59 protein-coding genes (2 of these 59 running past the window's edge) are annotated in these 55,067 nt (G+C 60.7%); 31 read left to right on the top strand and 28 right to left on the bottom strand.

Annotated features, from left to right (window positions below):
• Together K3728_11910 and K3728_11905 are read right to left on the bottom strand one after the other, a co-directional pair.
• A protein-coding gene (locus tag K3728_11910; protein ID UWQ94420.1) for a hypothetical protein crosses the window boundary here: on the bottom strand, positions 1–2,306 show its 5' portion. The gene continues 871 nt to the left of window position 1, outside the view; the window shows 2,306 of its 3,177 coding nt (coding positions 1–2,306); its start codon is at positions 2,304–2,306; the stop codon falls past the left edge of the window.
• A 234-nt stretch (positions 2,307–2,540) separates the two neighbouring features.
• On the bottom strand, positions 2,541–3,833 hold the full coding sequence (locus K3728_11905) for an O-acetylhomoserine aminocarboxypropyltransferase/cysteine synthase (protein ID UWQ94419.1): 1,293 nt from the start codon (positions 3,831–3,833) through the stop codon (positions 2,541–2,543).
• A 246-nt stretch (positions 3,834–4,079) separates the two neighbouring features.
• On the opposite strand from K3728_11905, the gene K3728_11900 reads away from it, so the two are divergent.
• From K3728_11900 to K3728_11890, 3 genes are all read left to right on the top strand, one after another.
• Positions 4,080–4,457 (top strand): NADH:ubiquinone oxidoreductase subunit NDUFA12, encoded by a 378-nt coding sequence (locus K3728_11900; GenBank protein UWQ94418.1) that lies wholly within the window; start codon positions 4,080–4,082, stop codon positions 4,455–4,457.
• An 87-nt stretch (positions 4,458–4,544) separates the two neighbouring features.
• Complete coding sequence (locus K3728_11895) at positions 4,545–5,000, top strand: outer membrane lipid asymmetry maintenance protein MlaD (protein ID UWQ94417.1); 456 nt, start codon at positions 4,545–4,547, stop codon at positions 4,998–5,000.
• Between the two features lie 53 nt (positions 5,001–5,053).
• Complete coding sequence (locus tag K3728_11890; GenBank protein UWQ97539.1) at positions 5,054–5,551, top strand: DUF2155 domain-containing protein; 498 nt, start codon at positions 5,054–5,056, stop codon at positions 5,549–5,551.
• A gap of 1 nt (position 5,552) precedes the next feature.
• Here K3728_11890 and aat read toward each other — a convergent pair whose 3' ends face one another.
• From aat to accB, 3 genes are all read right to left on the bottom strand, one after another.
• Positions 5,553–6,191 carry a leucyl/phenylalanyl-tRNA--protein transferase gene (aat, locus tag K3728_11885; GenBank protein UWQ94416.1) on the bottom strand — a complete coding sequence of 213 codons (639 nt, stop codon included), beginning with the start codon at positions 6,189–6,191 and terminating at the stop codon, positions 5,553–5,555.
• Between the two features lie 464 nt (positions 6,192–6,655).
• Positions 6,656–8,002: an acetyl-CoA carboxylase biotin carboxylase subunit gene (accC, locus tag K3728_11880; protein UWQ94415.1), complete on the bottom strand. Its 1,347-nt coding sequence runs from the start codon at positions 8,000–8,002 to the stop codon at positions 6,656–6,658.
• An 18-nt stretch (positions 8,003–8,020) separates the two neighbouring features.
• Positions 8,021–8,524 (bottom strand): acetyl-CoA carboxylase biotin carboxyl carrier protein, encoded by a 504-nt coding sequence (accB, locus tag K3728_11875; protein UWQ94414.1) that lies wholly within the window; start codon positions 8,522–8,524, stop codon positions 8,021–8,023.
• Between the two features lie 264 nt (positions 8,525–8,788).
• Between accB and K3728_11870 the strand changes: the two genes are divergently transcribed.
• From K3728_11870 to K3728_11860, 3 genes are read left to right on the top strand one after another with little or no spacing between them, the layout of a single operon-like run.
• Positions 8,789–10,129, top strand: a complete 1,341-nt coding sequence (locus tag K3728_11870) for an NAD(P)-dependent oxidoreductase (protein ID UWQ94413.1) — start codon at positions 8,789–8,791, stop codon at positions 10,127–10,129.
• A gap of 3 nt (positions 10,130–10,132) precedes the next feature.
• Positions 10,133–11,437 carry an NAD-dependent dihydropyrimidine dehydrogenase subunit PreA gene (gene preA / locus K3728_11865; protein ID UWQ94412.1) on the top strand — a complete coding sequence of 435 codons (1,305 nt, stop codon included), beginning with the start codon at positions 10,133–10,135 and terminating at the stop codon, positions 11,435–11,437.
• Positions 11,434–11,853: a VOC family protein gene (locus tag K3728_11860; GenBank protein UWQ94411.1), complete on the top strand. Its 420-nt coding sequence runs from the start codon at positions 11,434–11,436 to the stop codon at positions 11,851–11,853. The genes preA and K3728_11860 overlap by 4 nt, the downstream gene beginning before the upstream one ends.
• Here K3728_11860 and K3728_11855 read toward each other — a convergent pair.
• Positions 11,843–12,454 (bottom strand): TetR family transcriptional regulator C-terminal domain-containing protein, encoded by a 612-nt coding sequence (locus K3728_11855; GenBank protein ID UWQ94410.1) that lies wholly within the window; start codon positions 12,452–12,454, stop codon positions 11,843–11,845. The genes K3728_11860 and K3728_11855 overlap by 11 nt on opposite strands.
• A gap of 244 nt (positions 12,455–12,698) precedes the next feature.
• Here K3728_11855 and K3728_11850 point away from each other — a divergent pair, with 244 nt between their 5' ends.
• The 8 genes from K3728_11850 (at position 12,699) to K3728_11815 (ending at position 21,114) form a co-directional block, all read left to right on the top strand.
• Positions 12,699–14,030, top strand: coding sequence for an aspartate aminotransferase family protein (locus K3728_11850; protein ID UWQ94409.1), 1,332 nt, complete (start codon positions 12,699–12,701; stop codon positions 14,028–14,030).
• Between the two features lie 50 nt (positions 14,031–14,080).
• Positions 14,081–15,331, top strand: coding sequence for a Zn-dependent hydrolase (locus tag K3728_11845; protein UWQ94408.1), 1,251 nt, complete (start codon positions 14,081–14,083; stop codon positions 15,329–15,331).
• Complete coding sequence (locus K3728_11840) at positions 15,328–15,579, top strand: hypothetical protein (GenBank protein UWQ94407.1); 252 nt, start codon at positions 15,328–15,330, stop codon at positions 15,577–15,579. The genes K3728_11845 and K3728_11840 overlap by 4 nt, the downstream gene beginning before the upstream one ends.
• 21 nt (positions 15,580–15,600) lie before the next feature.
• Positions 15,601–17,064, top strand: coding sequence for a dihydropyrimidinase (gene hydA, locus K3728_11835; GenBank protein ID UWQ94406.1), 1,464 nt, complete (start codon positions 15,601–15,603; stop codon positions 17,062–17,064).
• 103 nt (positions 17,065–17,167) lie between these two features.
• On the top strand, positions 17,168–17,995 hold the full coding sequence (locus K3728_11830; protein ID UWQ94405.1) for an ABC transporter ATP-binding protein: 828 nt from the start codon (positions 17,168–17,170) through the stop codon (positions 17,993–17,995).
• A gap of 37 nt (positions 17,996–18,032) precedes the next feature.
• The gene (locus tag K3728_11825) at positions 18,033–18,935 is read left to right on the top strand and encodes an ABC transporter permease (protein UWQ97538.1); all 903 of its coding nucleotides are present in this window, start codon (positions 18,033–18,035) and stop codon (positions 18,933–18,935) included.
• A gap of 103 nt (positions 18,936–19,038) precedes the next feature.
• Positions 19,039–19,926, top strand: coding sequence for an ABC transporter permease (locus tag K3728_11820; GenBank protein UWQ97537.1), 888 nt, complete (start codon positions 19,039–19,041; stop codon positions 19,924–19,926).
• A gap of 192 nt (positions 19,927–20,118) precedes the next feature.
• Entirely contained in the window at positions 20,119–21,114 is a 996-nt protein-coding gene (locus K3728_11815; GenBank protein ID UWQ94404.1) for an ABC transporter substrate-binding protein, read from the top strand.
• A 145-nt stretch (positions 21,115–21,259) separates the two neighbouring features.
• Here the strand turns inward: K3728_11815 and K3728_11810 are convergent, their stop codons facing one another.
• A complete protein-coding gene (locus tag K3728_11810; protein ID UWQ94403.1) occupies positions 21,260–21,634 on the bottom strand; it encodes a hypothetical protein in 375 nt (124 codons plus the stop codon).
• A gap of 207 nt (positions 21,635–21,841) precedes the next feature.
• On the opposite strand from K3728_11810, the gene K3728_11805 reads away from it, so the two are divergent.
• The 8 genes from K3728_11805 (at position 21,842) to K3728_11770 (ending at position 30,838) form a co-directional block, all read left to right on the top strand.
• Positions 21,842–23,149 (top strand): short-chain fatty acyl-CoA regulator family protein, encoded by a 1,308-nt coding sequence (locus tag K3728_11805; protein ID UWQ94402.1) that lies wholly within the window; start codon positions 21,842–21,844, stop codon positions 23,147–23,149.
• Between the two features lie 212 nt (positions 23,150–23,361).
• On the top strand, positions 23,362–23,793 hold the full coding sequence (locus K3728_11800) for a response regulator (GenBank protein UWQ97536.1): 432 nt from the start codon (positions 23,362–23,364) through the stop codon (positions 23,791–23,793).
• A 4-nt stretch (positions 23,794–23,797) separates the two neighbouring features.
• Positions 23,798–24,103, top strand: a complete 306-nt coding sequence (locus K3728_11795; GenBank protein UWQ94401.1) for a hypothetical protein — start codon at positions 23,798–23,800, stop codon at positions 24,101–24,103.
• Between the two features lies 1 nt (position 24,104).
• Complete coding sequence (locus K3728_11790) at positions 24,105–26,786, top strand: sodium:solute symporter (GenBank protein UWQ94400.1); 2,682 nt, start codon at positions 24,105–24,107, stop codon at positions 26,784–26,786.
• Between the two features lie 67 nt (positions 26,787–26,853).
• Positions 26,854–28,041 carry a FliM/FliN family flagellar motor switch protein gene (locus K3728_11785; protein ID UWQ94399.1) on the top strand — a complete coding sequence of 396 codons (1,188 nt, stop codon included), beginning with the start codon at positions 26,854–26,856 and terminating at the stop codon, positions 28,039–28,041.
• A gap of 359 nt (positions 28,042–28,400) precedes the next feature.
• Positions 28,401–29,027 carry a hypothetical protein gene (locus K3728_11780; GenBank protein ID UWQ94398.1) on the top strand — a complete coding sequence of 209 codons (627 nt, stop codon included), beginning with the start codon at positions 28,401–28,403 and terminating at the stop codon, positions 29,025–29,027.
• A 57-nt stretch (positions 29,028–29,084) separates the two neighbouring features.
• Positions 29,085–30,281 (top strand): class I SAM-dependent rRNA methyltransferase, encoded by a 1,197-nt coding sequence (locus K3728_11775; protein UWQ94397.1) that lies wholly within the window; start codon positions 29,085–29,087, stop codon positions 30,279–30,281.
• Positions 30,278–30,838, top strand: coding sequence for a PIN domain-containing protein (locus tag K3728_11770; protein UWQ94396.1), 561 nt, complete (start codon positions 30,278–30,280; stop codon positions 30,836–30,838). Before K3728_11775 ends, K3728_11770 begins: the two co-directional genes overlap by 4 nt.
• 88 nt (positions 30,839–30,926) lie before the next feature.
• Here the strand turns inward: K3728_11770 and K3728_11765 are convergent, their stop codons facing one another.
• From K3728_11765 to K3728_11730, 8 genes are all read right to left on the bottom strand, one after another.
• Positions 30,927–31,625, bottom strand: a complete 699-nt coding sequence (locus K3728_11765) for a M48 family metallopeptidase (protein UWQ94395.1) — start codon at positions 31,623–31,625, stop codon at positions 30,927–30,929.
• 51 nt (positions 31,626–31,676) lie between these two features.
• The gene (locus K3728_11760) at positions 31,677–32,270 is read right to left on the bottom strand and encodes a DedA family protein (protein ID UWQ94394.1); all 594 of its coding nucleotides are present in this window, start codon (positions 32,268–32,270) and stop codon (positions 31,677–31,679) included.
• On the bottom strand, positions 32,267–32,572 hold the full coding sequence (locus K3728_11755) for a hypothetical protein (protein ID UWQ94393.1): 306 nt from the start codon (positions 32,570–32,572) through the stop codon (positions 32,267–32,269). The genes K3728_11760 and K3728_11755 overlap by 4 nt, the downstream gene beginning before the upstream one ends.
• 41 nt (positions 32,573–32,613) lie before the next feature.
• Positions 32,614–33,798 carry a VWA domain-containing protein gene (locus tag K3728_11750; GenBank protein UWQ94392.1) on the bottom strand — a complete coding sequence of 395 codons (1,185 nt, stop codon included), beginning with the start codon at positions 33,796–33,798 and terminating at the stop codon, positions 32,614–32,616.
• 13 nt (positions 33,799–33,811) lie between these two features.
• The gene (locus K3728_11745; GenBank protein UWQ94391.1) at positions 33,812–33,976 is read right to left on the bottom strand and encodes a YtxH domain-containing protein; all 165 of its coding nucleotides are present in this window, start codon (positions 33,974–33,976) and stop codon (positions 33,812–33,814) included.
• A gap of 23 nt (positions 33,977–33,999) precedes the next feature.
• Positions 34,000–35,367, bottom strand: coding sequence for a DUF2927 domain-containing protein (locus K3728_11740; protein UWQ94390.1), 1,368 nt, complete (start codon positions 35,365–35,367; stop codon positions 34,000–34,002).
• An 11-nt stretch (positions 35,368–35,378) separates the two neighbouring features.
• Positions 35,379–35,828: a GNAT family N-acetyltransferase gene (locus tag K3728_11735; GenBank protein ID UWQ94389.1), complete on the bottom strand. Its 450-nt coding sequence runs from the start codon at positions 35,826–35,828 to the stop codon at positions 35,379–35,381.
• A gap of 114 nt (positions 35,829–35,942) precedes the next feature.
• A complete protein-coding gene (locus K3728_11730) occupies positions 35,943–36,800 on the bottom strand; it encodes a MoxR family ATPase (protein ID UWQ94388.1) in 858 nt (285 codons plus the stop codon).
• Positions 36,801–36,948: 148 nt separating this feature from the next.
• Between K3728_11730 and dksA the strand changes: the two genes are divergently transcribed.
• A complete protein-coding gene (gene dksA, locus K3728_11725; protein ID UWQ97535.1) occupies positions 36,949–37,371 on the top strand; it encodes an RNA polymerase-binding protein DksA in 423 nt (140 codons plus the stop codon).
• A gap of 84 nt (positions 37,372–37,455) precedes the next feature.
• Positions 37,456–38,607, top strand: coding sequence for an FAD-dependent monooxygenase (locus K3728_11720; protein UWQ94387.1), 1,152 nt, complete (start codon positions 37,456–37,458; stop codon positions 38,605–38,607).
• 1 nt (position 38,608) lies between these two features.
• On the opposite strand, the gene dtd is transcribed toward K3728_11720, so the two are convergent.
• The 5 genes from dtd to K3728_11695 form a co-directional block, all read right to left on the bottom strand.
• Positions 38,609–39,052, bottom strand: coding sequence for a D-tyrosyl-tRNA(Tyr) deacylase (gene dtd, locus K3728_11715; GenBank protein UWQ94386.1), 444 nt, complete (start codon positions 39,050–39,052; stop codon positions 38,609–38,611).
• Positions 39,049–39,978, bottom strand: a complete 930-nt coding sequence (locus tag K3728_11710) for a carbohydrate kinase (protein UWQ94385.1) — start codon at positions 39,976–39,978, stop codon at positions 39,049–39,051. Before K3728_11710 ends, dtd begins: the two co-directional genes overlap by 4 nt.
• Before the next feature lie 179 nt (positions 39,979–40,157).
• Positions 40,158–41,300, bottom strand: coding sequence for a TFIIB-type zinc finger domain-containing protein (locus K3728_11705; protein ID UWQ94384.1), 1,143 nt, complete (start codon positions 41,298–41,300; stop codon positions 40,158–40,160).
• 107 nt (positions 41,301–41,407) lie between these two features.
• Positions 41,408–41,959 (bottom strand): cytochrome B, encoded by a 552-nt coding sequence (locus K3728_11700; protein ID UWQ94383.1) that lies wholly within the window; start codon positions 41,957–41,959, stop codon positions 41,408–41,410.
• A gap of 54 nt (positions 41,960–42,013) precedes the next feature.
• A complete protein-coding gene (locus K3728_11695; protein ID UWQ94382.1) occupies positions 42,014–43,222 on the bottom strand; it encodes a cytochrome P450 in 1,209 nt (402 codons plus the stop codon).
• A 117-nt stretch (positions 43,223–43,339) separates the two neighbouring features.
• Between K3728_11695 and K3728_11690 the strand changes: the two genes are divergently transcribed.
• Positions 43,340–44,119 carry a gamma-glutamyl-gamma-aminobutyrate hydrolase family protein gene (locus tag K3728_11690; protein ID UWQ94381.1) on the top strand — a complete coding sequence of 260 codons (780 nt, stop codon included), beginning with the start codon at positions 43,340–43,342 and terminating at the stop codon, positions 44,117–44,119.
• 182 nt (positions 44,120–44,301) lie between these two features.
• Complete coding sequence (locus tag K3728_11685) at positions 44,302–44,982, top strand: hypothetical protein (protein UWQ94380.1); 681 nt, start codon at positions 44,302–44,304, stop codon at positions 44,980–44,982.
• 62 nt (positions 44,983–45,044) lie between these two features.
• On the opposite strand, the gene K3728_11680 is transcribed toward K3728_11685, so the two are convergent.
• From K3728_11680 to purB, 3 genes are all read right to left on the bottom strand, one after another.
• Positions 45,045–45,989, bottom strand: coding sequence for an alpha/beta hydrolase (locus K3728_11680; GenBank protein UWQ94379.1), 945 nt, complete (start codon positions 45,987–45,989; stop codon positions 45,045–45,047).
• 47 nt (positions 45,990–46,036) lie between these two features.
• Complete coding sequence (locus K3728_11675; protein ID UWQ94378.1) at positions 46,037–47,122, bottom strand: flagellar motor switch protein FliG; 1,086 nt, start codon at positions 47,120–47,122, stop codon at positions 46,037–46,039.
• A gap of 89 nt (positions 47,123–47,211) precedes the next feature.
• Positions 47,212–48,516 carry an adenylosuccinate lyase gene (gene purB, locus K3728_11670; protein UWQ94377.1) on the bottom strand — a complete coding sequence of 435 codons (1,305 nt, stop codon included), beginning with the start codon at positions 48,514–48,516 and terminating at the stop codon, positions 47,212–47,214.
• Positions 48,517–48,621: 105 nt separating this feature from the next.
• Here purB and K3728_11665 point away from each other — a divergent pair, with 105 nt between their 5' ends.
• Both K3728_11665 and K3728_11660 read left to right on the top strand, forming a co-directional pair.
• Positions 48,622–49,020 carry a trigger factor gene (locus tag K3728_11665; protein ID UWQ97534.1) on the top strand — a complete coding sequence of 133 codons (399 nt, stop codon included), beginning with the start codon at positions 48,622–48,624 and terminating at the stop codon, positions 49,018–49,020.
• 103 nt (positions 49,021–49,123) lie between these two features.
• Positions 49,124–49,999, top strand: a complete 876-nt coding sequence (locus K3728_11660) for a hypothetical protein (protein UWQ94376.1) — start codon at positions 49,124–49,126, stop codon at positions 49,997–49,999.
• A gap of 41 nt (positions 50,000–50,040) precedes the next feature.
• Here the strand turns inward: K3728_11660 and K3728_11655 are convergent, their stop codons facing one another.
• The 4 genes from K3728_11655 to K3728_11640 all read right to left on the bottom strand — a co-directional run bounded on the left by K3728_11655 (position 50,041) and on the right by K3728_11640 (position 53,301).
• Positions 50,041–50,457 (bottom strand): hypothetical protein, encoded by a 417-nt coding sequence (locus K3728_11655; GenBank protein ID UWQ94375.1) that lies wholly within the window; start codon positions 50,455–50,457, stop codon positions 50,041–50,043.
• Positions 50,458–50,529: 72 nt separating this feature from the next.
• A complete protein-coding gene (locus K3728_11650) occupies positions 50,530–51,153 on the bottom strand; it encodes a methyltransferase domain-containing protein (protein UWQ94374.1) in 624 nt (207 codons plus the stop codon).
• Positions 51,154–51,221: 68 nt separating this feature from the next.
• Positions 51,222–51,980, bottom strand: coding sequence for an ABC transporter permease subunit (locus K3728_11645; GenBank protein ID UWQ94373.1), 759 nt, complete (start codon positions 51,978–51,980; stop codon positions 51,222–51,224).
• Between the two features lie 118 nt (positions 51,981–52,098).
• Positions 52,099–53,301, bottom strand: coding sequence for a pyridoxal phosphate-dependent aminotransferase (locus K3728_11640; GenBank protein UWQ94372.1), 1,203 nt, complete (start codon positions 53,299–53,301; stop codon positions 52,099–52,101).
• 108 nt (positions 53,302–53,409) lie between these two features.
• On the opposite strand from K3728_11640, the gene K3728_11635 reads away from it, so the two are divergent.
• The 3 genes from K3728_11635 to K3728_11625 all read left to right on the top strand — a co-directional run bounded on the left by K3728_11635 (position 53,410) and on the right by K3728_11625 (position 54,685).
• Complete coding sequence (locus tag K3728_11635) at positions 53,410–53,811, top strand: helix-turn-helix domain-containing protein (protein ID UWQ94371.1); 402 nt, start codon at positions 53,410–53,412, stop codon at positions 53,809–53,811.
• A complete protein-coding gene (locus K3728_11630) occupies positions 53,808–54,083 on the top strand; it encodes a succinate dehydrogenase assembly factor 2 (GenBank protein ID UWQ94370.1) in 276 nt (91 codons plus the stop codon). The genes K3728_11635 and K3728_11630 overlap by 4 nt, the downstream gene beginning before the upstream one ends.
• A gap of 104 nt (positions 54,084–54,187) precedes the next feature.
• A complete protein-coding gene (locus K3728_11625; GenBank protein UWQ94369.1) occupies positions 54,188–54,685 on the top strand; it encodes a winged helix DNA-binding protein in 498 nt (165 codons plus the stop codon).
• Between the two features lie 23 nt (positions 54,686–54,708).
• On the opposite strand, the gene K3728_11620 is transcribed toward K3728_11625, so the two are convergent.
• Positions 54,709–55,067 carry the 3' portion of a DsbE family thiol:disulfide interchange protein gene (locus K3728_11620; protein ID UWQ94368.1) on the bottom strand. The gene runs 223 nt beyond the window's last position, so the window shows 359 of its 582 coding nt (coding positions 224–582); its start codon lies beyond the right edge, outside the window; its stop codon occupies positions 54,709–54,711.

The raw sequence follows: 55,067 nt of genomic DNA, 5'->3' as shown, positions 1-55,067 counted from the left end.
TCGGGATCAATCGAGGCGGTGTAGACGCGGTCCAGCAAATCAAAGGGACGCAGGTCTGGCCGTTCAGGGGACCGGGCCCAGATACCGTCTTCTGCGTAAAGGGCTTCGGCTTCCTCAATCGAAGGATTGCGCCCCTGGTCGATAACGGGAAGCGGCGGCAGATCAAGGTCGGCGTCGATGTCCGGCAGCTCGGCGATATCTTCGTCCGTGGCGGGGTCACTGGCGGCCAAATCGGCCACCTCCGGCGTGTCGCTTTCCAGAACAATGCCGTCGGCCGCGGCCTCATCGGCAAAGGTCGGTTGCTCTGTCTCGGTCTCTCCGAAGACCGGCGGCGCAGACCCCACTACGGGTGCGGGTACGCCGCTGGCGATGGTGGTGGTATCGTCCTGACCGACCCCAAAGAAGCGGGCGACGGCGCTGTCGGGCAGGAACAAAACGGACCATATCGCCACAAGCGCCAGCAAGAGAAGCAAGATCACCGTAAGAACCAAGCCGGTCTTGAAAGAGCCGCCCGTGGGTTTGGTTGCTTTGCGCGCCAATAGGCCCGAGGCAAAGGTCTTGTCGCTTGCAGTTTCGCCCTCAACCGCGGGAGAAGCGGCCTTCTGACGGCGCCGCAGACCACCACGGGCCGGGGCCGCCGCCTCTGCCGTTTCCGGCGACGTCGCTGCATCTGAAGCGCCAGTGTCGAGGGTCGGGGCAGCTTGGGCAGGCTTCGCGCCGGAGCCACGTTTCAGCATCCCGGCTAGGCGCCCGCCACGGGACGCGGATTTCGTCGCACCCACAGGCGGTTCATCAAAAGGAGAGGGCTTGCGCAACGCTGCAACGCCGGTGTCCCCCAACGGGGGTTGCGGCACAATTTCCACGCGCGGGCGCGGCGCTGGCGTGTCGCCCGAAGCGGCCTCGGGGCGGGCCTTGCTGGCGTTGCGCACGCGCTGCAATTGCTCGGCCAAACGCGGCATGGGAGAGCTGGAGGACGCCGCTGCTGGTGTCGATGGGCCGGGCGTTTTCTCCGCTGGCGCAGGCGTCGGGGCGCTGCGGGCGGGGCCATCGGGATGAGCCAACCCAAGGCGCGAGCTGCGTTGCCCAACAAGTGAGCCGCGCCCGCTGTCGGGTGCTGGAACCGCTCCGCCGGTCTCAGATGGCGTTGCAATCGCGCGGCCAGAGCCTGTGGGCGCAGTCGTCGGCCCCCGTCGCGCTACGAATTGCCCGGCAGCTGGCGCGTCCGGCTTTGGCGCTTCCTCTTGCGGAACCGCAACCTTCTTAGGAGCCTCTGCCGTTGGCGGCGTTTCGCGTAGTTCCCGCGCCCGTTGCCGCGCCTGCAAAGAAGCGGGCGAGGGAGCAGGGGGCAACAGATCGTCGTCGTCGCCTGAGTCGCCAATGGTTTCCAACGGCAGTTCTGGCGCCACGTCGGGCACCTGCGCCGAGGAGTCATCTGCTGGCAATGCCGTGATCGGGCCAGAAACGCTGGGGTCTTCAATGGCTTGAATGGTGGTTTCTTCTTCAGCCTCTGCTGCAACCTGCAATGCCTCGGCCAAGGCGGCATTCGGTTCGGCTACGGGGTCTTGCGGTTCCGTAGATGCCGTTTCCGGTAGGGGTGCCTCGATCTGCGGCTCTAGCGACAGTTCAGGCGCGTCATCCTCGGGGGCAGCCTCGGGAACGGGGGCGTCGGTCGCCGTGCTCTCTTCGGCGTTTTGCTCAGCCTCTGCGGTCGCCTCTTCAACAGCTGTCTCAACTACGGACGCCTCAACTACGGGGGCGTCCGGCTGGCCATAGGTATCTGGCCCGAAGGCGATCCCCTCGGCGCTGAAGCCCATTGTTTCGGCCTCTTTCCCAAGCCCGAATGTCGGCACGCCGGGAAAACGCTCCATCGGCGGCATTGCGGCGAACCCCTTGCCGGCAAAGCCATATTCCGCAGCAAACCCGCGGGCTTCGTCCAGCGTTTCACGGGCGACCACGGCGATCTTCACCCGGTCCTCTTCCAGAACCTGCCAGTCGTATTCCAACTCGGTCACGGCATAGGGCGTTAGTCCCTCCAACCCTTCTTCAATCCGAAAGGCGGTCAGCTCCGGGTCAGAGGTCGGCGCGGTAAGCGAGGTGTACAGGATCTGGTCGTCAGGCAGCACCAAGAGCGCCTCAAAACCATCGCCCTCGCGTTCCACCGCAAGGTCGCGCAGGCCCGCAAGCGTGGCGCTTAGATCGGGCACGTCCAGTGCCGTCTCTCCGATCATCGCCCAATGACCTGCGGCTTGGCGATGGGCCAAGGCAATGCCATCGGACGAAAGGAAGAGTGCGATATTCACAGTCAAGTCAGGCCTCAATATTCCGTCTGCGCCGTGGCTCAGGTGCCACAATCGCCCCCTCTTACAGGGGAATCCAGTTGGGGCAAACCATTCACAGCGCCCCGGACCGTCGATCGGCAAGATTTAGACTAAACCTTTTGAGGGCTTGGCAAAAGGGGGAGGGTGCCTGTGAATAAAAAGGGGACGGCACGGATTGCTCCACACCGCCCCCTTTTAGGGTCGAATTGGTTAACGAAGCCCTTACGCTGTTGCCGCCGACAGGGCGCGGTCCAGATCAGCGATCAGGTCGTTCACGTCTTCGGTGCCAATGGAAACGCGTACAACATTGGGGGCCGCACCGGCGGCCTCCTGCTGTTCAGGCGTCAACTGGCGGTGTGTGGTCGAGGCCGAGTGAATGATCAATGACCGTGTATCGCCCAGGTTCGCAACGTGGCTGAAGATCTCCAACGAATCGACGAGCTTCAGGCAAGCGTCGTAGCCGCCCTTTACCGCAAAGGTGAACAACGCGCCCGCGCCCTTGGGGCAAACGTCTTTCACGCGGTGATAGTAGGGAGAGCTCTCCAACCCCGCATAGGTCACGAAATCAACGCGCGGATCATCCTCCAGCCACTTGGCGATTTTCTGCGCGTTCTCCACATGACGCTCCATGCGCAGGGACAGCGTCTCGATCCCCATCAACGTGTAATGCGCCGCCTGTGGGTTCATCGTCATGCCCAGATCGCGCAGACCAATGGCAATGCCGTGGAACGTGTAGGCCAGCGGACCAAAGGTCTCGGCAAACTTCAGCCCGTGATAGGCAGGCTCCGGTGCGCTCAGCGAGGGGAACTTGTCCGAGGCGCTCCAGTCAAACTTCCCCGAATCAACAACACAACCGCCAGTGACCGTGCCGTTGCCTGTCAGATACTTCGTCGTGGAATGCACAACCAAAGTCGCCCCATGCTCGATGGGGCGGTGCAGATAAGGCGTCGCCGTGGTGTTGTCGATGATCAGTGGAATGCCCGCTTCATCGGCAATATCGGCCACCGCGCGTACATTCATGATATAGCCGCCGGGGTTGGCAATCGCTTCGCCAAAGACAGCCCGCGTATCGTCGTCAATCGCGGCCTTCACCGCATCCAGATCGTCAAAATCGACAAATTTCGCATTCCACCCAAACCGCTTGATCGTCTGGCTAAACTGCGTGACCGTGCCGCCATAAAGTCGTGTGGAGACAACCACATTGCGCCCCGGTGCCATCAACGGGAACAACGCCATCAACTGCGCCGCATGCCCCGAGGAACAACACACCGCCCCCGCGCCGCCTTCCAGTGTGGCAATCCGCTCCTGCAAAACGGCAACCGTTGGGTTGGTCAGGCGCGAGTAGATATACCCCACCTCTTGCAAGTTGAACAAAGCCGCCGCGTGATCTGCATCGCGAAACACATAGGCCGTGGTCTGGTAGATCGGTGTCTGCCGTGCACCCGTCGCCGGATCAGGCCGTGCGCCGGCGTGAATCTGAAGGGTGTCAAAGCCGTAGCTGGGGCCATCTGTCATCAAGTCTCTCCCAATAAATTTGCCCGCTTGTAGGTCATCCGGCCCGCGTCCCGCAATATCTGCGCCCAATCGAAGACCAAATGTTCTGCGCAACGGCCAATGAAGAAACGCCTGGCCCGCTCCTTCATCTTGGCCAATACAACTCAATCCACCCTCTCCCCCAAGCGCGACGCAACGCGCACTGGACGCCGCCGCCGCAACAGGGCAAAACCCCCTCAAACGACCCAACCGCGCGGATCACAGCCCATGGCCAGCCTCATCAATCGCCTTTTCACTTGGTGGAACGGTCAAACCATCGGAACTCAGCTTTTTACCGCCCGTAAAGGCGAAAAAGTGGGGGAGGATGCTCAAGGCAACATCTTCTATCGCACCTCTGATGACAGCAAGCGCTGGGTGATCTTCAATGGCGATGTAGAGGCGTCTCGCATTGACCCTGAATGGCACGGCTGGCTTCACCGCACCTGGGATGAGGCGCCCTCTGACAAGCCCGTGGTCCACAAGGCTTGGGAAACACCGCATCTGCCCAACCTGACCGGCACACCCCTGGCCCATGCGCCAGCAGGCTCGATCCGTCGCGAGCAACCCGCCCCGCGTCGTGATTATGAGGCTTGGACGCCAGAGTAAGGCGCCCAAGTAACCGCCTCAGCCTGATCCTCATACCCCGCTCTATTCCCCCTTGGCGACAAGCCGCGGGCAGGATACCTACGTCCCATGGCTGAGACTGATTATTCCTTTACCGAAATCGCAACCGGCGGCGCCGTTCTGGCCGCCGCTGTTGGTTTTTTCCTCTATGCCCAAAGCCCCGGCACCGCGTCCGGCACGGGCAGTTATGAACTCTTGGCCGCCTTCCGCTCGGCCGAGGGAATTTCCGTTGGCACCGAAGTGCGCCTTGGTGGTGTGCAAATTGGCACCGTCACGGGGATGGAGCTGAACCCTCAAACCTTCCTCGCGGAAACCACCTTTTCCGTCGATAACGCCATCGTCCTTCCCGATGACAGCGCCATCGCGATTTCTTCTGAAAGTCTTCTTGGTGGATCGTATGTAGAGGTTATCCCCGGCGGCTCTCCCTTCAATCTTGAGGCAGGGGGCGAGTTTCTCGACACGCAATCCTCGGTCAGCCTCATCACATTGCTCCTGCGGTTTGTGGGCGGAGCGGCGGATAACTGATGAACCTTGCATCCACCCTTTGCCTCTCTGCGCTGTTTCTTGCCGCTCCCGCCATGGCGCAACAGTTTGACGTCATCGACGGTGATGGCACGTTTGATGAATTCCAACTGGACACGGGCGAGGGCAACGGCACCGGCCTGACTCTCTCTGAAGGGGCGGAAAACGGCGATATCCAGCTGAACCTTGGTACAGGCGCGGCCGGCACGTTTGAAAGCTTCCCCGGTGTTAGCGGTCCCGTCACCTCGGTCAGCCAACCCGCCACGGGAACCGGCACGACCGTATCGCTACGCGCGCTTGATAAGATGCTGGGGCAGCCCACGGATATAGAACTTTCCATGGGTCAAACCGTGGTTTTCGGGCGCATCGCGATCCGCGCGATTGAATGCCGCTACCCCACAGCGGACCCGGAAGGCGATGCCTTCGCCTTGCTGGAAGTTCTTGATCTGGAAGGGGAATCCCTGTTTTCGGGTTGGATGATCGCTTCGAGCCCGGCGCTGAATGCGTTGGAGCATTCGCGCTACGACGTATGGGTCTTGGGCTGCTCGGCCTAGCCTAGATTGCCAGCGGCGCGTCTTCGGGCAGGCGCAAGAAATCCGCATCCTGCTCCAGAGCTTTCTCCAATTCCTCGCGGTATGTGGCCCTTGGTATTTCGATCGCGCCGAGGCTGATCAGATGATCGGTGACAAATTGCGTATCAAACAACGTGAAGCCCCCGGCGCGTAGGCGATGAACCAGATGGGCAAGGGCCAGTTTCGATCCTCCGGTGCGGCGCGAAAACATGCTTTCGCCAAAGAACGCGCCCCCAAGCGCGATGCCGAATACCGCCCCTGCCAGCCCCTCGTCGTCCCAAATCTCCACCGAATGGGCAAAACCATGGGCGTGAAGTGCGCCGTAACAGGCGTTAAGGTCGGCGTTGATCCAGGTCTCGTCCCGGTCGGCGCAGCCTGCCACGACGCCTGCGAAGTCTCGGTTCACGTGCACGCCGTAGTCGCCACGATTGATCCTGCGCCGCAAAGAACGGGAGATGTGGAAGCCATCCAACGGGAAAACGCCGCGCCGTTGGGGATCGACCCAAAAAACCTCGGGATCATCAGCGCCTTCTGACATCGGAAAAATGCCCGAGGCATAAGCGCGGATCATCAGGTCCGGGGTTAACCGGGGCCGGTCGTCAGAGATCATATCATGGGCCATGCCTGAATTTTACGGGGCCGTGATGCAAAAGCCCATTGAAAATCCCCCCATTCTGACCGGGAAGGGATTGAATGCGTGTTTTCGCAAGTCGCTTAACCCGGCCTTAAGATTGTTATGATTAATTCTTGCCCGTCAAAGCTCCGTTGCGACTCTGTTCTAGGGCAGGGGCTTGCAGGTGCAACTGCCGGTTAAGCAGAAGCTTCCGGCTGCACCCCACGCGCCCTTTGTGGGCCGCTTATGCAGGATGAATTGCATTGCACCGTTCGTGGGCCTCACCCCGCCGGACGCTTCAACGCCTCATCGTGTTCGTGAAGAAGGCGGCCAGCCGATTCCCCTCAAATAGGGGGCGTCGGCTGGCCGCCACATCTCAGAATAACCGGTAGGGGGGAGGCACCGTGCCCCAGAAACGGCAGCACGCAAACCGTAGGATCGGGCCAAATCAAGTGATCCGGCCCGTTACCTTCTTACGACATGTTTTCTTCCAGCCAGTGTTCCAGCCAGTGGATGGTGTAATCGCCGGTTTGCACGGCGTCCGCTTGCAACAACTCGTGAAACAGCGGGACCGTTGTGTCGATGCCATCGACGATCAATTCACCCAAGGCCCGGTTCAGACGGGCCAAGGCTTCAGGCCGGTCACGGCCCTGGACGATCAGCTTGGCAATCAACGAATCGTAGTACGGCGGAATGCGGTAGCCATCGTAAAGCGCGCTATCCATCCGCACACCAAGCCCGCCGGGGGCGTGGTATTGAGTGATCGTGCCGGGGCAGGGGGAGAAGTTTGGCAGCTTCTCGGCGTTAATCCGCACCTCGATCGCGTGGCCTTGCACCTGTAGATCGGCTTGGTTGAACGACATCGGCTCTCCGGCGGCGACGCGGATCTGTTCGCGGACAAGATCCACACCCATGATCGCTTCGGTCACGGGGTGTTCCACCTGCAAACGGGTGTTCATTTCGATGAAATAGAACTCTCCATTCTCGTACAAGAACTCGATCGTGCCCGCACCCTCATAGCCCAATTCGGCCACGGCGTTGGCGCAAATCATGCCGATCTGGTCGCGCAACTCAGGCGTGATGGAGGGGCCGGGGGCTTCCTCGAACACCTTTTGGTGGCGGCGCTGAAGGGAACAATCACGCTCGCCCAAATGGACCGCTTTGCCTTTACCATCGCCAAACACCTGCACCTCGATGTGGCGCGGGGTGCCGAGGTATTTCTCGATATAGACCTCGTCGTTGCCGAAGGCGGCCTTGGCCTCTGAGCGGGCAGATTGGAACGCGGTGTCAATCTCATCGGCGGATTTAGCCAGTTTCATGCCACGCCCGCCGCCACCAGCGGTGGCTTTGACAATAACAGGATAGCCGAATTCCTCGCCAATGGCGCGGGCCTCTTCCACCGTGGCGACACCACCGTCCGAGCCGGGAACGCAAGGGATGCCTAAACGCTTCGCGGTTTCCTTGGCAGTGATCTTGTCACCCATCATCGAGATATGCTCAGCCGAGGGGCCAATGAACTTGATGCCGTGGTCTTCAACGGCGCGCACGAAATTCGCATTCTCGGACAAGAAGCCATAGCCCGGGTGGATCGCTTCGGCGCCGGTGATCTCACAGGCGGAAAGGATCGCGGACATGGACAGATAACTATCGGTGCCGGGGGGCGGGCCGATGCACACGCTTTCGTCGGCCATGCGCACATGCATCGCATCGGCGTCCGCGGTGGAGTGCACAGCAACGGTTTCAACACCCATTTCACGGGCCGCGCGGATGACGCGCAGGGCAATTTCGCCCCGGTTGGCGATCAGGATCTTACGGAACATGGGCCAGGACCCTTTCAGTTATTCGATGATCATCAACGGCGCGCCGAATTCGACGGGGGCGCCATCGCCCACAACAATCCGCTTTACGGTGCCAGCATGGGGGGCGGGGATCTGGTTCATCGTTTTCATGGCTTCGATGATCAGCAGGGTCTGGCCTTCCGAGACCTTGTCACCAACGCTGACGAAGGCGGGCGAGCCGGGCTCTGCCTGCAAATACACGGTGCCGACCATGGGCGAGGTCACAGCGCCTGCGGCCTGAGAAGGATCGTCAGAGGCTGGCGCAGCAGCCACAGCCGCCGGTGCAGCAGCGGCAGGGGCCGCAGCGACAGCAGCGGGTGCAGCGGCCGGGGCCTGCATAACTACAGGCGCGGCCATGGCGGCCTGTTTGGCGACGCGGACGTTCAACCAATCATTCTCGCCGTATTCGCGTTTCACATGCAGTTCAGTCAGCTCGTTCTCTCGCAATACGTCTGCCAGTGCCTTGATAAAGGCTACGTCGTTGTCATGCGTCTTTTCTGCCATGTTGCTCTCACCGTCTGTCATTGGCCCACGTCTATGGGTCTTCGTGTCCTATCGGCTATAACGCAGCGTTGCCGTGGGGAAAACCCGCCGCGTGCGGTGTCCTTCTGAAGGAACCAATGCGCCATTTGCCTAAAATGACAGCAAAACGGCCTGATTGCGGGCTTGGGGGCAAAAACCGGCTATTTAAAAATTTTACCATTTGATAAATTTTTGAACTCGTGCCAGCCTGATTCCTGACCAAGCCATGACTTCAAGCGAGGCCCTATGCGTAACACTCCCTTTACTCCCGGTATCGCGCCTGCGCGTCTTGATGCCGCCGAGCTGGCGCAGAATTTCACCGACCTGCACGCTCCCCTCGATGGGCACGAGGCCCTCGTGGCCGCGGATCGGTGCTATTTCTGCCACGATGCGCCCTGCATCACGGCTTGCCCCACCTCCATTGATATTCCTCTGTTCATTCGGCAAATCGCCACCGGCACGCCCGAGGCCGCGGCGACGACCATCTTGGAGCAGAACATTCTGGGCGGCATGTGCGCTCGGGTTTGCCCGACCGAGACGCTCTGTGAACAGGCTTGCGTGCGCGAAACCGCAGAGGGCAAGCCGGTGTTGATCGGCCAATTGCAACGCTACGCCACGGATACCGTGATGGCGGCGGGCAAGCATCCGTTTACCCGGGCGGCCGAAACCGGCAAGCGCGTGGCAGTTGTGGGGGCGGGGCCTGCGGGACTTGCCTGCGCACACCGCTTGGCGATGAAGGGCCACGATGTGGTGATGTATGACGCCAAGCCCAAGGGCGGCGGCCTGAACGAATACGGCATCGCCAGCTACAAAAGTACCGATGATTTCGCTGCCGCCGAGGTTGAATGGCTTCTGAAAATTGGCGGGATCACCTTGGAAACTGGCAAAGCCCTTGGGGCGGACCTGACGCTTGAGGGACTGCAATCAGACTTTGACGCTGTGTTCCTTGGCATGGGTTTGGGCGGCGTCAACGCCCTGCGTGCCGAAGGTGAAGACCGCGACGGCGTGATGGATGCCGTTGAGTTCATTGCTGATCTTCGCCAAACGGGCGATCTTGGCGTGTTGCCCGTGGGCCGCAATGTGGTGGTGATTGGCGGCGGTATGACGGCGATTGATGCGGCGGTGCAGTCCAAACTTCTGGGCGCGGAGAGCGTTACGCTGGTCTATCGCCGTGAACGGGATGCCATGCCTGCCAGCCGGTACGAGCAAGACCTCGCGGCCTCCAAGGGGGTGCGTTTCATCTTCAACGCGATGCCGGTTGAGGTGCTTGGAAACGGTGCCGCCACGGCTCTGCGCTGCGAATACACCAAGGCAGAAGGCCGCAGCCTGACAGGCACCGGGGAAACCTTCGATATCCCCGCCGATCAGGTGCTGAAAGCCATCGGCCAAACATTGGAGGGCGCGCCGGACGCGCTGGCGATCGACGGCGGCAAGATCACCGTGACCGACACGGGCCGCACCAGCGTGGACGGCGTTTGGGCGGGCGGCGATTGTGCGTCTGGCGGCGAAGACCTGACTGTCACCGCGGTGGCCGAGGGGCGCGACGCCGCCGAAGATATGCATGCAACACTGATGGGTAAGGAATAAATCATGGCTGACCTGACCTCTAACTTCATCGGCATCACGTCGCCCAACCCCTTCTGGCTGGCCTCCGCGCCGCCCACCGACAAGGAATACAACGTCCGCCGCGCGTTCGAGGCGGGGTGGGGCGGTGTCGTCTGGAAAACGCTCGGCTCCGAAGGGCCGCCGGTGGTAAACGTGAACGGCCCACGTTACGGCGCTATCTATGGCGCGGATCGGCGGCTTTTGGGGCTTAACAATATCGAGCTGATTACCGACCGTGACCTGTTCACCAACCTTGAAGAGATTAAGCGCGTTAAGGCCGACTACCCGGACCGCGCGATCATAGTCTCGATCATGGTGCCTTGCGAGGAAGAGGCGTGGAAAGCCATCCTGCCTCTGGTGGAAGATACCGGCGCGGACGGGATCGAGCTGAACTTTGGCTGCCCACACGGCATGTCCGAGCGCGGCATGGGCGCGGCTGTGGGCCAAGTCCCTGAGTATATTGAGATGGTGACCCGCTGGTGTAAGCAATATTACTCCAAACCCGTGATCGTGAAACTGACGCCAAATATCACCGACATCACCAAACCGGCGGCCGCGGCCAAGCGGGGTGGGGCCGACGCAGTGTCGTTGATTAACACCATTAACTCTATCACCTCGGTCAACCTCGACACGATGTCGCCCGAACCATCAATCGACGGAAAAGGCTCTCACGGGGGGTATTGTGGTCCGGCAGTAAAACCGATCGCCATGTCGATGGTGTCGGAAATTGCGCGGGGCGCTGAAACACACGGCTTGCCGATTTCGGGCATCGGCGGCGTGACCACATGGCGCGACGCGGCAGAGTTCATGACCCTTGGCGCAGGCAATGTGCAGGTCTGTACGGCGGCGATGACCTATGGCTTCAAAATCGTGCAGGAAATGATCTCGGGCCTGTCGCAATTCCTTGATGAGAAAGAGATTTCTCTGGATGAGCTGGTGGGCCGCGCGGTGCCGAACGTGACGGATTGGAAGTATCTGAACCTGAACTACGTGGCCAAGGCGAAGATCGACCAAGACGCCTGCATCAGCTGTGGCCGGTGCTATGCGGCCTGCGAGGACACCTCACATCAGGCGATTTCGATGTCCGAGGACCGCGTGTTTGAAGTGATGGACGACGAATGCGTCGCCTGTAACCTCTGCGTTAACGTTTGCCCGGTTGAAAACTGCATTTCGATGGTAGAACTTGAAGCTGGCGCGATGGATGAACGCACAGGTGAAAAGGTCAGCAAAGACTATGCAAACTGGACAACCCACATCAACAATCCGGGCCGGGTTGAGGCAGCGGAATGATTGAACGGCTCGACCATGTGAACCTGCGCACGACGCAGCTTGATAAGATGATCGCGTGGTACGAGCATATTTTGCAGCTGGAAAGCGGGTTTCGGCCCGGTTTCCCGTTCCCCGGCGCGTGGATGTACGCGGGCGACGTGCCTGTCGTTCATCTAGTAGGCGTGGATCAAACGCCCCCGAAGGCCGACGATCTGGCGCTGGAACATGCCGCGTTCAGCGCCAAGGGCCTGCGCGAATTTATTGCGCGTCTGCAAGCGGCGGGTGAAGGAATGCGCCTCGTGCGGGTGCCCGATGTGCCCTTGGTTCAGGTTAACGTCTGGGATCCGGACGGAAACCATTTGCACATTGATTTCCATGCGTCCGAGGCCGAGGGCCTAGACTTGGAAGAGTTCAACACCACCCAGATCAGGGCGTAAGTAGCCGCGAAAACAGCGTTTCCAGAAACCCTTCCGCCTCTTTCAGCGGATCGCGATTTTCTCCCAGGACGGCCCGGACTTGCACGTCAAAATCGGCGTAATGTTGGGTCAGCGACCAGATCGAAAAAATCAGGTGGTGCGGATCGCTCGGCGCGAGTTTTCCCGCCTCCATCCAGCCCTGAATGACTGCCGCCTTTTCATCCACCAGTTCCCGCAAATCGGTGGAAAGACTGCCGCCCATCCGCGGCGCCCCCTGCACGATCTCTTGGGCGAACAGCCTTGATTCACGGGGGAAATCTCGGCTCATCTGCAATTTCCGACGAACGTAAGCCAGCAATTCTTCCTGTGGGTCACCGTCGTCGCGAAGCTCTCTCAGCGGGTCCAGCCAAGTGTCTACCAAGCCCGCAAGAAGGGTGACGTGAATCTCTTCCTTGGAGGCGAAATAATATAGAAGATTGGGCTTCGACAGCCCCGCTTCTGTTGCAATCGCATCCAATGTTGCGCCGCGAAAGCCGTGTGCGGAAAACACCTCGAGCGCGGCCCCCAACACCAAGGCACGGTTCTTTTCTTGGATGCGGGTCCGGGGTTTTTGCGCAGTCATCTCTCCGCCTGTTTTTTTGGTGCCCAATGGGGCGGCATTTTTCGGTTCGGATTGCCTAATTCGAGCCATCGAAGACAATAAATTCAGAGTTTTGATGCGGTTTGTGCCCGCGAATGGATCGTTAGCGTTGACTGCTACGATTCATTTGCTAGCGTGCTCTTGACCATTTGGTCAAAAGATTTCGCGCAACAAGCGTGTGACATGAAAATTATGCTGCCGAAATGGGCGGCGGGGGGAAATAGCCATGGCACTTGACCGCAGCAACCCGGTTCCCAACGACCTTAGCGCATTTTGGATGCCCTTTACATCCAATCGCCAGTTCAAAAAACAGCCCCGTATGTTCGTCGGCGCCGACAAGATGCACTACACCACCGCCGACGGGCGGCAGGTGTTGGACGGCACGGCGGGTCTCTGGTGTTGCAACGCGGGCCATAACCAGCCCCGCATCGTTGAAGCGATCCAGAAGCAAGCCGCCGAAATGGACTACGCGCCCGCTTTCCAAATGGGCCACCCCAAGGCGTTCGAGCTGGCCAACCGCCTGCGTGACATGGCCCCGAAGCCGTTTGAGCATGTGTTCTACACCAACTCTGGCTCGGAAAGTGTTGAGACCGCGTTAAAGATCGCCATCGCCTATCAACAAGCCATCGGGCAGGGGACGCGGACCCGGCTGGTGGGGCGCGAGCGTGGCTATCACGGGGTCAACTTCGGCGGAATTTCCGTCGGCGGCATCGTGAATAACCGCCGGACGTTCGGCTCCCTCCTGACCGGGGTGGATCATCTGCCTCATACCCATCTGCCCGACCAGAATCGCTTTGTGAAAGGCCAGCCCGAGCATGGCGCCCACTTGGCTGAGGAGTTGGAGCGCATCGTGGCCCTGCACGGCGCGGAGACCATTGCCGCCTGTATTGTTGAGCCGATGGCCGGGTCCACCGGTGTTCTCATGCCGCCTAAAGGCTATCTTGAGAAGCTGCGAGAGATCTGCACCAAGCACGGAATTATCTTGATTTTTGACGAGGTTATCACCGGCTTTGGGCGCTTGGGTTCCAGCTTTGCGGCGGAACACTACGCCGTCATGCCGGACTTGATCACCACGGCCAAGGGGCTGACCAACGGCGTCATTCCCATGGGCGCAGTGCTGGCCACCAAGCAAGTTCATGACGCCTTCATGTCCGGTCCCGAACATCTGATCGAGCTGTTCCACGGCTACACGTATTCGGGCAATCCCATCGCCTCCGCCGCCGGTCTGGCGACGCTGGAGACCTATAAGGAGGACGGCCTGTTTGAACGCGCCGCCGAGCTTGCGCCTTATTGGGCCGATGGCGTGCATTCCTTGCGCGACTGCCCCCACGTGATCGACATCCGCAACGAAGGTTTGATCGGCGCGGTTGAGTTGGAGCCGATCGCGGGCGAGCCCACCAAACGCGCGTTCCAAGCCTTCCTTGATTGCTACGAAAAGGGCGTTTTGATCCGTACCACGGGCGATATCATTGCGATGTCTCCGCCTCTGATCATCTCGAAATCTGAAATAGATCAACTGTTTAGCACGTTGCGAGACGTCTTAACCAACTTGGACTAGCGCGCCGCAGCGCCGCCCCACTCCAAGCCAGCATCCGAAGGACGAAGACTATGCCAGCCCCCGTAGAAAACATGAAAATCGACGGCGCCCGCCTGTGGGATAGCCTGATGGAGATGGCAAAAATCGGCCCCGGTATCGCGGGTGGCAACAACCGCCAAACCCTGACCGATGAGGACAGCGAGGGCCGCCATCTGTTCAAGGATTGGTGCGACGCAGCCGGCTGCACCATGGGTGTGGACCAGATGGGCAACATGTTCGCGCGGCGCGAGGGCACGGACCCGGACGCGCTGCCGGTTTATGTGGGCAGCCACCTGGATACGCAGCCCACCGGCGGCAAGTATGATGGCGTTCTGGGCGTGCTCGGCGGGCTGGAAGTTATTCGCACAATGAATGACTTAGGGATCAAAACCAAACATCCCATCGTCGTCACCAACTGGACCAATGAGGAGGGGACGCGCTACGCGCCTGCCATGCTGGCGAGCGGCGTTTTCGCCGGGAAACACACGCAGGAATGGGCCTACGATAAGGTCGATGCGGACGGCAAGCGTTTCGGGGATGAGCTGGAGCGGATCGGTTGGAAGGGCGACGAAGTCGTCGGCAACCGCAAGATGCACGCTTTCTTCGAGCTGCATATCGAACAGGGTCCGATCCTAGAGGCCGAAGGGATTGACGTGGGCGTTGTGACCCACGGCCAAGGTTTGCGCTGGATCGAATGTACGATCACGGGCAAGGAAAGCCACACCGGATCCACGCCCATGCACATGCGCAAGAACGCGGGCCGGGGCCTCGCGCTGGTGACGGAATTGGTCCACGAGATCGCGATGAAAAACCAGCCCGGCGCGGTTGGTGCGATTGGCCATGTGGATGTCTACCCGAACTCTCGCAACATCATTCCGGGCAAGGTTGTGTTCACGATCGACATGCGCACGCACATCCTCGACAAGCTGGAAGCCATGGTGGCCGAGCTGATGGAGCGCGCGCCAAAGCTGTGTGAAGACATCGCCGTCACCTTTGAAGCCGAGATCGTCGGCCAGTTCAACCCGCCCGCCTTTGACGACAAATGTGTCACGGCGATTAGACAAGCGGCTGAAAGACTTGGATATTCGCACATGGATATCGTATCCGGGGCAGGGCACGATGCGTGCTGGATCAATGATGTGGCCCCGACAGCGATGGTGATGTGTCCCTGCGTGGACGGTCTAAGTCACAACGAGGCCGAAGAAATCAGCCCGGAATGGGCAGCGGCCGGTGCGAATGTTCTCTTTCACGCGGTCGTCGAGACGGCGGAGATTGTTACATGAATTCAAAGATTTGGTTGGCCTTAGGCGCGACTTTGGCGCTTGCGGGATGTGTGTCACCTACGCCTGAGGGGCAAACGGAGACATTGCCCGAGGAAGTGCTGGTGCTTGTCGCGCCGGGCCAGGATACCTCGTCTGTCCGTCTGCAAGATGACGGCTGCTACTGGTACCTGCACAACAACGTGGTCGAAAGCGTCTACATCCCGCTTATGACCCGCGACCAGCGGATGATCTGCGTGGTGGCACAGTAATATGAGAAAATAGGGGGTTTCATGAGCAAGGTTATCAAGGGCGGCACAATCGTGACCGCGGACCGTCAATGGAAGGCGGACGTACTGATTGAAGGCGAAAAGATCGCTGAGATCGGTGAGAACCTGAAAGCAGATGAGGTGATCGACGCGGAGGGCGCTTATGTGATCCCCGGCGGGATCGACCCCCACACGCACCTAGAGATGCCCTTCATGGGCACCACAGCGGCGGAGACCTTTGAAACGGGCACCTTCGCGGCTTCCGCTGGCGGCACGACGATGCTGGTGGATTTCTGTTTGCCCGGTGAAGATGGCTCCCTTCTCAACGCCATTGATGAATGGGACCGCAAATCCAAGGACCAGATTTGCGTCGATATTTCCTACCACATGGCAATAACCGGCTGGTCTGAAGATATCTTTAACGAGATGGACGCCGTGGTTAACCAACGCGGCATCAACACCTTCAAACATTTCATGGCCTACAAAGGCGCTTTGATGATCGAGGACGATGAGATGTTCGCCTCGTTCAAACGCTGTGCCGAACTGGGCGCGCTGCCGCTTGTCCATGCCGAAAACGGCGATATCGTTCAGGAATTGCAGCAGAAATATATGGCAATGGGTGTGACGGGGCCGGAAGGCCACGCCTATTCCCGCCCGCCTGAGGTTGAGGGCGAAGCCGCCAACCGCGCCATCATGATCGCAGACGCCGCCGGCACGCCTTTGTACATCGTTCACGTGTCCTGCGAGCAGGCCCACGAAGCGATCCGCCGCGCGCGCCAGAAAGGCATGCGCGTCTATGGAGAGCCTCTGATCCAGCACCTGACGCTGGATGAGTCCGAGTATTTCAACAAGGATTGGCAATACGCAGCGCGTCGCGTCATGTCGCCTCCGTTCCGGTCCAAGGACCACCAAGACGGGCTTTGGGCGGGTCTTGCAGCGGGATCGTTGCAGGTTGTGGCCACTGATCACGCGGCCTTCAGCGACGAACAAAAACGTATGGGCGTCGACAACTTCGGCATGATCCCCAACGGCACCGGCGGTCTGGAAGAGCGCATGGCGATGCTCTGGACCAACGGCGTGGAAACTGGCCGTTTGACGCCCGAAGAATTCGTCGCGGTGACGTCCAGCAACATCGCCAAGATCCTTAACATCTACCCGATGAAGGGCGGCATCAACGTGGGCGGCGACGCCGATATCGTGGTGTGGGACCCGAAACTGGGCCGCACAATCACCACGGCGACGGCGAAATCTATTCTTGATTACAACGTGTTCGAGGGAATGGAAGTCAGCGCCTCGCCCCGCTACACGCTGTCGCGCGGCGACGTTGTTTGGGCCGCTGGACAGAACAGCCAACCGCAGCCGGGCAGGGGCAAGTTTGTAAAACGCCCCCCAAGCGCCAGCGCCACGCAGGCTCTGTCCAAGTGGAAGGCGCTCAACACGCCCCGCAAGATCGAGCGTGATCCAATGAACATTCCGGCGGGGGTTTGACCGCACCCGTGTTTTCTGTGTTTCGCCCGGCCACACGCCGGGCGGCCCCCGACCGCCCCCCCGGGCGGGGGCTTCTCCCCCACCCGCGGCCGGGGTCCGCCCTATGAGCAATGTATTGACCGATCAGCTTCATACATCCGTTGCGACAGATGCGGGGTCCCCCGTTATCCAAGCCAAATCCCTTGACCTCACGTTCCAAACGAACGATGGGCCGGTTCAAGCTCTCTCCGATGTCTCGTTGGACATCAATAAAGGCGATTTCGTCTCGTTCATCGGGCCGTCTGGTTGCGGGAAAACTACATTCTTGCGCACGATTGCGGCGTTGGAGCAGCCCACCGGTGGCATTGTCACCGTGAACGGCATGTCACCGGACGAGGCGCGGCGGCAGCGAGCTTACGGCTATGTGTTTCAGGCCGCCGGCCTCTACCCGTGGCGGACGATTGAGAAGAACATCAAGCTCCCGCTTGAAATCATGGGTTATTCCAAAAGCGACCAACAGGCGCGGGTGGATCATGTCTTGCAGCTTGTTGATCTGGAAGGGTTCGGGAAGAAATTCCCTTGGCAGCTGTCCGGCGGGATGCAGCAGCGGGCCTCCATCGCGCGGGCGCTGGCTTTTGACGCCGATATCCTGCTGATGGATGAGCCCTTCGGCGCGTTGGACGAGATCGTGCGCGATCGTCTGAATGAAGAGCTGTTAAAGCTGTGGGCGCGCACCGAGAAGACAATCGGGTTCGTGACCCACTCGATCCCTGAGGCGGTGTATCTGAGCACCAAGATCGTGGTGATGTCGCCGCGCCCGGGGCGGATCACCGATGTGATCGAAAGCGATTTGCCCCGAGAGCGCCCCTTGGAAATCCGTGATACGCCGGAATTTCTGGCGCTGGCCCATCGGGTCCGGGAAGGGCTGCGCGAGGGTCACGCATATGAGTGATATCGCGGCCCCGGCACCCTGCGCGTTTTGCGTGACGATGCGCCGGATCACCGGGGCGGTGTTGCCGGTACTGGTCGTGGTCGGTGTGATCGTCGCGATCTGGTACGCGGCGGCCTATAACATGAACCGCGCGTGGACCTTGGATCAGGCAGAGCGGCGGGGGCTGGAGGTCAGCGCCGGAGAGCTGTTTACCGACACCATGTGGCAGGAGAGGCCGCGGCTGCCCGCGCCCCATCAGGTGGCGATCGAGCTGTGGAATACCACCGCCGGAGAGGCGATGTTCCGTGAGCGCCGCGGAGAGCTGCGCCCGAACCCCAGAAGCCTGTGGTTCCATGCCTTCCAAACCCTTGCGCCGACGCTATTGGGCTTTGTGATTGGTACACTATCGGGGATGTTTTTGGCGGTAGCGATTGTTCATAACCGGGCGATGGATATGAGTGTGATGCCTTGGGCGATTGCCTCGCAGACCATCCCGATCCTGGCGATTGCGCCCATTGTGATCGTGGTTTTGAACGCCATTGGTCTGGTCGGACTGGTGCCAAAGTCCCTGATCTCGGCCTATCTGTCGTTTTTCCCGGTGGTGGTCGGCATGGTGAAGGGCCTGCGCAGCCCCGGCGCGATGGATTTGGACCTGTTGCGGACCTATTCGGCCAGCCGGGCCGAGACATTCTGGAAATTGCGGTTGCCGGCCTCGGTCCCGTTTTTGTTCGCCTCTTTGAAGGTGGGCATCGCGGCGGCACTGGTGGGCACCATTGTGGCTGAGTTGCCGACGGGGGCCCGCTTCGGGTTAGGGGCGCGGTTGCTCACGGGAAGTTACTACGGCCAGACGATCCAGATTTGGAGCGCCTTGTTCATGGCGGCGCTTTGCGCGGCGGTATTGGTGAGCATTTTAGGGTTCGTGGAGCGGACGACGTTGCGGCGAATGGGCCTAGATCGATGAAGGTGCATGGGGCGGGTGTTGGAGTGAGTTGTATTTGCCAAGATGAAGGAGCGGCGCGGTGAGTGAAGTTCAGGCACGCCAATCAGTCGGGCCCATGGTTTGGATGGGCGGTGCGGTTCTGGCTGTCGTATTAGTGGCGATTTTGGACTGGCGGGCGGCTTTGTTGTTGGCGGTTTGGCTCGGGGCTTGGGCGTTGAACGCTTGGATGGCCCAGGCAAGCGTGGCGGGCGCGCGCATTTTGGTGCCGGTGGTGTTTGGGTTAACACTATTAACGCTTTGGGAACTGGCGGTGCGGCTATTCGAGGTGAGCCCGGTGATTTTGCCCGCACCAAGCGCCATTGCGCTGGCGTTCGCAGCCAATATTCCGACACTTTGGGTGGATTTCGTGCAGACGATCTTGCGTGGCGCCTTGGTGGGCTATGTGCTGGGGTGCGGCATTGCGTTTCTGGCGGCACTGGCGATTGATCGGTCGGCTTTCTTGCAGAAGGGGTTGTTGCCGGTCGGCAATTTCATCGCGGCGCTGCCAATCGTGGGCACCGCGCCAATTCTTGTCATGTGGTATGGGTTCGGCCCATCGTCCAAGGTGGCGGTTGTGGTGGCGATGGTGTTTTTTCCCATGCTGGTCAACGCGGTGCAGGGGATGAAGGAAAGCGACGCCATACAGCGGGACTTGATGCACACCTATGCGGCCAACTATTGGCAAACACTGCTGAAGTTGCGTCTGCCCACCGCGATGCCGTTTTTGTTCAACGGGTTGAAAATCTGCTCAACCCTTGCGCTGATCGGGGCGATTGTGGCTGAATTTTTTGGCTCACCCACGGTGGGGATGGGCTTTCGGATTAAGATCGAGGTTGGACGACTGGCCATGGATATGGTCTGGGCAGAAATTACTGTTGCGGCACTTGCGGGCTCGGGCCTGTATGGGTTGATGGCATTGATGGAGCGTCAGTTGACGTTCTGGCATCCGTCGCACCGGAGTGTGCGCAACTGAAGGTCGCACCGGAGCGTGCGCAATTGAAGGCCGCACTGGAGTGTGCGCTGATAGGAAGATGCGAAGTCGAGCGCGAATGAAGTAGCGGTCGCCGAAGAGATTGCCTGAGGCACAAGTGCACCGGAGAGTGCCGCTGAGGGTGAGAAGAAGAAGTTAACGAAAACAATACCTACGCAACTTGGAGGGAATATTATGAAACATCTGACACTTAGCGCCGCGGCGCTTTTGGCGAGCGGCGGCATGGCGCTGGCGGATGGCCATGCGGCCGAGGTGAACTTGCAGCTTCAGTGGGTCACGCAGTCGCAATTTGCGGGCTATTATGTGGCGCTGGAGAACGGCTATTACGACGAAGAAGCGCTAACGGTGAATATCATTCCCGGCGGCCCCGACATTGCACCGCCGCAGGTGTTGGCCGGTGGCGGCGCTGATGTGATGTTGAACTGGATGCCGTCGGCTTTGGCGGCGCGCGAGAACGGCCTTCCGGTCGTGAACATCGCGCAGCCGTTTGTTCGCTCGGGCCTGATGCTGACCTGTTGGGCCGATAGCGGGATCACCGAGCCTGCCGATCTGGCCGGGCATACCGTCGCGCATTGGTTCTTTGGTAACGAATACCCGTTCCTGTCGTGGATGTCCCAATTGGATATCGGTGTGGAGGGCGGCGATGATGGCGTGACGCTGTTGCAGGCTGGCTTCAACGTCGATCCACTGTTGCAGCGCCAAGCGGACTGCATGTCCACGATGACGTACAACGAATATTGGCAGGTCATCGACGCGGGCGTCACGCCGGATGAACTGGTAACCTTCCGCTATGAGGATTACGGCGTTTCCACCTTGGAAGACGGTATCTGGGCGTTGGAAGAGAACCTAGAAGACCCCGAATTTGTCGACCGCATGGCCCGTTTCGTACGCGCCTCCATGCGCGGTTGGGCATGGGCGGCTGAGAACCCCGATGACGCGGCGATGATCGTGCTCGACTACGACGAGACCGGCGCGCAGACTGAAGAGCATCAGCTGCGCATGATGGGCGAGGTTGCTTTGCTGGTTGAAGGAGGCGATGGCCGTTTGGACGAGGCCGCGTATCAGCGAACAGTCGACACGCTGTTGGCGGGCGGTTCCGATCCGGTGATTTCGGCCGCGCCCGAAGGGGCCTTCACCCATGTTGTGACAGACGCGGCTTTGGCTGAGTAAGCCTCGAGCCAAATATCTGTTTGGATCAAGAATTGGCCCCGTGTGCGATCTGCTTGCGGGGCCTTTCTTTGTTTAAGCCCATCCTTACAGACCAGCACGAAGTCGTCGCAGCGAGTTCCCAGGGCAGGGTATCTCGGTGCGGCCGTTAGCGACGAATATCAACGGTTGGGTTTTCAGTTTCACCATCAATATCGCGCAGTGTGGCGATCATGGGGTCTTCCACCTCCACCGGTTCGGCAGGCTCTTCAATTTCTGGCGCATCGGCGATGACGGCAAGCACCGTCGCTTCGCGTGGCGGTTCGGGGGGGACGGGGACGTGATCGTTGTCGCCCACCTCAAACGTATCGAGTGGTTGAAACTCCCCATCGGTTTTGGCCCGGGTCGGATCAGCCCCTGCTGCCGCCAAGACCGGTCGCTGGGTTTCAGCGGCGGTGCTTAGGGCATTTGGCCCGTGGGATAGTTGTGTTGTTGCGGCAAGGCCCGCGGCATCCGCCCTTGGCGAAAAACTTGAGTATTCCATTTCTCACTCCTCACACGAATTTTCGTACAGAGACACCCGCGACTAAGATGCCTCCATAGAGGTTTCCGACGCGTTAACAGCGCGCTTTCAATGCGGAAAACTTGAACAAAATACGGCGAGGAGCGTAGGGAGGAGCCGTCGCCTGCACCCATTGCTCTACGCCTCGCATTGTGTAAATTGCTTGAAAATTCTGTAAAGAAGATCTCCATGGCGCAGCACAAACCGGACCATCTTACAGGCAGTCGAATCCGCGAACGACGCTTGGCTTTGGGGGTCAAGCAGGGGGCTTTGGCGTCAGAAGTGGGCGTGTCGCCCTCATACCTGAACCTGATCGAGCATAATCATCGGAAGATCGGGGGTAAGTTGCTGCTGCAACTGGCCCATGCCCTAGAGGTAGACGTCTCGGCCCTGACGGAAGGGGTGGACGCGGGCATCAGCGAATTGCTGGATGCGGCGGCAAGGGCGTTGGGCGGTGTCCCCGCAGAAACCGCACGGATCGACGAATTGGTCGCCCGCTTCCCCGGCTGGACCGCGCTGATCGCCGCGCAAGAGGCCCGTGCCCGTGCGCTTGAGGGGCAGATTGATGCCCTCAGGGATCGGCTGGCCCACGATCCCGCCTTGGCCGAGGCGATGCACGAAGTGCTTTCATCCGTAGCAGCGATCCGCACCACGGCCGATATTTTGGTGAAAGAGACTGATTTGGACCCCGCCTGGCGGGGCAGGTTCCACCGCAACCTGCACGAGGACGCAGAGCGGTTGTCGTCGCGTGCCACGGGCCTTTTGGCGCAGTTTGAAGCACCGGGGGTAGGGGCGGAAGTTTCGGCGCCGGAAGAAACCGTGGAGGCGATGTTTGAGGCCGAAGACCATTACTTCGCCGAGATTGAGGCCGCCGATAGCAGCACCCTGGATACCGCCATTGCCGCCGTCTTGGCCCGCCACGCTGGCATGGTAGACGGGCCCGCCCGCACCAAGGCCGAGGCGCGTTTGCGGGCCTATGCCCGTGATGCGCAGCGCCTGCCCATGGCTGACTTTGCCCCCTTGGCCCAAGACATGGCCTATGATCCGGCCCGTATTCTGGGCGCGCTTGGGGGCGACGTTGCCCTGATGCTGCGGCGCATGGCGAGCCTGCCGTTTGGCGCTGGCGTACCGCAGATGGGGTTGGCGATTTGCGACGCTTCGGGCGCGATGTTGCACCGGCGCAGGATGCAGGGCTTTGCGCTGCCTCGCGTGGCGGCGGGTTGTCCCCTATGGCCTCTCTACAAGGCGTTCGCGCGCGTGGGTCAGCCCGATATCGCTGTGATCGAGACGCCAAGGGGCACAAGGTTCAAGGCTTGGACCGTTGCTCAGCCCGTGACGGAGGAGGGCACAGCAAGCCCCCGCTTTGGCTCGCCCGCACGGGTGGAGGCAACCATGTTGATTATGCCGCTCACCGCAGCCTCCGACCCGCTCGAGGTTATCGCCGCAGGCCCCGGTTGCGGCACTTGCCCAAGAGAGGGCTGCACGGCCCGGCGTTAGGGAAGGGGCGGTTCTGGCAGGAAGTCATTGCGCGGCGGCACAAGTCTATGCACACTTGCACCATCAGGCTTAGGGCGCAGGCGAACGGGAGGGTTCGCGCACCCTGAAGAGGAGGGCTGATGACCGGAGAACATAAAGGCACGGCTGCTATGGGCAGCCCGGTGGCCGAAATGACTGCACATAATGCCGGGCCCGCAATCGGGCTCGATACGATGAACGGCGCGGAACAAGGTGCTAAACCTGTCGGGACGCGCGCCTCTGTCGGGCGCATCCTGATCGTGGAAGATGAATCCAATATCCTAGAGGCGATCAGCTTCATCCTTGGCCGTGCCGGGTGGGATGTGCGCGGCCATGGCAAAGGGGGCGACGCACTGGAAGAAATCGCCCGCCTGTCGCCGGATATGCTGGTGCTGGACGTGATGCTGCCGGGGCGCTCGGGCTTCGAGATCTTGGCCGACCTGCGTGCGCGACCCGAAACCAAAGATCTACCTGTGCTGATGCTGACCGCGAAAGGGCAGGCGAAAGACCGGGATCAAGCGATGGCACTGGGGGCCAACGGCTTCCTGACCAAACCTTTCGCTAACACAGAACTGCTCGACGTGATTACCGCGATGCGAAAGAGCGCCGCAATCGGAGAGGGGTAACCCCGTGGCCCGCCGCCTGTTTCTGGAACGCCGCACCTATCGGCAATACCGACTGCAAGACGCGGCGCGGCTTCTGCCGTTCCTCTGCGCGATCCTCATCTTCGGCCCCGTGTTCATCCGCGACGGCGCGGGAGAGGGCGCAACTTTGGCCGGGGAGCTGGTCTATTATTTCGCCATTTGGCTGGCCATGATTGTGCTGACCGCCCTCGTCAGCCGCGCCCTTGTGGGCAGTGTAGCGGCCGAGGCAGAGCCACCAACAACGCCCGCACCGCCCGCACGCCCCTCAACCGTCCCTTCTGAGCGCGACTGATATGCGCAGTCTCGACGGGTTGATCGCGGTTTGCGTGCTTTATGTTCTGGGCCTGTTTGCCATTGCTTTCTGGGCCGAGAAAAGCGCCCGTAGGGGCGAGGCCCGCTGGCTGAATTCACCAATCACCTACACGCTCAGCCTATCCATCTATGCGACCGCTTGGACATTCTACGGTGCGGTAGGCTCTGCGGCGCGGTCTGGGTTGGAATTTCTGACTATCTATCTGGGGCCGACCTTGGTTTTCGTGGGCTGGTACTGGCTGCTACGCAAAGTGGTGCGGATCGGTCGGGCGCAGCGGATTACCTCCATCGCTGACATGATCTCCAGCCGCTACGGCAAGTCTGGCGGCTTGGCGGCGCTGGTCACTGTGCTAGCGGTTATTGGCACGACGCCCTACATCGCGCTGCAACTGCAATCGGTGACGCTGTCGTTTTCGGTTTTTGCGCAACCCGGTGCTTTTGGCTCCGCCGGATCAGGGGCCACGGCGGTCTGGTTGGCGGGGGGGCTTGCCGTCTTCACCATCATCTTCGGCACCCGATCCCTTGACCTGAACGAGAGGCACCCCGGCCTTGTCAGTGCCATCGCGTTCGAAGCCATCGTGAAGCTCGCCGCGATCCTGAGCGTAGGCATCTTCGTGGTCTGGGGCGTGGCGGACGGGCCGGGGGATATGTTGGCGCGGATCGAGGCCTCTCCCATCGCGCGGGAGCCTTTGAACGGGGCCCGCTGGTTGGGGCTGACGGTGCTGGCGGGGGCGGCGATCTTGTGCCTGCCAAGGATGTTCCAAGTTCTGGTGGTCGAGAACTCGGACGAACGGCACTTGGCCGTCGCGGGGTGGGCCTTTCCACTGTATTTGTTGCTGATATCGCTTTTCGTGGTGCCGATCGCCGTGGCGGGGATGAGCTTGCCCGGCACCGGCACAAACCCCGACCTTTACGTGCTGACAGTGCCTTTGTCTTTGGACCAGGACCTTCTGGCGCTTTTGGTGTTTCTGGGCGGCTTTTCGGCCGCCACATCCATGGTGATCGTAGCCGCGCTTGCGCTGTCCACCATGGTTTCGAACCACATTATCGTGCCCTTGTGGTTGCACATCAGCCCGCGCGGCGATGCGCGCGGGGGCGACATGCGGAGCATGGCGTTGATGGCGCGGCGGTTCTCTATCGCAGGGGTGCTGTTGTTGGGGCTGCTGTACTATCGGCAATCGGGGGGCAATGCGGCGCTGGCCTCCATCGGCTTGATCTCGTTTCTGGGGTTGGCACAGGTGTTGCCGGCGTTGGTGGGCGGTATCCTTTGGCGCGGCGCCACACGGCCGGGCGCCGCCCTGGGGATCGGCTTCGGCTTCGCGATTTGGGGTTGGTTCCTGCTGCTCCCCAACGTGGTTGAAACCGGCGGTATGATTGCCCCCATCCTGTCCGAGGGGCCCTTCGGTATCGCCTGGCTATCGCCCGCGACGCCTTTGGGGCTAGAGGCTACGGACCCGCTTCTGACGGCAATGGTTCTGTCGCTTGGGGTGAATGCGTCGTTGTTCATCATGGGGTCGCTTCTGACGTTCCCGACGCCGTTAGAACGGCTGCAAGGGGCGCAATTCGTCAATGTTTTCGACCATTCCCGCGCGTTGAAGGGATGGAGGGGGGCGGCGGGCACCGCCGATGACCTGTTAATCATGGCGCAACGTATCCTTGGCTCGGGCCGTGCGGGGCGCCTCTTTGCCGAGGTTGCCGCCGCCCAAGGCCATGAAGGCGACGTCCCCGAACCCACGCCGGATTTTCTACAACGGCTAGAGCGTGAGCTTGCAGGCTCGGTCGGGGCAGCCACGGCCCATGCGATGGTGGCCCAGATCGCGGGCGCGGCCAGCGTTTCCGTGCGTGACCTTCTGGCGGTGGCTGACGAGACGGCTCAAATCATGGAGTATTCCAGCCAACTCGAAGCCAAATCCGAAGAACTGGCCCAAGCCGCCCGTAGCCTGCGCGAAGCCAACGCCAAGCTGACAGAGTTGTCGGTGCAAAAGGATGCCTTCCTGTCGCAGATCAGTCACGAACTGCGCACGCCCATGACCTCGATCCGGGCGTTCTCGGAAATTCTGATGCAGTCGGACCCGGTAGATGACGCCGCCCGTGCGCGCTTCAGCCGGATCATCCACGACGAGTCCATGCGCCTGACCCGATTGCTCGATGATCTGTTGGACCTGAGCGTGTTGGAAAACGGCCGCGTGACGCTGAATATGGGCAGCGTGAAGCTGAGCGACGTGATGGACCGGGCGATTTCAGCAGCAGGCGCGGAATCTCAAACCCGGCTGGTAATCAAGCGCGACCGGGACGCGGAAAATGTGCGCCTTTGGACCGATGCGGACCGTCTGTCGCAGGTGTTCATTAATCTGATTTCCAATGCGCAGAAGTATTGCGACGCGTCGGTGCCGGAATTGACGATCTCTGTCGTGCGCTCAGACCATGGGGTGGCGGTGGATTTCCGCGACAACGGATCGGGGATCCCCTCACGGCAAGAGTCTTTGATCTTCGAGAAATTCTCTCGGCTTGATACGGCTCGGGGGGCGCCGGGGGCGGGGCTTGGATTAGCGATTAGCCGCGAAGTCATGAGCCGCTTGGACGGGCGGTTGAGTTTCCTTGCCAGCCCCGGAGGCGCGTGGTTTCGGGTGCAGCTTCCTTCAGCGGCTTTGGAGGCGGCGTAAGGGGTTTGTTAACGGGTTTTGTGCGATGCCCTATCTTATGTGACCTGCCAGAAGGCCCCGCACAAAGATGTCCGCTACCGACACGCAATCCGTACTTTCCCGCATGATCGCGGCTCATCTCGGCCTTGGGGCCGGGAAAGGCGATATTGTGCCCGGTTTGCAAACGGGGTTGACCCGCGCGATCCGTCGCTCGGCCATGCCTTACGGCACCTTGGCCCCGGAAGTGGCTGAGGTCAGCGTGACAAGCGACGCCACCCTTTCGGAATCGGTGGCCGGATTGCCGGAACATGGTCTGCTTGCTGCGATCGAAGACGACAGCGGGCGGCGCGGGCTATTCGCGCTGGATCACCCCCTTGTCGATGCCCTGATCGAAGTGCAGGCAACCGGGCATGTGGAAGAAGTCCTGCAACCACCCCGTACGATCACCCGCATCGACGAAGCCCTTTGCCGCGACTTCGTGGATTTGGTTCTGGGGGCCTTTGCCTTGGAAACCGCCACACAGCCGGATCGCGACTGGCCGGACCGGATGAACTACGGCAGCAGCATTGCCGAACGGGCGCAGTTGAACCTGTTGATGCCAGAACGGGGATATCACCTGTTGAAAGTGTCTGTCACGATGGGTGGCCATAAGACGGGTGAGTTGGCAATTCTAATGCCCAGTGATCCAGCCATTGCCCGGCGCAACGCGCTTGCCGCACCGCAGGGCGACGTGCCGGAGCAATGGGGCGACAAGATGTTAGGCGCACTCCGCACCGCCCCCATGGCGCTAGACGCGGTGTTGATGCGCGTGACCATGTCCCTCGGCAAGGTTGAGGCGTTGAAGGAGGGGGACTTAATCCCGTTCGAATTCAGCGACCTCGCAGCGGTGACATTAGAAAACGAAAGCGGCCATGTGGTTGCTTCTGGTGGGCTTGGGCAATTGTCTGGGCGCCGCGCCGTCCGCCTTGGGGGCGCGACGCCCGGCGTGGCCCCTGATGCGGGAACGGGTGCAACAGCGGACGCGGGCCCGGCAAAACACGCGTCGCTGCCCGCCAGTGGCTTGGCGGACTACCCGATGGCGCAAGCAGACGCCGGAGTCGGCGTGCCCTTGGATGAGATGCCGATGGCAGCGGTGCCCGATATCGCAGTTAGCCCCGCCATGGTGCCCGGGGGACTAAATATGGCAGCAGGAACCGGTGGGATGCCGTCCGGCCTCGACGGGCCTGACCCCGCCGCTGCCATAAGCAAGCCAGACCCAAGCACCGCTGTGGGATAAGGCCCAAAAATCGCGCACCTATCCTTCTCTCAACCCGTGGCCGCCTCCGTCAGCGTCCCACCTGAACAGTGACATCGAACCGGAGCGAGCCCGCTTGGATGTCGAGCGGCACAAAGGCCAAAATCGCGACCATCCGAGAGGACGACTGACACGACGTTCGGACAATTTGCCTCAATCCTGCCTTAATCTGGGCCAGAAATCTCCCGCTAATTACCTTGGAAAGGGCGCGCCCTGCGCCTCATTTCGCCGTGCTCACAGCCGAAAAACCACCTGTCTCACCGGCAAATGAGTGGGACGCGCAGCAAGCGCAGACAGTTTGGCAATTCGGGCTCTGATGGCCCTCACGCAGGAGAAGTCCCATGATGAAGTCCCGTTTCATCCCCGCCGTTATTCTCGGCGCCGCTCTCGCGGTTTCCGGCTGCGTCAGCAGCACCGACGTGTCGCGCGACATTGGCCCCGATAGCATCCCCGTGATCGAAAACATCGTGGTGCAGGATTGGGACGTTGCAGAAGTTGTGGTTAACGTGCCGGAATCGCTGACATCTTCGGAAGCCAATACCATTAAGCCCCGCGCTGATATCGTTTGGCGCGAAGACCCAATCGGCGACCGTCACGCCCAAGTTGCCGCCCTCATGACCTCCGCGCTTGAGCCAGCCTTCGCCAACGTATCGGGTGCGGTTTCAGTGATCGTGTCCCTCGACGTGACCCGTTTCCACGCTCAAACCCAGCGTGTGCGGTATTCCAACATTCCGTCCGAGCAAGAGATCGAGTTCGTGATGACGATCCGCCACGCCACCACCGGAGAGATCCTTTCCGGCCCCACCGACGTGGACCTGACGTTCCCGGCACTGGGCGGCAATGACGCCGTTATCGCCGACGCCGAAGGCGTGACACAGCGCCTGCGCATCACCCAGCGTTTGCAGGCTTGGGTCTCGGAAGAGTTCATCGGCCCCGCAAACGCATCGCTTCTGGTGGCCTCGAACTAAGCCTTAACGGCACTTTCCATCTTACGAACGGGCCAAGAACCCGCTAGAGGGGGCGCTATGACAGCGCCCTCTTTTCCCGTCCTCCGCCTTAAACCCAAGGCCGACGCCCGCCGCATCCGCCATGGCCACCCCTGGGCTTGGGCCGATGACCTCGTCCTTGACCGCCGCTCCAAAGCCGTGCCTGCGGGCGCTTTGGCCTTGCTGGAGGATGCCGAACGGCAGCCCATGGGCATTGGCGTGGCCACCGTTAACGCACGCATTGGCCTGCGGGTTCTGGACCGTGCCCCCGATGCCGTGATCGACACAGACTGGCTGCGCGCCAAGATCACCCGCGCCGTGGCCCTGCGAAACGCGCTTTACGACGCGCCGTTCTACCGCCTGATCCATGCAGAGGGCGATGGCCTTCCCGGCCTGATCGTGGACCGTTTCGGCGATACCTTGGTGATGCAACCCAATGCGATCTGGCTCGAAGAACGCCTTGATGTTCTGAGCGCACTGCTGTTGGAGGCCACCGGCGCCACCACGCTGATCAAAAACGGCACCTCTCGCGCCCGCGCTTTGGAAGAGCTGCCCGAAGAAATGCTCACCCTGGCCGGCACCGCCCCCAAAGCCGCGATTGAGGTGCCGATGAACGGCGCCACTTACATGGCCGACGTCATGGGCGGCCAGAAAACCGGCCTGTTCTACGACCAACGCCCGAACCACGCGTTCATGGCGAACCTCTCTAAGGATGCGCGCGTGCTGGACGTGTTCACCCACGTGGGCGGCTTCGCCCTTGCCTCGCTCGCGGCGGGCGCAAAAAGCGCCTTGGCCGTCGATGCGTCCGAACCCGCGCTGACGCTAGCCGGGCAGGGGGCCGCCGCCATGGGCTGCGCCGACCGCTTCGAGACCCGCCAAGGGGACGCCTTCACCGTGATGGAGGCTCTCGCCGCAGAGGGCGCAAAATTCGACGTCGTAATCGCCGATCCCCCCGCTTTCGCGCCATCGAAACCGGCGCTCGACAAGGGCCTGCGTGCCTATGAACGCGTCGCCCGTATCGCTGCCTCGCTGGTGGCGGAAGGCGGCACGTTGATGTTGTGTTCTTGCTCTCACGCGGCCGACCTGACGAAGTTCCGCGCCTCCTGCATCCGCGGCATTGGTCGCGCGGGCCGCGATCCCCGGATCATCTACACCGGGTTTGCTGGCCCCGATCACCCGGTCCACCCTAGCCTTAGTGAAACAGGCTACCTCAAGGCGCTCGCGTTTACCTTATGACTGCGGGCGCTCCGTTGCCGGTCGTCGTCATCGACGCTTGCGTGCTCTATCCCACGGTGCTGCGCCAAATCGTCTTGGGCTGCGCCGAGCAGGGCCTTTTCACGCCGATCTGGTCCGAGCGTCTGTTGGAAGAATGGACCCGAGCCGCCGCCCGCAACGGCGGCGCGTTGGATGAACAACTGGCCAAATCTGAGGCCTCAAGCGCCAACCTGCGCTTCCCCAAGGCCCTCACGCCCCCCGGCGATGAAGCACCCTTATGGCTTCCCGATCCCGCCGACATCCACGTGCTTGCCACCGCGGTCCAAAGCGGCGCGACCACGATCCTGACCCAAAACCTCAAGGATTTCCCGGCCCGCGAACTTTCCGGCTACGGCGTCAAGGCCATCGCGCCCGATCCCTTCTTGATGGACCTCTGGCTCACCCACCCCAAAGCCGTCGCCCAATCCGTCGCCACCACCCACGCCGAGGCCGAGCGTCTCTCAGGCCAAACCTTCCCTCTGCGCGCGCTGCTCAAACGGGTTCGGCTTCCCCGCCTCGGCAAAGCGCTGTCGGCCTAGCTTCATCTTTTCAAAAGTATCGCGGGGGTAGGCGCATCTTTAGATGTGCCAAGGGGGCTGGCCCCCTTCCTTCCAACCAACACCCCCGTCACTCCGATGGCAATTCGGACCGCCACCGAGCTTCCATCGCTTCAATCGCCGCGATCCGTTCTGCTGTTTTGGGGTGGCTCATTAACCATGCTGGCGCGCCACCGCCCTTCAATCCCGCCAGATGCTCGAGCTTCTCGAACAACGCTTTCTGCGGCGCTGCCCCAAGCCCTGCTGAAACCATCAAGGACGTGGCATACGCGTCTGCTTCATACTCGTCCTGACGGCTCAACCGCGCCGCCAATAATGCGCCCACCGCGTTGCCAATCATCGGACCAATGCCGGGAATGAACCGCCCCAGAACACCCGCCAACACCGCTCGCACCGCATTTTGCCCCGAAAAGTCAATCATTCGCCGCCGTGTGTGGCCCAAGGCGACATGTCCCAACTCATGGGCAATCACGCTGGCCAACTCCTCTGCCGTAACCTCACCTGCGCGGTAGCGGTTGTAGAACCCGCGTGTCAGAAAAATCCGTCCATCGGGGGCAGCCAAACCGTTGACTGCATCCACCTCGTAGACGTTCACGCGGATGCTATCGACGCCCAGAACCTTCGCAAACTTCTCAGTAATTTCTCGCAACCGGGCGTCGGCCAACTCGGTCGAGCGTGCATCAAGGTCGCGATTGGTGCGCCAGGCCGAGAACATGTAGCTCACAAGGCCGTAACCCACGGCAATAAGGATAGGGGTCAGTTTCAACATATCCTAGATATGGGGCGCGCGGCTCGGTGCGGCAATGGCAAATGCCACGGGCTAAGAAGTGGCCCTTATCCGGCGTACAAGGGCCACGCCCAAACCCACCGTCACCAAGCCCGCCACCAGAAAGCCCGTCGCGTTGCTAAGAAGGGTCGCAAGGTCTTCCACCCGGTCCCCAAACAGGTAGCCGAGGCCCAGATAGAAGCTGACCCAAATCGCCTCTCCCGCCGCATCCCACAACAAGAAGCGGGGCCAGCGCATCCGAACCGAGCCTGCCACGATATTAACGTAAGGCCCCAGTGGCGCGAACAACCAGGTCGAGAAGAAAACCCCAAGCCCGGCCTTCTGGCGCAGGGTTTCTTGCGCTTTGGTAATCACTTTGCCTCGGGAAGGGCTTCGGCCCAAACGCGCCAAAAGCGCGGCTCCGCTGGTGCGCCCCAAAAGGTAGCCCGTGTTGTCGCCCAACACTGCCGCGGCCCACGCCGCAAGCCATAGCTGCGCCGCCTCCAGATCGCCTGCCGCCACAAAGGCACCCGCCGACAGCATCACGATCGAGGTCGGGATCGGCACCAGCAGGCAGGAAAAGAAAGCACAAAGTGCGACAATTATCGCCCCGTAAGAAGCCACAAGCGCAAGGGCGGTTTCGGTCATTGGCCAGACGCCCGATGGGCCGCGATTGCCGTGTTGATCTGGGCAATGATGTCTGACAGAGGCACACCGCGTTGATCGGCGAGGTCTTGCAGCCGGATCGGTCCCCGGTCGGCTTCGGTCAGGTTCAGGGCGTCGCGCATGAAGTCCCTTGGAACGCTCCATGACATGCCGACGTAGCCGGGTGTCATCCAGCCTGCGATGGGTTGTTCCACATGACGCGGATCGGCCCAATAGATCGCCTCTCGCGCGGCATTCACGCCAAAGAACAGCGTCGTAAGCAGCGCCAAGGTGAAGGCGGTCATCAACAACGGTGCCTTGGTCCAAGCGGCGCGAAGGCGCGCGATCAACGGCCCAATTCCCGCATACCCCGGTCGATGCCCTCAAGAGTCATGGGGACCATACGCCCCTCGAATATCTCATCAATCATCTGGGTTGATTGGGTGTAGCGCCAGTGCCGTTCGGGCGTTGGATTGATCCACATATGGTCCGGCCATTGGGTGCGGGCCCGCTGCAACCACGTGCTGCCCGGTTCCTCATTCCAATGCTCATTCGCGCCACCCGCAAAGGCGATCTCGTAGGGGGACATGGCAGCGTCACCCACGAAAATACATTTATAGTCAGAGCCGTAGGTGTTCATCACCTCGAAGGTCGGGATTGTCTCTGTCCAGCGCCTACGGTTGTCGCGCCAGACGTTTTCATACAGGCAATTGTGGAAGTAGTAGTATTCGAGGTGCTTGAATTCGGCCTTCGCGGCGCTGAACAATTCCTCCACCACTTTCACATGGTCATCCATCGACCCGCCCACATCCAGAAACAGGATCACCTTTACAGCATTGCGCCGCTCGGGCCGGGTTTTCACGTCCAGATAGCCGTTTTCAGCCGTGGCGCGGATGGTCCCGTCAAGGTCCAGCTCCTCTGCTGCGCCATTCCGCGCCCATTGCCGCAGCCGTTTGAGCGCGACTTTGATGTTGCGCGTGCCCAGTTCCACGTCGCCGTCCAAGTTCTTGAAATCGCGCTTGTCCCAGACCTTCACCGCTTTGCGGTGGCGGCTTTCGTGCTGCCCAATGCGCACGCCTTCCGGGTTGTAGCCATAGGCCCCGAAAGGGGATGTGCCCGCCGTGCCGATCCATTTAGAGCCGCCTTGGTGGCGCTTTTCCTGTTCCTTCAGGCGTTCGCGCAGGGTCTCCATCAGTTTGTCGAAGCCGCCTAACGCTTCAATCTCGGCGCGTTCTTCCTCGGACAGGTGCTTCTCGGCCAGCTTATCTAGCCACTCCTGCGGGATTTCAGTGGCTTCCAGCACATCTTCTGCACTTATCGCTTCCAGCCCGGAAAAGGCGTGGGCGAAGGCTTGGTCAAAGCGGTCCAAATGCCGTTCATCCTTCACCATCGCCGCGCGGGCGAGGTAGTAGAACCCGTCGATATCGTAGGTCACCAGCCCCGCAGAGACGCCTTCCAGAAACGCGAGGTATTCGCGCAGGGAAACCGGGATGCGGGCGGCGCGTAGGGTTTGGAAGAAGGGCAAAAACATGGGCGTAGCCTAGCTACTGGGGGGCAGGGACCACAAGCATAAGAAGGGTGCCGATCAGAAAACCGATGATCGCAATCACCGCGCCATATTGCGCCATGTCGGCCGCGTTGCCGCCTTTGCGTCGGGCCAGAAATACGCCGATAACTGCGCCCAAAGCGGCGCCAATGAAGTTCAGCATGGGGTGTCCTGCCTTTGGCCTGTTTACCTGCCGGGCGACAATGCCGCGACCTCGGTCAGCCGTGCGCTGACGGCTGCATTCGAGCCGAAGCCATAGCGGCCCCAAGCGAGGCTATCAAGCCGAACGCTACGGGCCTCCGAAGCGCGGCCGGTGTCGTCCAGCGCCTCGGCGCGGATCATCAGAAGCGTCGAAAGAAGCGAGGCGTTCTGCGCCTGAGTGGCAGCGGGCATGGCGCGTTCGGTAAGGCGCAACGCCTCGGTCGTGCGGCCTGCGGACAGCGCGAAGGCGGCCAATTGCATGTCTACATGGGCCGATTGGATGCCACCGGGGGCGACCCTTTCAAAGATGGTCGAGGCCGATTGAAAGGCTTGGATCGAGGTCTCCACATCGCGCGACAGGGTTAAACGGCCCAAGGCGAAGTAGCTAAAGGCAAGGCGCGTGTCGGTCCATTGGCGTTGCTGTGCCATGCGAAGGGCGCGCTCCGCCGCCGTGATACGTGCCTCGTCCGACGAACCCGGCCCAAGGGCTGCTTCAATCGCGGTGATCCACGCGCGTGGCGTCTCTGATCCTTGGCCCCCCGCAACCGATCCGCCGCGCGGGTTGTTGCGGGCCAAAATGCCGGGCAAGGCGGCGGCAACCTGACCGCGCGTCATGCCAGAGCGGAGCGCCCCATCGTAATACGTGCGCAGGATCAGCATATCGAAGCCGGTCAAGACAGCATTGAAATTGTCGTCGTTGAAGACCGAATCCGACAGGCGGTAGAGGTCGTTCAGCGGCCCGAGGGCTTGGGCGATTTCTTCGTGCAAACAATCGCGCACCTCTTGCGGAGACACGTCGGAGGGGATGAAAACGGCGACCCGCTCGCGGGTGTCCAGGGTCGTCCAATCCAGCGTGCGGCCCGAACGGGCGCGGCGGAACTCGGACCAGGAGCTAACCCGCGGCACCACGAAACACGCGGCTTGCGGCACCACACGTTGCATTCGGGCACGGGGCATAGTCTCGATCGTGATGGAGGCCGTGGCGCTGGAGCTGCGGGAAATGTCGATCCCGGCCTCAGTCCGGAGCCTGCTAAGCAGCTGATCGAGGTCCGCGTTCAACGAGGCAGGCGCGCCAGAGGTCACCGCAACGGTGATCGGGCCTTCAAAACGGCTCATCCGGTCAATGACACGGCCCGATTCCATCTGGAACGTCAGATCAAGGAAATCTGCCGCGATAGAGGTGTTGGACCTTGACGGTGACGCCACGCGGGGGCTGCCAAAGGTGTTCATCGCGGGCAGGGTCGCAGGTGCCGCCGACGCCCCACGGGCCGGAACGTCCGTGGCGGTCGAGGGCGCGCAGGCCGAAAGGGCGAGGGCGAAGAGGGGGGCCGAAAGGGTCAGAAAACGGAACAAATACGTGGCTTTCAGGTTCGAGAGTATTTCATAAAATCAGTAGGTTGCGCTATGCGATCATAAAGCGTGCGCGCGGTGGTGTTAGACGTCTGGGTCATCCAGTAGACGGTGCCGCGCCCTTTGGCATCGGCATCGGCGTAGACCGTTTCAATCAGCGCCCGTCCCAACCCGGTGCCACGTGATTGCGGAGCGGCAAAGAGGTCTTGCAGATAAGTGACCTGCTCGGCCCGCCAAGAATGGCTGTGGACAACGATATGAACGAATCCCACCAGTTTGCCATCTTGTTCTGCGACCCAGCCTTGCAGGTCTGCCCGTTCCGCGTCGATCAGGCGCGAAAAAAGCAAGTCATCATGGTCGTCGGCGACATTTGCCCCATAAAAATCAAGGTAGCCACGCCACAAAACGCTCCAAGACGTTCGGTCCGCTGCCCGCAGGGGGCGAATGTAGAATGAAGCGGTCAAATGGGGGTCTGCCTTAACCTGAGAGTGGTGCTTTGCGCGCAAATTGCCCCGCGATTATGGCAGGAATCAGGCAGCCTTAAAGGCAATCGCGAAACAATAGCGGCGAATGCCCGCCTACCGTTGCCCACGCGCCATAAATGCAAGCCTTTCAAACAGCGTAACGTCCTGTTCATTCTTCAGCAATGCCCCATGCAGCTTCGGCAAGGCCGAGGCACCATCGCGGCGCAAATCTTCGGGCTGCAAATCCTCGGCGAGCAACAATTTCAGCCAATCAAGCACTTCAGAAGTAGAAGGCTTTTTCTTCAAACCTTGCTGATCGCGGATCTCGTAGAATTGGGTCAAAGCGGTGGTCAGAAGGGCGGGTTTGATGCCGGGGTGGTGAACCTCTACGATCTTCTTCATCACCTCGATTTCAGGGAAGCGGATGTAATGGAAAAAACACCGGCGCAAAAACGCATCGGGAAGTTCTTTTTCGTTGTTCGAGGTGATGATAACGATGGGCCGCACGATGGCCTTAACGGTTTCACCGGTCTCGTAGACGAAGAACTCCATCCTATCGAGTTCTTGTAGAAGATCATTTGGAAACTCGATGTCCGCCTTGTCGATCTCATCAATCAGTAGAACACATTTGTCAGTGCGTTCAAAGGCTTGCCAGAGCTTCCCCTTGCGAATGTAATTGGCAACATCGTGGACACGTTCTTCGCCCAATTGGCTGTCGCGCAGGCGAGAGACAGCGTCATACTCATAAAGACCCTGCTGCGCCCGAGTGGTGGATTTGATGTGCCATTCGATGATCGGAAGATCCAACGCGCTGGCCACTTGGCGGGCCAATTCTGTCTTTCCGGTGCCCGGCTCGCCCTTCACCAAAAGCGGCCGTTCCAGCGCTACAGCGGCGTTCACGGCTACGGTCAGGTCTTGGGTCGCAACATAGTCGGCGGTGCCGTCAAATCTTAACAAGGTGTTTCCTCTCAACCGGGCAGGGGTGGTTTATAAATTGGCTACCTCACACACTATCTAGGTGACAAGCCACCTTTGCGGGTGTAATCGACCGCCACGGGGATACATGGACTGGCGGAGGTTAGACACCATGGTTGAAAAGAACCCCATCGAGGGGAGCGATATGAAAGCAGAAGTTTTTTTACCCGATGACTATCGTCCTGCCGAGGACGAGCCATTTATGAATGAACGTCAGGTGGAATATTTCCGCCGGAAGCTATTGAACTGGCGCGATGACCTGCTCGACGAGAGCCGCTCAACGGTGACAACGCTGCAAGACGGAACACGCAATATTCCTGATGTGGCTGACCGCGCGTCTGAAGAAACCGATCGGGCGCTGGAACTGCGCACGCGCGATCGTCAACGCAAACTGATCGCTAAGATCGACCAGGCGCTGCGGCGCGTGGAAGAGGGCGAGTTTGGGTATTGTGAAGTGACCGGTGAGCCGATTTCGCTCAAGCGGTTGGATGCACGGCCTATCGCCACGATGAGCCTTGAAGCACAAGAACGGCACGAGCGCCGCGAAAAAGTGCACCGCGACGACTAAGATGGCCGCGACAGCTGGCCGCTTGGCGTTTTGGAATTGAAAGGGGCACCCATCGCGGGTGCCCTTTTTGTTGGGAGATGTGCGATGTTGATTGGCAAACGGATTACGGTGATTGGCGGCGGCATTGGCGGGTTTGCAGCGGCTTTAGCTTGCGCGCGTCACGGAGCCTCGGTCACAGTATTGGAACGGGCTGAAACCATTGCCGAGGTTGGCGCAGGGTTACAGATTTCGCCCAACGGTTGGGTCGTGTTGAAGGCGTTGGGGCTGGCCGATGGTCTGGCCACAACCGCCACGAAAGGTGAGGCGGTTTGCCTGCGGGACTTCCGCCACGGGGCAGAGGTGTTCCGGATGCCCCTGCGCGATCCGTTTCATTTCGTCCATCGCGCCGATCTGATTGACGCCTTGCAAAGCGCCGCGATGGATGCGGGCGTACAGGTGCGCCTTGGTGTTCAGGTCACGCAAGTCGTGGCCGAAGAACATGAGGTTCATCTGACCCTTGCCGATGGCACGACAGAAGTTCATGGGCTGACCATTGCCGCCGATGGTCTGCACTCGGCGGGACGCGCGCACCTCAACCCGCGCTCAAGGCCGTTTTTTACCGGGCAAGTGGCGTGGCGCGCGCTGGTCCCTACAGAGGCGCTACCACCAGAGGCTCATGTCTTCATGGGACCGGGCCGGCATTTGGTGCGCTACCCACTGCGCGGCGGTGCGCTGACCAATATCGTCGCGGTGGAAGAACGCGACGCTTGGGCGGCAGAGGATTGGGACCTGACCGACACACCGCGCAACTTGCGCGCCGCGTTCACGGATTTCTGCCCTGAAATCAGAGATATACTGGCCGACGTTGAGGCGCCGAACCTTTGGGGTCTGTGCCGCCACCCGGTGGCTAGCCAATGGTACAACGGCCCCTTGGTTCTGCTTGGCGATGCCGCGCATCCAACCCTGCCGTTTCTGGCCCAGGGGGCGAATATGGCGCTGGAAGACGCATGGGTTCTGGCCGAAAACCTTGCGGGAATCGCCGATGTGGGGCTTGCGCTGCACAGCTATCAGGCGGCCCGCAAATCCCGTTGCGCAAGGATCGTGGAGGCGGCCAATGACAATGCCACCAACTACCATTTGCGCCCCGGTCCCTACCGGTTTGCGGCCCATACGGCCCTGCGTGCGGCAGCGCGTTTTGCCCCGCACGCGGTGACCAATCGGTTCAACTGGCTCTATCATCACGACGTAACGCGGTAGGTTAGGCGGCGGTATCCAGCCAGATGGTGACGGGGCCGTCGTTGATCAGGTGAACGTCCATATCCGCGCCGAAAACGCCGGTTTCCGTGGCAATTCCGAGGCTGCGGAAACACTCGGCGGCGTGCAGATACAGTGCCTCTCCGACCTGCGGGGCGGCGGCGGCGGAAAATCCGGGGCGGTTCCCACGGGAGGTATCGGCGGCCAGCGTGAACTGGCTGACAACCAGCGCCCCGCCGCCCACATCAATGAGCGAGCGATTCATTTTGCCCGCGTCATCTTTGAATATCCGCACCTTGGAAATCTTGGTCACCAGTTTTTCGGCGTCGGCCTGCGTGTCGCCTTCCATGGCGCAAAGCAGGATCAGCAGACCGGGACCGGTTTGGCCGACCACTGCGCCGTCCACCTCGACCCGCGCTTCATGGACGCGCTGAAGAAGCGCTCTCACAAAAGCTCATCCCGGCGCGGGGGATTGGCGCCCGCACGGGTGACGGTGACAGCCGAGGCCCGCACCCCAAGGGTCAGCGCGGCCCGAAGGGTATCTTCGTCCAACCCACTGACGATCTTGTCTTTATCCAACGCTCCCGCATCATCAAGCCCGGCCAGAACGCCCGCGTTGAATGTGTCGCCCGCGCCCACTGTGTCCACGACCTGAACCTTGTTGGCATCGACGTGGATGTCGCCGCCATCATAGAAGGCGGTGACACCGTCGGAGCCTTGGGTGATGAGCACGATGGAAGGGCCTTTGGCGCGCAGTTGCTCGGCCAGAACCGGTAGGGAATGGTCCCCGAGAAGCCAACGGAGATCCTCGTCGGAGGCTTTGATAATATCGGAATGGGCCAGAATTTGATCGAGCCGGGCGCGGAAGCGGTCCTCATCGGCGATGAAGCCGGGACGGATGTTGGGGTCGATCATTACGACACGGTTTTGCGTGTGGGCTTGTTGGATCAACGCGGCGTAGGCGTCGGCGCAGGGTTCCACAGCAAGGGAGATACCGCCAAAGAAGCAGGCTTTGGCCGCGTCCGGGATGGTGGGCAGGTCGGCCTCTGTCAGCATTCTTCCAGCGGTGTTTTCGTCGTAGAATGCGTAGCTGGCCTGACCTTCGGTGAGCGTCACAAAGGCCAGCGTTGTGGGGCGGTCGTTGCGGTGGGCCAGCGCGCTGCCGACACCGTTGGCCATCAACACCCCATCAAGGCGTTCCCCGAAAAGGTCGGTAGAAAGGCCCGAAAAGAACTCGGTCTGCGTCCCAAGACGAGAGAGAGCAATTGCCGTGTTAAAAACCGAGCCGCCGGGGTAAGGCGCAAAGGCGGCCTCGTGGGCCTCGGTTTGACGGGGCAGCATGTCGATCAGGGCTTCGCCAGCGCACAGGATCATGGGGTCTCTCCATCTTGGTTGCGGGTGAGTGTTAGCGGTAACAGGCCCGTGGGGGAAGCCTGTTGTTACCGCAATCGCACGACAATGGCCAAACGGCTCATCCGCGCAGCGTCTTCGCCGGCGCGGATTATAACGGCGAAGACGCCCTGCGGATAAGCCGTTCGCCTATCGCAACGAGATCAGCGGTCCATCAGCTCCAGACCGTACAGAACGGCGCCCGCGATCACGATGGCACCAATAACGGCCAGCGCGATCTTGCCCCAGCTGTAGGGGCGTTCGCCCTGCACCTTGCCGCTTTGGGCGTTCACCACGAAACGATAGCTTTTGTCGCGATACTTATAGGCGGCGATCCAGACGGGCAGCAGGATGTGCTTGAAGGTCACGTCATCCACATGGGTATTCATCGCGTCGATCTTCTGGGCATCCCCGCCGATGTCGCGGCGAATGTCGCGTTCGATCTGGGCATTCATAATCGCCCGTGCCTCAACCATGCCTTCGTCCAGCTCGACTGTATAACCTTCGGCGCGAAAGCCCGACAGGAACTCGGGCCGATATTCCGCCAGCGCGCTCAGATCCCAAGGGGCCAGCGCGTCGGTGTAGCGTTTGGGCAGCGATTTGGAGGCCAGCACGAGGATATCGTCAAAGAACCGGCTAACCCGCCCGAACGCGCGGGTCCAACGGATGCGACGTTCCTGCCGGGGCTTTCCATCGGGGCCTTGCACCGTCACGTAATAGGCCGTGCCCTTCTGGCCGCGATAGCTGGTATTCGTGTCGGCATCATATGTCCAATAAGGCACATAAATCCCGTCCAGGCTGCTTTCTTTTCGGGCGTATTCCTTCAGTCCGCCGGGGGCGAACCACAGCCCGCCAAGCCAATCGTTCATGGCCTTTTTCGCCTCGCGCTCGGTCAGTTGGAACGGTACGAGCCCCTTGGGCTTGATGTGGCGATGGGTGCCCGTATCCGCCACCACTGGCGTCGCGCAGAAAGGGCACTCCTGGCTGTGATCGGCCCCGTCAAACTGCACCTGCGCCCCGCAAGAGGGGCAGGCCGAGACGCGGGTTTCTTCCATCTCGGCGGCATCAACTTCGCCGCGCAAGGCCGCTTCGAAATCGTTCTCCACAAGGGCAGAGCCTTCGCCAGCAGACTCGCCGTTCCAAGGGCCGTCTTCGACCTCGATCGGTTCTTCGTTGCCACAGTGATCGCAGATCATTTTCCCTTCGGTTGGGGCAAATCGCATGTCAGAGCCGCAGTTAGAGCATGGGAAACGGTGCTCATCCTCGGGGCGGGCGGACTCGGGCGTGCTATCGAAGGTATCGGACATGGGAAAGGTCTTCCGGTGGAATGCGTGATGGCCCCAGTGTCTTGCGAGTTGCAGACAGATTCAAGCAGGGAAAACCGCCGCTTGGCAGAGCCGTGCAGGCATTGCCGTTACAAAAACCGGTGCAGCGCCTTGGGGGCCATGATCCGCAACGCATTGTCGCGCAGATAGACGTGGCGCCAGATATGGAAGCCCGCGTGCAGGATTGCGATCAAAGCCAGCCCGTAGAACTGATAGACATGGACCCACGACACGACACGGTGGGCCTCGGGTAAATCCAACGGCGGCGCGATGGGCAAGACACCCCCCGCCCGGAGCATCACAGCCGAGGTTAACCCCAACCCAAACCCTGTCAGGGCCACGCAAAACAGGCCCCATATCAAGCTCTTATGCAAAACCGGATGGAGCGCTCGGGCGCGGGGCGGCAGCTTGGGGCCGGGGCGCGAGGCCAGCCCCCTGCAGAGGTGCGATACCGTCCACACAAGGGCGAGGGTCACGAAGATCAGCCCATTTATCGAGTGTAGTTGAAACCATCCCGGGCCCAACCTGCGCAGCGCGTCGGGATCTGCGAAAATAAACCAGATGAAAAACGGGATGATTCCCCAGTGCAGCAGCTTCAGGCGCGTGCGGCGGTTCGGAAGGCGAAGGGGCGGCTGGGGCATCGGGGCGCTCTCATGGGGGGCAAGAGGTAGCGCGGTTTTCTCGATTGGAAAGGGTTAAGCCTTGGGTGGCAAGGCAAGGGTAACCTTGCTGAACGCGCGCAGGCCCGGCCGGTTGAGCCACTTCGGCGGCTCTGCAAGGGACAGCGTGGGATAGCGGCGCAACAGCGCATTTAACGCGACGCTTGCCTCGATCCTTGCCAATTGCATCCCTAGGCAGACGTGGGGGCCAAAGCCGAACCCGAGATGCGCGTTGGGCTTACGGTCAGCCCGAAGCGTGCCTGGGCAAGAAACGCGGGCGGGGTCGTGGTTCGCGCCAATCAGTAGCGCTGAAATCATGTCACCCTTCTTCACTGGGGTGCCGAGGGCACTGGTATCTTCCGCCGCGAACATCGCTTTGGTCATCATCACCGGGGAATAGAAGCGGAGGAATTCCTCGATCATCAGATGGCGGCCATCGGGCGCGTCGCGGAATTGCGCGCTCAGGGTCGCATCCTCGGCCATCGCAACGATCGCGACGTTAATCAAATGCACCGTGGTTTCATGGCCCGCAAGAAACAGGAGCATTACGATGGAAAGCAGTTCCCCGTCGCTCAACCGGGTGCCGTCTTCTTCGGCATGGACAAGGGCCGAGATCAGGTCGGGACCGGGGGGCGCGGATTGGGCCGCGGCAAACAGCGCCCGAAACTCCTTATGGACGCCCTTCAAACGCATCATGGCGAAGAACGCCCGAATTGGATTGGTCACAGAGCTGAGCGGCGCAATGCGGGCGGTCAATCGGGCATGGGTGGCCTCGGGGACGCCAAGCAAAGCGCAGATCGCCAGAAAGGGCAGGGGGCGCGTGTAGTGGTTAATGATGTTAACCGAACCGCTTGCGGGCAAGGCGTCCAGCAAGTTTTCCGCCATCGTCTCAATCTTCGGACGCAAATCTTCAATGCTGGTGCGCGCGAAAGCCAGTTCGACCAACCGCCTTTGGCGACGGTGGTCCGGATCATCCTGCACAATCATCGTGTTAAGCATCGGCTTGATCGCGGACGGCATCCACCAGAACCGCCGCGCAAGAGATTTGCCGGTGATCGGGGCCGGATCGCGGCGGAAAAGCTCCGGTGATTTCAAGAGTTTGCGGGCGGCTTCATCGGTGGTTGTCATCCATATGGTGCCAATCACCGGGATTTTTACCCGAACCAACGGCCCCTCGGATCGCATCTGTGCCAATTGTTTGGTCGGATCAGACAGGAACGCTGGATCATTCAGCTTATAAATCATCGCGCCCTCCGTTTTGTTGGTCCGTGCGCCCTTGCGACAGTGACTGCGCGGGCAAGCGCCTTTTCCTTGCGCCAACTCCTCGTTAGATAGGCAGTATAGCACAATTCTGGAAGCAACATGACCCGCCCCGTCATTGGCATTATCGGCAACCACCACCTTATCAACGATCAATATGCGACCCATGCGGGCGGCATAATGAACTCGGAAGCCGTGGCAGAAGTCTCGGGCGGCTTGCCGTTGATCGTGCCTTCCAACCCCGAATTCGTGGATTTCGAGTCGCTATTGGCGACCTGTGCGGGCTTTGTTTTCACCGGCGGGCGGCCCAATGTGCACCCCGAAGAATACGGTGAAGATTATACCGAAGCGCACGGCACCATGGACAGGGATCGGGACGCACTGACCTTGCCGTTGATCCGCGCCTGCGTCGAACGGGGGCAACCGATCCTTGGACTTTGCCGGGGCTTTCAAGAGGTTAACGTCGCCATGGGCGGGTCACTCTATCCTGAAATCCGTGATCTGCCGGGCCGGATGAACCATCGGATGCCCCCAGACGGCACGATTGAGGAAAAGTTTGAGCTGCGCCACAAAGTGACCTTCACCGAGGGCGGGCCGTTCCACCGTTTGATGGGCGCCCGAGAGGTGATGACCAACACGCTGCACGGCCAAGGGATCAAGAAAGCGGGCCCCCGTGTGGTGATTGATGGCCATGCCCCCGATGGCACGCCCGAGGCGATTTATATCGCCGACGCCCCCGGATTTACCCTGTCGGTTCAGTGGCACCCCGAGTATCGGGCCGCCGACGATCCGGTGTCTCGCCCGCTGTTTTCTGCCTTCGGTGAGGCCGCCGCTGCTTGGGCCGCCGGCAGAATGCCCGTGACAGTAAGTGACGTGGCTTAGCGCTCGGCGCTTCATCAACATTCAAAATTTTTGTTGCCTGATCGCGCGGCGTTCGGGCAAGATTGCGGCCATGAATGGCTGTGGCTTGGATACGGGGTTTGCTTTCACGTGCCCCGCAGGCTGTACGCGCGATTTGCGTGTGGTTCATTGAATTTATGTGAAGAATTTTGAAAGGCTCTCCGATGATCTCCAACTTTTTGAAGACCAGCGTTGCCGCGACCTTGCTGCTTTCCAGCCCCGCATGGGCCGATTGGAACGCCAATTTGATCTCCCTTGGGGCGACGGGCGCGGGGGCGACAGGGCAGGTGGAATGCGCGCCGAACGGGCCGTTCGGCTCGGTCTGGGGCACCGGCACCTATACCTCTGACAGCTCCATTTGCACCGCGGCCGTGCACTATGGCTGGATCGCCCACAACCAGGGCGGGCTGGTTGATTTCCGCCAGGTGCCTGGGCTGGATTCCTACCCCGGATCGGCACAAAATGGTGTAACTTCATCGGATTACGGACCATGGAGCGCAAGCTTCCAGATCACTGGCGCGACGCCCCTTGGCGGCGGTGTCCGGCAGATCGCTTGGGGCGACAGTGCGGATTCCCTAGGCGTCGCGAGTGCGGTGGGAGAGGTCATTTCACTTGCTTGTCCCGCCGATAGCCTTGGCGGCGGTTCGGTTTGGGGCACGGATGTCTACACCTCTGACAGCGCAATTTGCGCGGCAGCGGCCCATCGCGGGCACATCGCGGCGGCGACGGGCGGAGTCGTGACGGTGCGCATTTTGGGATCACAGCCGAACTACGGCGGGTCCGAGCGCAATGGTGTTGTCTCGTCAGATTATGGAGAATGGCCGCGGAGCTATTCTTTCCACTAGTAAAATCAAGGCACTAAGTCTTGCCTCTGGCCCATGGCTAGGGGCAAGCGCTGCGGCGGAGGTCACGCGACTTTGGCTGCCAGAAATGCACCTATCTTCGCGATGGCGGCATCGGCGGCGGGGGCTTTTCCGGCGTGCAGTTGCCAGACGTGGGGCAAGCCGGGCCACAAGTCGAGCGTGGCGTCATCCATCGCGTCGAGCAGCCGCTTGGCGTCTTGAACCAAGGCCTCTCCGGTGGCGGCTTGGATCAGGGTTGGGGGCAAGTTGGTGAGGTCATCAGACAGGGGCGAGATCTCTGCGCTGTCGCGGTCCATCCCCGGTAAGTAGACGTCTTTTATGCGCTCGGGCCACGATGGCGGGATCAGGATTTCATCCTCCGCCTCTGCGAAACGCGCTTCGACCTCGCCCGACAGATCGGCGATCGGGGCCAGCAGGCCGAGCGCCTTTGGCATCGGCGCACCACTGTCGCGGGCATGACAAGCCACCTGCAAGGTCAGACAACCGCCCGCACTGTCACCGCAGATGGCGACCGGCGGCGTTCGGGCCTGAACCAAAGCGTCAAACCCCGCGATGGCGTCAAGTTTGGCCGCGGGGAAGGGGTGTTCTGGCGCAAGGCGGTACTTCGGGACGACAGCGCGAAGCCCGGATGCAGCGGCCAAATGGGCCACCAACGCGGCGTGGGTGCGAGGGCTGCCAATGGTGAAGCCGCCACCGTGCAGGTACAAAAGGACCGGGGCATCCGGGGCGACACCGGTTGGAAGGATGTGCAAGCTGCCGTCGGCTTTTTCGGTTACTGCCGTGCCCTTGGGCAGTGCGGCCCCCATCCTTGCGGTGAGGGAAAATAGCTTGCGAAGAATGGGTTGCGAGGGGATGAGGCGCAAAGCGGTGCGGTCAACATAGCGTGCCATGGCCCGCCAGAAGCGGTCAGTAAGTGTCAGTTGCATCGCGTTCAGGCCCCTTGGCGTGTTCCGGTTGGCCTGATCTTTGCCGCCCGGGGCCTTTTTCACAATCCCCCTGTCGTAACGTTGCTTGTCAGACCGGGCGGCAGGCGCGCTTATTCAGGCGGCGGCAGCAGCGTGATTTCCCCCTGATCCGCCAAGTCGCGAATGGTGGAGACCAAATCAGACATCGCGGCTTCGCCTTCCTCTGGCTTCGGGGCGCCAAGCCCCTCGGCCTCATCGCGCATCTGCTCGGCCAAGCGCTTTGACATATTCTCCAAAAGGAATTCCACCGAGAGAGGTGCTGTTGAAAGCCCCGCCGCGAATGCCACGATGATCGACTGCGCATCCGCTTTACGCACGATGATCGGCACATCGCCTGGTTCGACGCGTTCCGGGATATGGTTGAACGAGAAGATGGATTTGCGCACTTCCTTGGCGAAGAGCGCGTCCTTGTCGTTCAATCCTTCTAGCATTTTGTCGCGGGCCGCTTGCGGGGTGGAGTTCAGGATCGCACCCACCCGTTCGGCAGCGGTTTTGGAGAATGCTTGCGGCGGCACCGCGTCCAGTATCGCGGCGATATCGGCGCCAATGCGGACCACCAGATCGGGTGAGATCGTTTCGGTCAGCGCAACGGTATGGGCAAGGATTTGGGCCCTGTCTTCGGGAACTTCCGCCAGAAGCGCCGCCGCCTTGGCGACGGTCAGCTTTGACAAAAGCACGGCGCAAACTTCAGCGCTTTCGCTTTCCATCAGCGGAGAGAGCCGCTCCACCGGTTGCTTCGCGATCCGTACCCACGGGTCGTTGCCATCGCTATTAGCAGCCGCCGAGCGCAGCGCGCTTAGCGCGTCTTCGCCAAGGTGAGGTTCCAGAAGATCAATCGTTTCACCAAGCCCATCGGGAAAGCTGAGCGCCAGATTGTCGATCCGATCCGTGAATTCTCGCACCACCGCCGCCAAGGTCTGGCGATCAATATTCCCAAGTTCCGAGATGATATGAGCAAGCCGCGTTTGGTGATGTGGCGCCAGTTTCTGCACGCCCGGTGATACGCCTTGCCCCAGCAATAGCCGCACGATCACAGCCGCTTTTTGCTGCTGGCCCATGCGTTTGGGGGTGACATCGATCATCCCCGCACCGCCATTGGCCACGCCATCTAGCGATAGCGAAGGCGAATTGCCGTGAACGTCGCGCAGCACTTCCATATTGGCCCTTTCTCATCACCCATTAGGATCAGTAGAGCCAAAGCATTAAGGATCGGTTAGTGCGCGACGTTCGCCGTCAAGCAATTGCGTTATTCGCCGAATACGCGGGCAAAAATCGTGTCCACGTGCTTGGTGTGATACCCAAGGTCGAATTTCTCTTCGATCCCGTCCACGCCAAGGGCTGCTACAACGGCCTCATCCGCCAGCAGTTCCTCGCGGAAGTCAGTGCGTTCTTCCCATACTTTCAAGGCGTTGCGCTGCACCATGGCATAGGCGTCTTCGCGGGAAACGCCTGCTTGCGTCAGCGCCAAAAGCACCCGTTGGGACATCACAAGACCGGGGTACTTGTTCATGTTGTCCATCATGTTTTCGGGGAAGATCAGCATCTTATCGATGACACCGGTCAAACGATGCAGGGCGAAATCAAGGGTCACTGTCGCGTCGGGTCCGATGGAACGTTCCACAGAGGAATGCGAAATATCGCGTTCATGCCACAGCGCCACGTTCTCCATCGCGGGCACCACGGCCATGCGCACCAACCGCGCAAGGCCGGTCAGGTTCTCGGTCAGGACCGGGTTTTTCTTGTGCGGCATCGCGGAAGAGCCCTTTTGCCCGACCGAGAAAAACTCCGCCCCTTCAAGAACTTCCGTGCGCTGCATGTGGCGGATCTCTGTCGCCACATTCTCGATAGAAGACGCGATCACGCCCAGGGTCGCGAAGAACATCGCGTGGCGGTCGCGGGGGATGACCTGGGTGGAGATCGGCTCTGCGATCAGGCCCAGTTTCTCGCAGACGTGGGCCTCAACGGCGGGGTCGATGTTGGCGAAGGTGCCCACTGCGCCGGAAATCGCGCCGGTTGCAATTTCTTCGCGGGCCTGCACCAGACGGGTGCGGTTGCGATCCATCTCGGCGTAGAAACGGGCAAACGTCAGACCCATGGTGGTGGGCTCGGCGTGGATACCGTGGGACCGACCCACGCGGACCGTCATCTTATGTTCCATCGCACGCTTTTTCAGGGCCGCCAAAAGCGCATCCATATCGGTCAGAAGGATGTCAGCGGCGCGCACCAGTTGCACGTTCAAGCAAGTGTCCAGAACGTCGGACGAGGTCATGCCCTGATGCACAAAACGCGCTTCTTCGCTGCCCACATGTTCGGCCAGATGGGTCAGGAAGGCGATCACATCGTGCTTGGTCACGGCCTCAATCTCATCAATGCGGGCGACGTCGAATTCAACGTCTTTGGCCTTCCACACAGCGTCGGCATTTTCGCGCGGGATCACGCCCAGATCAGCTTGGGCGTCGCAGGCGTGGGCCTCGATCTCGTACCAGATGCGGAACTTCGTGGCGGGCTCCCAGATGGCGACCATTTCGGGACGGGAATAGCGGGGGATCATGGGCTTGCCTTTCACGAGAGATTTCGGCTGTCTGATACGAGGCTGAAGCAAGGGGAGCAACCCGGTGGGGCGATTGGCAGCAGGGGGCGCGGGCAAATGATAGGACTGGATGCGCTGAAAGGGCGTTGGCAGCTGTCGCGTGTCATTACCGATTACCGTGCTGATTTGACCGGGCGCTTTGAGGGGGAGGCCGCGTGGCGACCTATCGAGGGCGGGCTTGAGCAGGTTGAGCAGGGGGTGCTTCGTTACGGCGCGGCAGCGCCGATGCAGGCGACGCGGCGCTACCTGTGGCGGTCCCAAGGGGCTGAATTGGCGGTATTTTTCGACGATGGTCGCCCGTTTCACACCGTCCCCGAGGAGGGCAAGGAAGCCCTGCACGATTGCCCGCCTGACACCTACCGCGTGCGCTATTCATTCAAGGGAAGGGATGCATTCTCGACCTTGTGGCGGGTCACCGGCCCGCGCAAAGACATGCTTTTGGACACCACCTTCACCCGCATTTGATTTTTCGCGCCTGCGACGGCGGGAAAGCCGCCGCTTGCAATAAAATCGGGCCTCGGTGACGGTGTCTTAGTTGACCCTTTACCTTTTTCCCGGAGTTTCCTTCATGCGCTTCCTCCTCGCGACCGCCATTCTTGCTGCCTTGAACCTGCCGTTGACCGCCACGGCGCAGCAGGGCGGTGCCCTTACACCTGATCTTGGTCCCAATATTTCTGGCCATGTGTGGACGCGCTTCTCGCAGGTGAGCGACAACGTGTTTGATACGTTCTTTGCCGTGACCTACGGCGTGCCGGAAACCGATGACGTCGCCATCACGGGGCAGTGTTTTATCGGCGCGCAGGGGCCATTGGTGGCGCTTCAGGTCGGGGCTGATATCGAGGGGCTGGCCGAGGATTCTGTCGCGACCCTGCGGGTGCGTGCCGATGATGGGCGCGTCGTTGACGTGGACGGCAGTGTGGTGGGCACGGATGCGGAATTCGGCGTGTCCGGGATCGAACTGGTGCTCGAGATGTCTGACCCCGCGTGGCTGGTCATTGCGGGCAGCAACACCGTACAATTTGAGCGGGTCGGTGGGCGCGGGGGCTTTACGCTCACGGGCAACGGGCCCGACACCCTTGGGCCGTTTCTGGCCGATTGCGATCAGATCGACACGCTAACACCGGAAAGCGGGCTGCGCCCCTCGGCCCCCATCGGGGCGCAGGATGGTTTTTTGTCTTGCGATAACTTCGGTCGGGTCGCCTCGCGCAATACGGGGCAAAGCAATGTGCTGACCTTCACCAACGAAAGCGGCCTGTTTCGGGGATTGTTGTGGGTCGATACCAACGGCGTGCCCGTCGACATGGGCGGTATGAACCCCGGCGAACAGATTTCCTTCAATACCGATCCCGGCCATGTGTGGATGGCGACCGACGGTCCCGGCAATTGCCGGGAAATGATCCAGCCCGTCGCGGGGCAAACGGGCTATACGCTAACGGTTCAATAGGCTTGTCAGAGGTTTAACAAAAGGGCTGGGGCGGCGTTGCCTTAGCCCTCTTCAGCCTTTGCCGCTGCCATGATCCGGTCCGCCTTTTTGCGCACCAAAACGCTGCGCAGGTCGTGCATGGCCAGCAAGAGGCGGTCTGTCACGTCTTCAAGATCCTCATCCTCGGCCCGACTGTTGGCCCAGTGGGTGGTGAGGTTGAGATAATCTATCGCCCGGTGGATATCGTCGATATCGCGGTCTTTCAGGACGGCGCGACGCTCTTCCATCCACTCTGCGATAACGGCGGTCTCTTCCGCATTCAGGACATGGTCGCCGTGGGGTTTGACGTTGCCATTGCGGATGTTGACCACGGCGATTTCGTCCATCTCAATCCGGCGCTGACGGTTCTCGGTCGAGACCCGAAACACCGCGGCGCCGTTTTCGCGGATGCGGAAATAATATTCGGGAAGATCGGTCATCGTGGGCCTGTTCCGGCTTTATTTCGGTACGGCGACTGTTCCGGCAATAGGTTCGGACGTCAAGGCGCAGGGCTAAACGCGCCGCGCGATCATGTAAAGGCGCGGCGGGGTTCCGGGCTGAGTGGTCTCTTCCACCACCTCAAACCCGGCGTCCTGGATGGTCTTTTGCAGCTGCGAAATCCGCTGGTGACGCACAAAAGGCGCTTTGCCGAACACGGCCATGATGCTGACCAAGGGCTTGAAAAACCACTTCTCCCCCAGACAGGCGGTCTTAGAGATGAACAGCCCGCCCGGCTTCATATTGGCATGAATTGCCGCCAATACCTCAGTCTGATTTGGTAGCAAATGCAGGATGTTGAGGGCAAGGACTCCGTCGAAGGGGCCGTTGGCAAACACGGCCGGATCATCGGCTTCGCCTGCAATCAGGGTGATGTTCTCAATGCCAGCCTCAGCAGCTTTTTCGCGCCCGATATCGATCATTGCGGGAGAGATATCGATCGCAGTGATATGGGCCACATGGCCCGCCAGTTCCAGCGCGGTGGAACTGGTGCCACAGCCGATTTCCAGCAGGTGATCGGTGGGCGACAGATGCGCGATTGTCCGCTCTAACGTGGCGCGGTAGCCCTCTGGGTCCGAGATTTTGCTGGTGGCGTATTTGGGCGCGGCTTTGTCCCAGAACGTAGCGGAAGAGGTCATGAAATCGCTCCTTTGGCCATCAGCTTACGGGGCTAGTCCTCTAAACAACACGGGGAAATCACTCCCGTCTAGGCCCGGATCGGCGCAAGACCCTTGGCGATCCACCGCTGCGCGAAGATGAACACGATTAGCGGTGGCACCATGGCAATAACCGCCAGCGTCAGCGATGCCGGAGAGCCTGCGCGCAGCAACGCAATGCCGCTGACCACAGTGGCGCGGTCCGGCGCTGAGGGGGAGGCGATCATCGGCCAGAGGTATTGGTTCCACCCCAAAACGAAGAAGAACGCCAGAAGTGCTGCAATGATTGGCAGGCTCAGCGGCACAATGATGTCGCAGAACACGCGCAGGGGCCCGGCGCCATCCAGTCGCGCGGCCTCGATCACTTCGGGTGGAAGCTGCATCAATTGTTGCCGCAGGATCAGGGTGCCAAGGCCCGTGGCGGTGATCGGCAGGATCAATCCCGTGTAGGTGTTCAGCAGCCCGAGGGCGTCGGTCACAAGGATTGTAGGCATGATCCGCGATTCGATCGGCAAAAACAGGGGCAGCAGGATCAGGGAAAAGATGAAACCCGCGCCGGGGACCCGAAAGAAGACCAATGCGAAGGCCGCCAAAAGCGAGGTCGCCGTTTTGATAAGGGCCACGCCTGCGGCAATAACAAGAGAGGTTGTGACCAATTGGATCAGGTTCGGCCGCGAGTTGGAAGGTTCCAAAAGGGTCGAGATGGAGGAGATCGAGAAGCCTTGGATCAACAGCAACGCTGGCGGCCCCAGCATGAGGGCACAGCCTAGGATGAGGATCAGATGATCACGGAAACGGGCGCGCTGCATGGCACGGGCCTACAGCGCGACAGGGGCAGAGACAAGCGCGATAGGGCTACGAAAAAGGCGCCCCAAGCGGGACGCCCAATTGATGCGGCAATGGCGGGCTTAAGCCCGCCCTACGGCATTACGTCAGCGCGGCGCAGAATTTCTGGATGCGCGTGCAGGCCTCGACCAAGTTCTCGTCCGAGGTGGCGTAAGATACGCGGAACGCGGGCGATAGGCCGAACGCGCCGCCGAAGACCACGGCCACGCCGTTTTCTTCCAACAGCGCTTTGGCGAAGGTTTCATCCGTGTCGATCTTCGTGCCCCCGGCAGAGGTCTTGCCAATGCAGCCGTGGATCGAGGGGTAGACGTAGAAGGCGCCTTCAGGCGTTGGGCAATTGATGCCCTCGGCCTCGTTCAGCATCTTCACCACCAGATCGCGGCGACGGGCGAAGGTTTCGTTATTGGGAGCCAGGAAATCCTGCGGCCCGTTCAGCGCCTCTACAGCGGCCCATTGGCTGATCGAACAAGGGTTCGACGTGGATTGCGACTGCACTTTGCGCATCGCTTTAATCAGCTCATCAGGGCCCGCGGCGTAGCCGATACGCCAGCCGGTCATCGCATAGGCCTTGGAGACGCCGTTGCAGGTCAACGTGCGGTCCATCAACTTGGGTTCAACCTGCGCGGGGGTGGCGAATTCAAAGTTGTCGTAGACAAGGTGCTCATACATGTCGTCCGTCATCACCCACACATGGGGATGGCGCAAAAGCACATCGGTTAACGCCTTTAACTCTTCCGCCGTATAGCCCGCGCCCGTGGGGTTGGAGGGGGAGTTGAAGATGAACCACTTGGTTTTCGGCGTAATCGCGGCTTCCAACTGCTCGGCAGTGATCTTGTAGCCGGTCTGGGAGGGCCCTTCGACAAACACAGGCTCGCCACCCGCCAGCAGAACCATATCGGGGTAGGATACCCAGTAAGGGGCGGGAATGATCACCTCATCCCCCGCGTTCAGGGTCGCCATCAGCGCGTTATACAGGATCTGTTTGCCGCCGGTGCCTACGGTGACCTGTGCGGTGGTGTATTCCAGATCATTATCGCGCTTGAGCTTGGCAACGATCGCTTGTTTCAGCTCTGCAATCCCATCAACGGCCGTGTATTTCGTCTTGCCGGCATCAATCGCGGCTTTAGCGGCGGCTTTGATGTTTTCGGGGGTGTCGAAATCGGGCTCACCCGCGCCAAGGCCAATCACGTCCTTGCCCTGAGCCTTCAGCTCGGCAGCGAGGTTGGAGACGGCAATCGTGGGAGATGGTTTCACCCGGGCAAGCGTGTCGGAAAGGAAGGGCATCGTGTCGCGTCCTTTGGGGATGGAGCCCGCTAAGATCGGGCTATATTGCAGGTAATAGGTGCATAGAGCGGCCTATCGGCGCGATCAACCTCTAGGAGAGACATTCCAATGGACGACCAGTCAAACGACGGAACCACTTGGTTCGATGCGGAGACCACGACCTTCGGAGATCGCGTCACCGGCGCGCGCGAGGCCGCAGGGCTGACACAGCCCGAATTGGCCAAGCGATTGGGCGTAAAAGTAAAGACGATCCGCGGCTGGGAAAACGACCAGTCCGAGCCTCGGGCCAACAAATTGGGCACCTTGTCTGGCATTCTGGGGGTGTCGATGATGTGGCTGCTGGCGGGGCAGGGTGAGGGGCTGGACAGCCCGGAATTGACCCAACCCGTGGATGCGGACGTTGAGAAAATCCTGATCGATCTGCGGCAGATGCGGCAGGAACAGGTCAACTTGGCCGAGCGGATGGGCCGGATAGAGAAGCGCCTGCGTGCCGCGCTTGGCAACCCATGAGCGAGCCGCGCGAAACCCGCCTGAAGCGCCTGCGCCTGCGGGCATGGCACCGGGGCATCAAGGAGATGGACCTGATCCTTGGCGGGTGGGCCGACCGCAATCTGGCCCAGGCCGATGATGCCACGCTGGATGCGTTTGAGGCGGTGATGGCCGAGTCTGACCACGACCTTTATCAGTGGGTTTCGGGGCAGGCTGAGGCACCGGCAGAGGTGTCTGAGATGGTCACTCGCATCGGTGAGGATATGCGACCAACTCTGGGGCGTGGGGCATAGCCTTCTTGTAAGGTGCTCAGATCAAATAATTTTTCTGGTTTAACGGAATGTTCGTGTTTTTCCCCGAATCTACGGAGAAAGCAGTGATTGCGGAGCCAAAAATTATGAGTATGCATGCGCCTCTTGCCTCGCCGACCCAAGCGGGTTTCTTGGCAGGCTATCTTGAATCCCTCGCGATGGTGGAGCGATTGCATCGGCTGCTCCTCGACGTGATAAAAGATGAATTCGAACGCTTGGGGGTGCTTGATATCAACGCCGTCCAAGCGCTGTTGTTGTTCAATATAGGCGACAATGAAGTCACCGCAGGGGAGCTGAAATCGCGCGGTTACTATCAGGGGTCCAACGTCAGCTATAACCTCAAGAAGTTGGTCGATATGGGCTACATGCATCACCAGAAGTGCGAGATTGACCGCCGCTCAGTCCGGGTGCGTCTGACGGAAAAGGGCCGCCATGTGCGTGACACCGTGGATGGCCTGTTTGAGCGCCATTCAGAAGGGCTTGAAAAGCAAGGCGTGCTAAACGCCGATGGCGTGGATCGGCTGAACCATTCCCTTAAGCGGATCGAACGCTTCTGGTCCGATCAAATTCGCTACATCTACTAGGGTCGCGCCCCGATGCTGCGCGCTTAGTTTGACTCAATTGGAGTAAGCGGCGGAAGCTCGGGCAGCGTGTATCCTGCCTCTGCCAAGGCGGGGCGGACCTGATTGTCGAGCGATCGGCGCACGATGGGGCCGCGAAAGTGTAGGACAATAACGCCGTCGGTATTGATAAAGAATGTCTCCGGCATCGCCACGACACCCCAATCCCGGCCATTGCGGGCGGCGGGATCGGCGCCGATCAGGTCGTAGGGGTTGCCCAGTTCTTCAAGGAACGACAGGGCCTGAACCTCTCGGTCACGATAGTTGACACCGTAAAGCGGCACGCCGGCCTCGGCCAAAGCGGTCAGGGTCGGGTGCTCGGCTCGGCAAGGGGGACACCAAGAGG

The sequence above is a fragment of the Rhodobacteraceae bacterium M385 genome (genome assembly GCA_025141835.1).
Lineage (GTDB): Bacteria > Pseudomonadota > Alphaproteobacteria > Rhodobacterales > Rhodobacteraceae > Gymnodinialimonas.
This window is presented reverse-complemented; position numbering and strand designations above follow the sequence as displayed.

Excerpts from the sequence above, each read along its gene's own strand:
- K3728_11905 (UWQ94419.1), bottom strand. The coding sequence starts at position 3,833 with ATGACAGATGGCCCCAGCTACGGCTTTGACACCCTTCAGATTCACGCC.
- K3728_11900 (UWQ94418.1), top strand. The coding sequence starts at position 4,080 with ATGGCCAGCCTCATCAATCGCCTTTTCACTTGGTGGAACGGTCAAACC.
- K3728_11895 (UWQ94417.1), top strand. The coding sequence starts at position 4,545 with ATGGCTGAGACTGATTATTCCTTTACCGAAATCGCAACCGGCGGCGCC.
- K3728_11890 (UWQ97539.1), top strand. The coding sequence starts at position 5,054 with ATGGCGCAACAGTTTGACGTCATCGACGGTGATGGCACGTTTGATGAA.
- aat (UWQ94416.1), bottom strand. The coding sequence starts at position 6,191 with ATGGCCCATGATATGATCTCTGACGACCGGCCCCGGTTAACCCCGGAC.
- accC (UWQ94415.1), bottom strand. The coding sequence starts at position 8,002 with ATGTTCCGTAAGATCCTGATCGCCAACCGGGGCGAAATTGCCCTGCGC.
- accB (UWQ94414.1), bottom strand. The coding sequence starts at position 8,524 with ATGGCAGAAAAGACGCATGACAACGACGTAGCCTTTATCAAGGCACTG.
- K3728_11870 (UWQ94413.1), top strand. The coding sequence starts at position 8,789 with ATGCGTAACACTCCCTTTACTCCCGGTATCGCGCCTGCGCGTCTTGAT.
- preA (UWQ94412.1), top strand. The coding sequence starts at position 10,133 with ATGGCTGACCTGACCTCTAACTTCATCGGCATCACGTCGCCCAACCCC.
- K3728_11860 (UWQ94411.1), top strand. The coding sequence starts at position 11,434 with ATGATTGAACGGCTCGACCATGTGAACCTGCGCACGACGCAGCTTGAT.
- K3728_11855 (UWQ94410.1), bottom strand. The coding sequence starts at position 12,454 with ATGACTGCGCAAAAACCCCGGACCCGCATCCAAGAAAAGAACCGTGCC.
- K3728_11850 (UWQ94409.1), top strand. The coding sequence starts at position 12,699 with ATGGCACTTGACCGCAGCAACCCGGTTCCCAACGACCTTAGCGCATTT.
- K3728_11845 (UWQ94408.1), top strand. The coding sequence starts at position 14,081 with ATGCCAGCCCCCGTAGAAAACATGAAAATCGACGGCGCCCGCCTGTGG.
- K3728_11840 (UWQ94407.1), top strand. The coding sequence starts at position 15,328 with ATGAATTCAAAGATTTGGTTGGCCTTAGGCGCGACTTTGGCGCTTGCG.
- hydA (UWQ94406.1), top strand. The coding sequence starts at position 15,601 with ATGAGCAAGGTTATCAAGGGCGGCACAATCGTGACCGCGGACCGTCAA.
- K3728_11830 (UWQ94405.1), top strand. The coding sequence starts at position 17,168 with ATGAGCAATGTATTGACCGATCAGCTTCATACATCCGTTGCGACAGAT.
- K3728_11825 (UWQ97538.1), top strand. The coding sequence starts at position 18,033 with ATGCGCCGGATCACCGGGGCGGTGTTGCCGGTACTGGTCGTGGTCGGT.
- K3728_11820 (UWQ97537.1), top strand. The coding sequence starts at position 19,039 with ATGGGCGGTGCGGTTCTGGCTGTCGTATTAGTGGCGATTTTGGACTGG.
- K3728_11815 (UWQ94404.1), top strand. The coding sequence starts at position 20,119 with ATGAAACATCTGACACTTAGCGCCGCGGCGCTTTTGGCGAGCGGCGGC.
- K3728_11810 (UWQ94403.1), bottom strand. The coding sequence starts at position 21,634 with ATGGAATACTCAAGTTTTTCGCCAAGGGCGGATGCCGCGGGCCTTGCC.
- K3728_11805 (UWQ94402.1), top strand. The coding sequence starts at position 21,842 with ATGGCGCAGCACAAACCGGACCATCTTACAGGCAGTCGAATCCGCGAA.
- K3728_11800 (UWQ97536.1), top strand. The coding sequence starts at position 23,362 with ATGAACGGCGCGGAACAAGGTGCTAAACCTGTCGGGACGCGCGCCTCT.
- K3728_11790 (UWQ94400.1), top strand. The coding sequence starts at position 24,105 with ATGCGCAGTCTCGACGGGTTGATCGCGGTTTGCGTGCTTTATGTTCTG.
- K3728_11785 (UWQ94399.1), top strand. The coding sequence starts at position 26,854 with ATGTCCGCTACCGACACGCAATCCGTACTTTCCCGCATGATCGCGGCT.
- K3728_11780 (UWQ94398.1), top strand. The coding sequence starts at position 28,401 with ATGATGAAGTCCCGTTTCATCCCCGCCGTTATTCTCGGCGCCGCTCTC.
- K3728_11775 (UWQ94397.1), top strand. The coding sequence starts at position 29,085 with ATGACAGCGCCCTCTTTTCCCGTCCTCCGCCTTAAACCCAAGGCCGAC.
- K3728_11770 (UWQ94396.1), top strand. The coding sequence starts at position 30,278 with ATGACTGCGGGCGCTCCGTTGCCGGTCGTCGTCATCGACGCTTGCGTG.
- K3728_11765 (UWQ94395.1), bottom strand. The coding sequence starts at position 31,625 with ATGTTGAAACTGACCCCTATCCTTATTGCCGTGGGTTACGGCCTTGTG.
- K3728_11760 (UWQ94394.1), bottom strand. The coding sequence starts at position 32,270 with ATGACCGAAACCGCCCTTGCGCTTGTGGCTTCTTACGGGGCGATAATT.
- K3728_11755 (UWQ94393.1), bottom strand. The coding sequence starts at position 32,572 with ATGACCGCCTTCACCTTGGCGCTGCTTACGACGCTGTTCTTTGGCGTG.
- K3728_11750 (UWQ94392.1), bottom strand. The coding sequence starts at position 33,798 with ATGTTTTTGCCCTTCTTCCAAACCCTACGCGCCGCCCGCATCCCGGTT.
- K3728_11745 (UWQ94391.1), bottom strand. The coding sequence starts at position 33,976 with ATGCTGAACTTCATTGGCGCCGCTTTGGGCGCAGTTATCGGCGTATTT.
- dksA (UWQ97535.1), top strand. The coding sequence starts at position 36,949 with ATGAAAGCAGAAGTTTTTTTACCCGATGACTATCGTCCTGCCGAGGAC.
- K3728_11720 (UWQ94387.1), top strand. The coding sequence starts at position 37,456 with ATGTTGATTGGCAAACGGATTACGGTGATTGGCGGCGGCATTGGCGGG.
- K3728_11710 (UWQ94385.1), bottom strand. The coding sequence starts at position 39,978 with ATGATCCTGTGCGCTGGCGAAGCCCTGATCGACATGCTGCCCCGTCAA.
- K3728_11705 (UWQ94384.1), bottom strand. The coding sequence starts at position 41,300 with ATGTCCGATACCTTCGATAGCACGCCCGAGTCCGCCCGCCCCGAGGAT.
- K3728_11700 (UWQ94383.1), bottom strand. The coding sequence starts at position 41,959 with ATGCCCCAGCCGCCCCTTCGCCTTCCGAACCGCCGCACGCGCCTGAAG.
- K3728_11695 (UWQ94382.1), bottom strand. The coding sequence starts at position 43,222 with ATGATTTATAAGCTGAATGATCCAGCGTTCCTGTCTGATCCGACCAAA.
- K3728_11690 (UWQ94381.1), top strand. The coding sequence starts at position 43,340 with ATGACCCGCCCCGTCATTGGCATTATCGGCAACCACCACCTTATCAAC.
- K3728_11685 (UWQ94380.1), top strand. The coding sequence starts at position 44,302 with ATGATCTCCAACTTTTTGAAGACCAGCGTTGCCGCGACCTTGCTGCTT.
- K3728_11675 (UWQ94378.1), bottom strand. The coding sequence starts at position 47,122 with ATGGAAGTGCTGCGCGACGTTCACGGCAATTCGCCTTCGCTATCGCTA.
- purB (UWQ94377.1), bottom strand. The coding sequence starts at position 48,516 with ATGATCCCCCGCTATTCCCGTCCCGAAATGGTCGCCATCTGGGAGCCC.
- K3728_11660 (UWQ94376.1), top strand. The coding sequence starts at position 49,124 with ATGCGCTTCCTCCTCGCGACCGCCATTCTTGCTGCCTTGAACCTGCCG.
- K3728_11655 (UWQ94375.1), bottom strand. The coding sequence starts at position 50,457 with ATGACCGATCTTCCCGAATATTATTTCCGCATCCGCGAAAACGGCGCC.
- K3728_11650 (UWQ94374.1), bottom strand. The coding sequence starts at position 51,153 with ATGACCTCTTCCGCTACGTTCTGGGACAAAGCCGCGCCCAAATACGCC.
- K3728_11645 (UWQ94373.1), bottom strand. The coding sequence starts at position 51,980 with ATGCAGCGCGCCCGTTTCCGTGATCATCTGATCCTCATCCTAGGCTGT.
- K3728_11640 (UWQ94372.1), bottom strand. The coding sequence starts at position 53,301 with ATGCCCTTCCTTTCCGACACGCTTGCCCGGGTGAAACCATCTCCCACG.
- K3728_11635 (UWQ94371.1), top strand. The coding sequence starts at position 53,410 with ATGGACGACCAGTCAAACGACGGAACCACTTGGTTCGATGCGGAGACC.
- K3728_11630 (UWQ94370.1), top strand. The coding sequence starts at position 53,808 with ATGAGCGAGCCGCGCGAAACCCGCCTGAAGCGCCTGCGCCTGCGGGCA.
- K3728_11625 (UWQ94369.1), top strand. The coding sequence starts at position 54,188 with ATGAGTATGCATGCGCCTCTTGCCTCGCCGACCCAAGCGGGTTTCTTG.